Here is a 46960-nt window from a genome sequence, read left to right as displayed (position 1 = left end):
TCGTTGTGGTCGTCGTCGTTGTGGTCGTCGTCGTTGTCGTCGTCGTTGTGGTCGTCGGGATTGGGCTGTTCTGCACGATCGTGATGTCGTTGAACGCGTAGAACGGATAATTCCCGTCCGCGCCCTGCACCACGTATGCCGTATTACCGATGACCGCGCCCGAGGTGCGGTAGACGGGACGGAACATGTTGCCGAAATCAGACCAGCCGCCGCCCGCGGCCGCGTTCCGGAAATAGGAATTCGCTGCGAGCGATCCGCCCGAATCAACGCCGGCCGCGAGGATGAAACGTTCCCCCCCGCCGCCGGACCCCATGCAAGCCGCGCCCCAACGAGCCGCGGGCAGGCTCGTTGCGTCGACGGACCAGGTGTTTGTCCCCGGGTTGTAGATGTATCCCGTCGAAAGGGCGCTGGCGCCGTCAAAGCCGCCTACGACGTAGATCTGGCTATTGTACGGAAACGCACAATGAAACCCGCGCGCACCCGGCATGTTCGCGCGCGCCAGCCACGTGTTGCCGATGGGGTCGTAACGCAATAACTGGTTTGACGGCACGAATCCGCTCGAAAGGTCGCCGCCCCCGACCATGTAGATGTAGCCGTCGAGCGCAACGAGCTGCGGCGCCCACGTCTTTCCGCCCGGCACCGACGCCCGCGTGTCCCAGGTATTTGTCGCGATGTTGTATCGATAAAAGGTGTTCGCGCTCGGCGCCATGGCGCCGTCGATACCGCCCGCACTGACGAAAACTTCGTTGCCCGCGATGGCGGCGCGAACGGTGTACGTCAGGAAGTCCGGCGCCAGCGACTCAAGATTCCATGCGCCGGCATTAAACCGCTCGACGACGCCGCCCGATACGCCGAAATAGTAATAGACCAGAAAGTCGAAGCCTTCAATATTGTATAGCGACACGCCGTTGGAAACCGTGGCGTTGTCCATGTAATAATAATTCGTGGGGATGCCATTGGTCCACGGACCGTCGATCGCGCTCGTGACCGGAATGTCGAAATCGTCGCCCTTGTCGTATTCGTCAAACCAGTCGACGACCGTGCCCGTCGTCGATCGAATCGCCGCCTGCGCGTGACCGGCAAACAGCAGGACGAGCGCGAGCATCATCGCAACGGAGACGGACCTTAGTGCCGCGTGGCGGCTCCCGGATCCGGCCGGCGACGCACCACGATGGCGCGCGGGTCGGTCGTTCGAATGATGGCGCATCGATTCCCCCCCGGGCGATGCTCAATTCCACGAATTTCCGTCGTATATTTTTCTGACGCGTTGAAACGAGGGGTGAAAATAGCGGCAAACACAAGAAATTGCAAATGGAAAATTATCAAGTAAGAGAAATCACGGCCCGCATGATGCGAAGCCGGGGGGAGGAGCGCGAAAATCGGCCTGGAATCGGCCGCCGAGGGACATTTAGCCGAGCGCGACAATGACCTGGGAGCGGGACGCCTCCTCGCCGACGAGATCGAGGATTTCGGGAATCTGCTTGACGCGGATACCGAGCGCCTTCACCGCGGCCAGATGCTTTTGTTCTTCGCCAAGCGCGGCTTCCACGGTGTGGGCCGGCCAATGAAGATTGCAAACGTAATCCGCCAGTTGCACGACGTACGACAATCGCCGTGCGGATTCCGGCGCCTGATCGGGCGTGTGGTGATTTTCGATCGCGATCGCCACGAATTCCGGCAATTGCCACATGCGGGCGACGAACCCGCCGAGGGTTGCGTGCGTAACGCCGAGCATCTCCTCCTCAACGGCGTGGAGCGTATACCCGGACTGAGCGTGTTGCTTCAGCACGTCGCGCAACTTCTGGGGAAAATAGAGAGACAGGACAAGCAAGCCCATATCGTGCAAAAGACCGCACGCGTATTCGCCGTCCGGCTCCGGCGCCGGCGGTGTGTGCTCCCCGGAATTGACGGCAAACCCGTGAACGACGCGCGAAGCCACGGCCACCGAAATGCTGTGGCGCCAGAAATTCGGAAGATCCAGAACCGAACTTTTTTGCTGGAACTGACTGAAAACGGAGAGCGTCATGACGAGGTTACGGACTTCGCGAAACCCCAACCGCGCCACCGCAAACGGCACCGACGTAATTTCCGAGCGGTTACCCCGTGCATAAAAAGCCGAGTTCACGAGCCGCAGGAGTTTGGCGGAAACGGCCGGGTCGTCCTGTAGAATGCATGCGACGTCGGCGGTCGAGGTATGCGGGCTGGCGACCGCCTCATTGAGCCGGGTCACCACGCGCGGCAACGTGGGAAAATCGCGAACCTTGTCAAGATGTCGAAGAATCTCGTTATCCGTTTGCGTCACTTTTTTTATCCTTGGGCGAACGAGATATCGCCGACCGCAATCGTGGCCGGAGCCGCGATCTTTCGCAAGCGACCCAGCAGCGCCGGCGGGCGGCCGCCATGATCCGTGACGGAGCGCCCCCGATATGTGACGCAATTCTGGAAAGAAATCAACTTGATTCGAGCTTGATCCTCAACATCTCCTTTAGGTATGATAACGGCGCGATCAATCGGTAAACCCGCGCGATCGAACGACCGAAACGACAATAATATGAACGGATTGGCAACCCGACGCCGGTTTTCGCTCACCGCCGCCGTTTGCGCCGCGCTCGTCGCATCCGCTTGCGCGCCACGGCCGGCCGTCGAGCCCGAAGGCGTAATCCGTCCCACCCGGCCGACCGGATCGATTCGCCGGCCCAACGGCGGCCACCTGGTGGACGGCGCCCTTTTCGTGCCGTTTCCCGGCGTGCGCGTCGCGAACCCCGACCGCGTCTTCGGGACGGACGAAACGGTCGCGCTGCTCACCCGCGCCATCGTCGAAACGCAGGCGAACTCGCCGGGAGCGCCCGATCTTCTGATGGGCGATATCTCGATCGACGGCGGCGGGCCGCTTTCGCCGCACCGCAGCCATCAGTCGGGCCGCGACGTCGATATCGCCCTCTACAAATTGAACGGAAAGTTTGAATCGTCGTTCAAAACAGCGACGCCCGAAACCCTGGATGTCGCAACGACGTGGCTATTCATCGAGACGCTGCTTTTGACCGACCGCGTTCAGTACATTTTTTTGGACAGCACGCTGGCCGACGCCTTGCGCCGGCACGTCGGTCTCGCGTTTTCCGGCGAGCGGCTGAGCACGTGGTTTCAATTTCCGCGCAAGCGCGGCACGCGCGCGGGCGTCATCCGTCACGCGTCCGGCCACCGCGATCACATGCACATCCGCTTCCACTGCCCGCCGGCGGACTACTGGTGCGTTGACTGATCCGCGCCGTCAGGGATGGCGCACCAGCGTGATTGAAAACCCCTGATACTTTTTCTTGAGCGCCGAATCGAGCGCCCAGACGCTGATCGGAATCGACGCGATCAAACCGATCGCGATGCCGACCTTTCGCGCGACCTCAAATTGCGTCACGGTGCCGATCAGCACGCCGCCGAAAAACGACAGAATGGCTCCGGCGACGGCGCTGGCGAGGGCCGCCCTCCACAAGAAAGACCACCACACCGACAGGGTTTGCCGCAGGTTCATTTCGGCCATTGCTGACCTCCGATATGTTATATCCATTACATAGTACGCGCGGGAATCAACGGGCGTCAACATGATTTTCGGTCCGAAACGGTTGTTACGCGGGCGATTTTTCCCAAAGGACGAAACACTCGCGGTTTCCCTTGGGTCCTTCGACGGGGCTGTCGAACGCGCCCCGATCCGAGAGGCGCAGGTTTTCGCGCGCGAACCGTCGCACCGATTCGATGGCGTCCACGCGCACGGCCTCGTCGCGCACGACGCCGCCGGAGCCGACGCGCCCCCGGCCCGCCTCGAACTGCGGTTTGACGAGCGCGAGGATCCGCCCGTCCTCCTTTACGCAAGCGGCGACGGCGGGCAGCACCAGGCGCAGGGAAATGAAGCTGACGTCGATAACCGCGAGATCGACCGTCTCACCGATCGCCTCCGGGGTGATCGTCCGGGCATTGGTGCGCTCGAGCAGACGCACGCGCGGATCGCTTCGCAACGACCAGGCGACTTGCCCATAACCCACGTCCACGCCGATCGCACGAGCGGCGCCGCGGGCAAGCAGGCAATCGGTGAAGCCGCCGGTGGAGATGCCCACGTCCAGGATCACCAGGCCGTTTGCGTTAATGCCGAAATGATCGAGGGCCGGTTCAAGCTTCAGGCCGCCGCGCGAAACGTAGGGATTGGCGTCGCCGCGAATTTCGATCGCCGCGTCCGGCGAAACCTCGCGCCCGGCCTTGTCCGCGCGCTCGCCGCCGACGAACACGATGCCGGCGAGGATCATCGCCTGGGCTCGCTCGCGCGTGGGGGCGAACCCGCGCTCGACGAGGGCGCGATCAAGGCGGAATTTTTTGGGGTTGCTATCGCGTGCGTGCGTCGGCAATTCCGCGTCAGCGCAGAAGTTCGCGGACGGCTTTTTCGATGCCCGCCTCGTCGATACCGTATTTGGTCCACAGTTCTTGCTGCGTTCCGTGCTCGACGAATTCGTCCGGCAGGCCGACCATGCGCACGCGAACGCCGGTCGCATCGTCTTCGGCGAGCAGTTCGAGCACCGCGCTTCCGAATCCGCCGCGGCGCGCACCGTCTTCCACCGTGACGACGCGGCGGGTCTTTTTCGCCCACGGCAGGATGAGGCCGGCGTCGAGCGGCTTGGCGAAGCGCGCGTTGATGACCGCGACGCTCTTGCCTTCCTTCGCGAGCGCCTCGGCGACGGTTAACGCGGGGTAGACGCGGTTGCCGTACGCGACGATGACAAGGTCATCGCCCTCGCGAAGCAGCTCGCCCTTTCCGAACGGCAGCAGGTTGAATCCCGCGCCGACGGCCGCGCCCGGGCCGTTGCCGCGCGGGTAACGTAGCGCAACGGGCATGCGGTATTCGACCGCGGAATACACCATGTCGCGCAACTCGGCCTCGTCCTTGGGGGCCATGAGGGCGATGCGCGGCAGGCCGCGCAGGTAGGCGATGTCGAAAGCGCCGTGGTGCGAGGGGCCGTCCGCGCCCGCGAGGCCGCCGCGATCGAGCGCGAAGACGACCGGCAGATTTTGCAAAAGCACGTCGTGCACGACCTGATCGAACCCGCGTTGCAGGAAGGTCGAATAGATCGCGGCGATCGGCTTGAAGCCCATCTTGGCCAGGCCCGCGGAGAAGGTGACGGCGTGCTGCTCCGCGATGCCGACGTCGTAGCAGCGGTCGGGGAAGGTCTTCATCAATTTGATGAGCCCCGTGCCGGATAGCATCGCGGCGCTGATGCCGACGACGGACGTGTCCTTTCGCGCCATGTCCACGACCGCGTCCGCGAAGACATCCGTGTAGGTCGGCGCGGCGGTCTTTTTCGACGGCGCGCTGACGATGCCCACCGCGGGATCGAACTTCGAGATGCCGTGGTACTTCAGCGGATCGGCCTCCGCGGGCGCGTAGCCTTTGCCCTTCACCGTGAGCGCGTGGACGAGCACCGGGCCGGCCGTGTTCTTCACCGCGCGCAGGGTGTCCACGAGCGTGTGGATGTCGTGGCCGTCGATGGGGCCGACGTACGTGAACCCCAGCGCCTCGAACAGCGAGCCGGGCGAGACGAGGCCGACGGTGTGTTCCTCGAGCTTCTTGGCGACGCCGATGGCGTTTTCGCCCATCGGGCCCATCGCCTCGAGAAACGCGCGGATACCGTTTTTGATCGACTGGGCGGTCTTACCGATGCGCCGGCGCGACAGGAACGAGGAAAGCGCTCCGACGTTCGGATCGATGCTCATGTCGTTGTCGTTCAGAACGACAATCGGCGCGCGGTTGCTGTGCCCCGCGTGGTTCATCGCCTCGAACGCCATGCCCGCGGTCAGCGAGCCGTCGCCGATGACGGCGACGACCTTGCGGTCCTCGCCGGCGAGCCAGCACGCCTCGCACACACCCATCGCGCTTGAGATGCTCGTTCCGGCGTGACCGATCATGAACATGTCGTGCTCGGACTCGTCGTAGTGCGGAAAGCCGGAAAGCCCGCCGAACTGGCGGATGGAGTGCAGGCGGTCGCGCCGGCCGCAGAGGATCTTGTGGGGATACGCCTGGTGGCCGACGTCCCAGATCAGCTTGTCGTACGGCGTGTTGAAGACGTAGTGCAGCGCCACGGTCAGCTCGACGGAGCCGAGATTGCTCGAAAAATGCCCGCCGGTCCGGCTGACCACGTTGATGAGGTATTCGCGGACCTCACGGCAGACCTGTTCGAGCGCGTCTTCGGGCAGAGCGCGCAGGTCGGCCGGGTCCTGGATGCGCGGGAGGATCGGGACCTCCGCGTCCCTCGTGCGGACCTTGGTCAGCGTCGCTTCAAGTGTCGTCATCGTCGGTTTCATGTCCCTCATGCAAATCGGCATCGTCAAGGCCGGGATCGAACGGCTCGATCGCCACCGTTCCATCCGGCTGACGCAAAAGGATTTCGATCTTCTTTTCCGCGCCGGAAAGGCTCTCGGACAGGGCGCGCGAGAGCTTCACACCCTCCTCGAAGGCGGCGAGCGCCTCCTCGAGCCCCACGTCGTCGCCCTCCAGGCGTTCAACGATCTTTTCGAGCCGCTCCATGCGCGCGGAAAAGGTCTCGCCGTCACGCGCGGCCGTCGTGTCGCAGCCGCCGGCTTCCGATTTCCTGGCGTTTCGTTTCACGTTCCCCGCCGCCGCTTCCGTCCCCAAAACCGGGGCGGAACAGTCAAGCGCGCATTATCCCGGTTCGTCGCGCGAGAATCAACCGAAAGCGGTCTTACGCAGCGCGTCGCCTGGGAGCGCGGGCGTCCCGCCTGCTTCGGAACAACCTCACGCGGTGCCGCGGGATGGCGGAGTCACGGCGATGTCAGGGCCGCAAGCGAAGCAAAGCGGAGCGCGCGGTTGCGTTCGCGAATCGCATGGCTCGCGCGAAGGCGCGGACGCGCGGAGGCGCGGACGCTGCGACGAACGGAGCCGCGCGCGTCAGCAAGCGGCCTTCCTGATCGCGTTACGAGATGGCGTCACGAGTGACGATACGTCCCCTCTAGCGATACACCAATTCCGCATTCCCTCGGAACACGGGAATCGACGCGCGCAGTCCTAATTTTCGGTGCGCGGCTTCGCGCCCTGCTTGCCGCCGCCTAATCGCTGTTACTCGACAATGACTCTCGAGCGATCCAAGCACACCACGCCACAACGCGTAACTTATTTCCTTCGCTAATTGCCACCATTATTTGTTGGTCCAATTCTTCCTCATCGTCGCGATTGTTACGATATTCTTCTTCTAGATTTCGTGCTTGCTCCGTCAATCGGCGCCGTTCTTCAATAGAAGTAGAGCTTTTCGCAAGCCCTTGCATTTTTTTCTTTTCCTTCAACACTTCTTCGCCATCAAGAATTATTTTTCTAATTCTATCCAATTGCTATTTTATCTCTTTTTGCCTCTCGCGGGGAAAATGATCGTCGCCTGGAATAACTACGTCGACGCCAACTATGAATCCAAGGCTCAACAAGTCCGCAATTTGGCTAATTCCAAGCCAATCGCCCTCGTACGATTTAGCACTGAGCACAGGCATCGCTATGTATTCGTTCCTTATTTCTTGGACACAAACGATGCCACCATATGGCAGTCCCTTGTTACGCAAAACATTTCCGTCAATGACGAATCGCTTACCGTTTATATCCTCGGGAAAACCATCTCCGGGTCGGCGCGGTTTATGCAAAATCGTTTGTAGCGCAAAGAGATAACGAAATTCATTATGCCAGGACATTGGTACGCGCCTGCTTTTCGCTCGAACTCTCCAAGACCTGCGATAGAACTCCAATGCGCGACAAAGATAATGGCACACGACTTTCGATTCAGAATGACTTCGCATTTGTCACCTCGTTTGTTGTGGGCAATTTTTTCTGCACGACAGCTTTACCTGCGCTTTCTCCGAGCGACCTATTGAGTTTCCTTTTCAAAACGTAAAAATCAGTGCATTACGCGTTCTGATTAGTTTTCCTCGCCGGATAACTAATGCTCCGTATTTGCTGCGTATTCGTCGCGCCTGTCGTCGCTCTTGGGGCAAGACCGCCTATCGCCGCCTACCCAGGAACCCGCATTTTTTTTCAATATACGACATCGCTTTTTTACGACATTTTCCATTTCCTTCCTTATCCGCCTGCTCTTCCAGCTGCAAGACCAAGGAAAAATACTGTCACTCCAAGCAAGAACCCCGCCACTGTAACAAGGGCCTCCATGATTTCCGGCAGAAAGAACAAAAACACTCCAGTTCCGATAATTACCCAAAAGCCGTAGACCATACTGCCGACGAATCTCTCGAGCGCGCCTCCAAATTGACGTGGCATTGCTGTCTCCTTTCTTATAATTCGCGTGCTACTAGTTCATTCCCGATTTCAACGCAATTATGCCGCTATTTACTGCCGTGACTATTGTTGTGGTTTATTTACAGCGGCCCTTGTTTCGCCGCTAAGAATTGCGCTAACTCTTTCAATAAGAATTGCGATAAGATCGGTGCCTTTCAGTCCTTGGCGGGCCGGTCGGTTGGCGGCTTTTTCTGAAGAGAGGCTCGTGATTGGTACGGATGCGCTCATGGCCACAATGTTTAACACGGCTGTGCCGCCAAAGCAATAGAAAAATGCGGCGGGTGAGTCTTTCCGTGGTTCCAAATCGCGGCGCGATGTGTATGCGACGGCGCGTTGAGTGGACGGCGGCTCTCCCTAACACCGGCTGCTCGTGGCTTCGAACCGGGCGACCGCTTGCTGACGCGCGCGGCTCTGACGTCGCGGAATCGCAATCGAAGCGGGCGGGCCGCCCGCGGTCCCGGGGTGCCGGCGCTCGCGGCGCCGACATCACAACCCGCGCATTTCGCTTCGCTTCATTTGCGGCTCGGACATCGCCGTCGGGCGCGCGCGCCTTGACCCGTGCGTGCGCTCCGCCTAAATTTGCGGCTCGATTTTTCCGTTGCTTTTGCAGCGCGTACAAACGCCAACGCACGCATCCGGCGTGCTCGCGGATTTCGCGAGGTACGTCCGGGTTCGCTCCGATCCGGGGGAATGACCAATGACGACCGACAATCCCTATTTCGTCGACGAGAGCCGGCCGTGGTTCGCCGAGGGCGCCGGTTGGCCGGCGGAGGTGCCGAAAAACGCCACGTTCGTGCACAAGCCGCTCGGGCAGGTACTGCGAGACACGACCCGGGAACACCCCGAGCAGGACGCCGTCTGGTTCCAGGGCGTGCGCATGAAGTATCGCGAACTCGACGAGATGTCGGACCGCGTCGCGACGGGCCTTGCGAACCTGGGCTTCAAAAAGGGCGACGTCATCGCGCTGCTTCTGCCCAACTCGTTCCAGTACGTCGTCTGCTACTACGCGTGCATGCGCCTTGGCGTCATCGTCTCGGGCTGCAATCCCACGTACAAGCCCGGCGAGGTGCTGCACCAGCTCAACACCATCGGCGCCAAGGGCATGGTGGTGCTCGATATCCTCTACGATCCGATCGTCGCGCCGATCCGCGAGAAGTCGCCGGTGAAGATCTACGTCAAGACGAACATCACCGACATGATGAAGCTCTCGCCGATCAAGAAAACGCTCGGCGGGCTGCTCGGCAAGATCCCCAAGGCCGACGTGCCGAACGCCAAGGACTTCACGCAGCTCATGAAATCGCCCGCGTCACCGCCGAAGGTGGACATCGATCCGGACGACGTGGCGACCTACATCATGACCGGCGGCACGACCGGCGTGCCCAAGGCCGCGATGCTCTCGCACTTCAACATCGTGGCGAACTCCGATCAGGCCGCGCTTTGGCTTTTCAAGATGCGCGCGGGCGCGGCGATCCTCGGCATTTTGCCCCTGTTCCACAGCTTCGCGCACACGTGCGTCATGAACATGTGCGTCCGGCTCGGGATGATGCAGATCCTGTTCCCCAAGCCGCCGGACATGGACGACCTGTGCAAGACGATCGTCGAGGTTGGCCCGCCCAAAGGGACGATGTTCCCGGGCGCGGAGATCCTCTTCAAGAAGGTCGCGGAGTTTGACGGCATCGGCAACTACGACCTCAAGGGCAAGCTCTCGCTTTGCGTTTCCGGCGCGGGCCCGCTGCACCGCCCGGTTCAGGAGGCGTTCGAGGCCAAGACCGGCGCGAAGCTCGCCGAGGGATACGGCCTGACCGAGACGAGCCCGATCGTCTCCGCGCACGCGTTCTGGGGCGAGTCGATGATCGGCACGATCGGCATGCCGGTGCCGGGCACGGACTGGCGCATTGTCGACGCGGGCGATCCGAAGATCACGATTGAGCCGGGCACAATGGAGCAGGATGCGAACGGCGAGCAGAAGCCGAAGTCCGGCGAGATCATCGTCGCCGGACCGCAGGTGATGCTCGGGTACCTCAACCGCAAGGAAGACACGGACGACACGATCGTCGAGATGGACGGCAAGCGGTGGCTTCTCACCGGCGACATCGGATTCATGGATGAGAAGGGCCGCATCACGATCAACGACCGCAAGAAGATGCTGATCAAGAACAAGGGCTGGTCGGTCTTCCCGTCCGAGGTCGAGACGCTGCTCCTGGGGCACGAGGCGGTAACCGACGTCGCGGTCTCCGGCCTGCCGGACGACGAGAACCCGCCGGAGTGCATCAAGGCCTGGGTCGTCGTCGCGCCGGACAAAAAGGGCAAAGTGAGCGAGAACGACATCCTGAAATGGGCCAAGGAAAACATCACGTTCTACAAGGTGCCCAAGCACGTCGAGATCATCGACGAGGTGCCCAAAAACGCCATCGGCAAGGTCATGCGCCGCGAGCTTCAGGAGGCCGATCCCATCTACAAGGCGTGGAAGGAAAAGCAGGGGCAGAAAAAGAGCGCGTAGCGCCGGGAGAAAACGATCGCGTAACGAGAGGGCCGCGTTTTGCGCGGCCTTTTTCCCATCGACATGAAACAAAAACGAATTCGCATCGTTCGGCATGGCAAGCGCCGCATGCGCCATCGGAGAATCGACGAATCCGACGTCGTCGACGCGGTCAAAAATCCGGACTCGATCGAGGTTCAGGGCGGGCGTCGCATCGCGGTGAAACAGGCCGGCGCGCACGACCTTCGAGTCGTGTATATTGAGGAAGGCGCCGAGATCGTCGTTTTGACGGCGTTGCGGAAACGGAGGCGGCGATGAAAATCGAATACGACCGCGAAGCGGACGCGCTTTATATCGCGCTGACGGATGCCAAGGTCGCGCGGACGGAAGAAGCCGAGATCGGCGTCAATATGGACTACGATCGGAAGGGCCGCCTGATCGGCATCGAGGTCCTCGGCGTGAGCGAAAAATATTCCGCGACCGACTTGAACTCGATCACCGCCACCGATCTTGTCGGCGCGAAAGTCGCCGCGTCGTGATGCGCGCGACGCCGATCCCCCGATAAACGATTCTTATCCCCGCTGGGCGCGCAGCAGGCGGATCATCGCCCATGCGGCGGCGATCGGCGCGAGCGTGCCGAGATAAATCGGCGTCTTGCGCCAGGACGGGAACGCGCGGCCGAACAGCTCCGCGACGCCATCGCGCGAGATGAGCGAGAAGTGGTCGAGGTGTTCGCGCACGTTGAAGTCGTGACCGAAATATTCGGCCAGGTGCACGAAGCAAAACCAGAATCCGACCGCGACGAGAAGCGCGACGGGCAGGTGCGCCAGCGCGCGCATCCCCACGTCGGAAACGCGCGCGTTGACGCTGTCGAGCCACGCGCCAAACGGTAGAAAAAGGATCGGCAGCGTCAGCATGAGATAGCGCGGATCGCCGGAGCTGCCGCCGTCGAACTCGTGGAACTTCGCGAACAGCGACGACCAGGCGAAAATCGCCACAAACTGCATCGCCGCCGCCGCGGGACGCTCGCGCGCGTAGAAGTACGCGCCGAGGAACGCGAAGATCAGAATGGGATGAAGCCAGAACAGGCCGATGGGATACGGATCCGGCAGGCCGAACAAAAGACGATTCATGCCGACATGCCAGGGCGTGTCGAACATCATCCCCGGCTCGTGGAAGAACGCGAAGCGCTCCGGATTGTGCCAGCGGCCGAACGTGCGCCACGGCGCGCCGAAGCAGACCGTGTGATAGATCGCGACCGGCACGAGCGCGAGCGCCGCGAAACCGATGTTCGTCGCCAGCCCGCGCCACTCGGCCGCGTCACGCGACACGCGATATCTCGATACCAATCCGGCGCCCACGCCGTCCGTGCGCACGATCGGTAGCGTGCGTCCGTTCGGCAACATCATGTTCGCCAGCGGGAGCAGAACCCAGAACATGCCGGCGGGAAACGCGATGCAGGCGATGTAGGCGAGGCTCGCGAAAAACGCGCGCTCGCGCGCCGTGGACTTCGTGAAGTCGAGGCCGTCGCCGAGAAGCGACCAGAGCGCAAGAAAAAACAGCGCCTCGAACGCGTGGTTGTACAGGTGCGCGGAAAATTTCCAGTGCATCGACGCAAGCGCGAAAACAAGCGCAACAATCCACGCGACGGCGGGCGTGCGTCCTTGCCGCAAAAGCAGGCGCAGCAGAAGGATCACGACAAGCGCGCCCGCCCACGAAACGAACACCGTGGCGAAATGTTTTCCCGTGTGGTCGGGCAACCAGCCGCCGAATTTCGCGACGAGGACGGCGACCGCGTGGAACGGCACGAGAAGGAACGCCACGCCCGGCGCCCGGTCGGAATAGTAGTGCCCGTCCTTGATTGCGAAATCGACGCCGCCGGTGAAATCGACGAACCACGTATCGATCTTGAACGTGCCTTCCTCCACGATCGCCCGCGCGAGCGCGTAGTGGGCGCCTTCGTTGGACGCGGCGATGGGAAAGGCGGAGGCGTAGTAGATCGTCGTCAGGACGACAAAAAGCGTCAGGACCGATCGGCGGGAGAAACCGGGTTCGAAGAAAAACGGCGGCGTCACGCGCGCGCTTCGTCCGCCTCGAACAGGGCAAGCTGGCGCGTGGCGACCTCCTGCTCCGGCTGGTCGGGATAGCGGCCGTCGAAGCAGGCGTAACAATAGGTATCCGGCGCCGCCGGCAGGCACTGCTGCATGCCCTCGATCGAGAGATAACCAAGCGAGTCCGCGCCAAGAAACGCGGCGATCTCGTCTGTCGTCATCTTCGTCGCGACAAGCTCCTCGCGCGTCGGCGTGTCGATGCCGAAGTAGCACGGCCACGCGATCGGCGGCGAGCTGATGCGCACGTGGATCTCGGCGGCGCCCGCCTCGCGGATCATCGACACGATCTTGCGCATCGTCGTGCCGCGCACGATGGAATCGTCCACCAAAATGACGCGCTTGCCCTCGATCACCGCCGGATTCGGCGACAGTTTCAGCCGCACGCCGAAATGGCGGATGTTCTGCTCCGGTTCGATGAACGTGCGCCCAAGGTAGTGGCTGCGCACGAGGCCAAGCTGAAACGGCACACCGCTCGCCTCCGCATAGCCGAGCGCGGCGGCCATGCCCGAATCCGGCACCGGCGTGACCAGATCCGCGTCCGCCGGGTGCTCCTCGGCAAGCTTGCGGCCGAGCGCGAGGCGCACCGGATACACCGGCTCGCCGAAAATCTTGGAGTCCGGCCGAGCGAAGTAGATGAACTCGAACACGCACGACGCGCGGCGCTTTTCCGCGAACGGGAAATACGAGGTCATGCCGTGCTCGCCGATGACGAGCACCTCGCCCGGCTCCACCTCGCGCTCGTATTCGCCCTCGAGAAGCGCAAGCGCGCAGGACTCGCTGGCGACCACGGTCGCGCCGTCCTTCTTGCCGAGCATCAAGGGCCGCCAGCCGCGTGGGTCGCGCGCGGCGATGAGCAGGTTCTCGGTCAGGAACACCATGCTGTACGCCCCGACGACCTGATCCAGCGCGGCGATGATGCGCTGCACCGGATCGCCGTGTCCGCGCGCGATGAGGTGCGTCACCACCTCCGTGTCCGTCGTGGACTGGAAGATGATGCCCTCGGACTCCAGGCGGTTGCGCAAGCCCTGCGCGTTCACCAGGTTGCCGTTGTGCGCGATGGCGATCGGCCCCCGCGCGTATTCCACCGCGAAGGGCTGCGCGTTCTTGATGTGCGACGAGCCGGTCGTCGAGTAGCGCACGTGGCCGATGGCGGCGTGGCCGACGAGGCGCGACAGGTTTTCCTCGTTGAACACGTGGCCGACAAGACCCATGTCGCGGTGCACGTAGCTGCGCTCGCCGTCGTGGCTGACGATACCGGCGGACTCCTGCCCGCGATGCTGCAACGCCTGCAGGGCGAGATAGGCGAAGTTCGCCGCCTCGTCGTTGCCGAAGATGCCGACGACGCCGCACTCGTCCTTGAAGTGCTCGTCGTGCGGATCAGCCATCCTGTTTTTCGAATACCCGTTCAAAAATTTTCTCCACGTGACGCACCTGAATGGCCGGATCGAGCGCGGCGCGGATCGCCGCCTCGTCGATGCGGCCGGTGATGTCCTTGTCGGAAAGCAGCTCGGTCAGGAAATCCGCGCCCGTCTCCCAGACCTTCATGGCGTTCCGCTGCACCATGCGGTAGGCGTCCTCGCGGCGCACGCCCTGCTTCACGAGATGAAGCAGAATCGTCTGCGAGGCGTACAGCCCGCCCGTCCGCTCCATATTCTCGCGCATTTTGTCCGGATACACGACCAGTCCGCCGACGATCTCGTTTGCGCGGTGGAGCATGAAATCCAGCGTGATCGTCGCATCCGGGCCGATCACGCGCTCCACGGACGAATGGCTGATGTCCCGTTCGTGCCAAAGCGCCTGATTTTCGAAGGCCGCGATCGCATTCGAACGCACCAGCCGCGCAAGACCGCTTACGTTTTCAGAGAGGACCGGATTGCGTTTGTGGGGCATGGCCGAGCTGCCCTTCTGCCCCGCGTGGAATTTTTCCTCGGCCTCATACACTTCGGTGCGCTGCAAATGACGCACTTCCACCGCGATCTTTTCGAGCGTGCCGGCGACTACGGCGCACTGCGCGAAAAACTCCGCGTGCCGGTCGCGTTGCACGATCTGGCTCGACGCGGGCGCGAACGCGAGGCCGAGCGATTGGCACGCCGCTTCCTCGATCGACGGCGGCAGGTGCGCAAAGGTGCCGACCGCACCGGAGATCTTGCCGACGGCAACGCGAGAGCGCGCGGCGACAAGGCGTTCGCGGTTGCGCCGCATCTCGTCGTACCAGATCGCGAGCTTGTGGCCGAAGGTGATGGGTTCCGCGTGGATGCCGTGCGAGCGGCCCATCTGCAACGTGTCCTTGAACTCGTACGCACGCGTCTTGAGCGTTGCCATGAACTTGTCGATGCCGGCGACGAGCAGATCGCAAGCCTGGGCAAGCTGCATCGCGAACGCGGTGTCGAGCACGTCGGAGCTTGTCATGCCCCAGTGCAGCCAGCGCGCGTCCTCGCCGACGGACTCCGCGACGTTCGTCAGAAACGCGATTACGTCGTGGCGCGTTTCCTTTTCGATCTCGAGCACGCGCGCGGGATCGAAACTCGCCTTTTTCTTGATCGTCTCCACCGCCTCGCGCGGCACGAGGCCCTCGGCCGCCATCGCCTCCGCAGCGGCGATCTCCACGGCAAGCCACGCGGCAAAGCGGTTTTCGTCGGACCAGATTCGCGCCATCTCCGGGCGCGTGTAACGCGGGATCATGCGGGCGCCCCTGGCCGGGCGCGAGCGGCGAACAACCGCATCAGAACAACGACCCGGTGGCGGCGAGCGCCGGCACGGCATGCGTGGGAGCGGGCGCGGGCTCGGCGAAAACGGCCTCGCCGATCTCGTGCTGCGCGGCGACGAGCAGGCGGCAGTCGGGAAGAATCTCGTCGAGCACGTGGCGCATGCCGGACGCGGCGATTTTTGGCGTGTTGTTCGTTTCGGAAAGATGACCGAGCACGACGGTGTGCAAGCCGGGATGCGCCACGTCGCGCACCAGCTCCTGCGCCTCCTCGTTGGAGAGGTGTCCGAATTTTCCCCGCACGCGGCGCTTCACGTCACGCGGGTACGGGCCGTCCTCCAGCATTTGGACATCGTGGTTCGACTCGACGACGAGCACGTTCGCCTCACGGATGCGCTCGCGCACCAGGCGCGTCACGATGCCGAGATCCGTGCAAAGCGCGATGCGCCGCCCGGCGTAATCAAACGTGAACATCACCGGATCGATCGCGTCGTGGCTGACCGAAAACGGCCGGATCGAAATGCCGCCGATCGTGAAAGCTTCCGAGGCGGAGATCGGCGTGATCGCCACGCCCGGCTCGTCGCAAAGACGCGGCCCGCGTCGGTAGGGCGACGTGGCGGCTTCCTCGATCGCCCACGTGCGGTAACGAAATCGCCGGGACAGCACCGGAATGCCGCAGATGTGGTCGTGATGCTCGTGCGTGAGAAGGACGCCGTCGATGGATTCCGGCGCGATGCCGGCCGTCGCGAGGCGCAGCGTGATCTGCCTGGCGGACAGGCCCGCATCGACGAGAAGGCGCGTGGAATCCGCCGTGATGACGTAAGCGTTTCCGCCGCTTCCGCTGGCGAGGCTCTGAATGGAAAAGGTCGCCACCAGTTGGCTCTTCCCGGCACGCAAGGGGTGGGGTCAAAGGACGCGATAGGTATACCCGATATGGGGCGGCCGGGGCAACGATGCGGCCGAATTGGGAATGCGGAATTTGGAATGCGGAATGAATCGCAATTCGGCGGTACACGGAGAACACCGAGGAGACACGGAGAACACGGGGGTCCTATTCTTGTTCGATTCTCGGTGCCCTCCGTGGCTTCCCTGTGCGCTCTGTGTACCGCCGGATCACGCCTCCGCTCGGCAGCGCTCCCTGATCGCCTCGATCATCTCGCGCGCGAGGAACGGCACGGCCGCCCACAGGCAGACTTCGCCGATGATGACGAGCGTCATCGCCAGGCGTTGCCGGAAACCAAGCGGCAGGTCCCAGGGCATGTCCATGAACGGAATGACGAGCACGCCCGGAAACCACGTGACGACGTGGATCGCCAAAAGCGTCCAGCCGACGCGCGCGCTTGCGGTGTGCTTGCGTTTGATGAGGCGCGGCATAGGCTCGCTAAAAATCGGGAAGCAGGCCGGCGTCCATGCCGTCCATCATGTCCATGATGTCCATTTTGTCCATCGGCCATCGCACATGAGAGGCTGCTGGCGAACCTTCCGCGAGCATCCGGCCAATCCGCTGATCGAGCCTTTGCGCCGAAGCTGGCTCATCGCCGATCCGTCCGCGATCGCGCCGGACCAAAGCCCCCGACGGCGCGTGGCATGGCGATGTCAGGGCCGCAAACGAAGCCGGCCCGCGCCGAGCGGGTCGGCGAAGTGCGCGGTCGAACCCGCCCCGATATAAACCGCAATTCCCCGGGACCGCGGGCGGCCCGCCTGCTTATGCTGCGATTCACCGCCTCGTCTTCCCGCCGCACCAGCAAATACCACGCGCGTGTCTTCCCGCGCCGGCCCCTCCCCGGGACCGCAGGTGTCCTCACCTGCTTATGCTGCGATTCCCCGTCTCGTCTCCCCGCCTGGGAACGCTGAACGACGGTTCGGCATTTGAAAGCGCGCACCGTGGCACGGCGGTACGAACCGCTCGCTGCCGCTCGCGGCACTGACATCGCAACACACGAAACACGTTGCACCGGCGCGTACGCGACCGCGCACTCCGCTGCGCTGCGTTTGCGGCCCTGACATCGCAGGTGACCCGCCTGCTTTTACCGCAATTCCCCGGGACCGCGGGCGGCCCGCCTGCTTATGCTGCGATTCACCGCCTCGTCTTCCCGCCGCACCAGCAAATACCACGCGAGTGTCTTCCCGCGCCGGCCCCTCCCCGGGACCGCAGGTGTCCTCACCTGCTTATGCTGCGATTCCCCGTCTCGTCTCCCCGCCTGGGAACGCTGAACGCTCGCGGCACCGACATCGCAGCATCGACATCGCGGCACACCGAACACCTCAGCCTTCTATAGATGAATCGGCAAGAACACGTACCGCGCGACGAAAATCCCGGCCAGTCCCCACACCAGCGGATGCACGTCCTTTCGTTTCCCGGCCGCGAGTTTGACGAGCGCGTAGGAGACGAACCCCGCCGCGAAGCCGTGGCTGATCGAAAACGTCAGCGGCATGACGAGGATGGTCAGGAACACGGGCAGCGATTCCGTGAGGTCGTCCCAATCCACACTACGCAAGCCGCGCATCATCAGAAACCCGACGAGGATGAGCGCCGGCGCGGTGACGGGGCGCAGAAAGACGTTCGGGTCCGCGGGCGAGGGCACCGACGCGCCGAACATGGCGACGATCGGTGAAAAGAAGATCGCAACCAGAAACAGCGCGGCGGTCACCACGTTCGCAAGGCCGGTGCGGCCGCCGGCGGACACGCCCGCCGCGGATTCGACGTAGCTTGTCACCGTGCTCGTGCCCAGCACCGCGCCGCCCATCGTCGCGATCGCGTCGGAGGCGAGCGCGCGCGAAGCGCGCGGCAGCTCGCCCTTGCGCAGCATGCCGCCCTGGTGCGTCACGCCGACGAGCGTGCCGATGGTGTCGAACATGTCGACGAAAAGCAGCATCAGGATCGGCGCGACAAACGGCCACGAGAGCGCGTCGACGATGCGCAGCTCGCCGAACGTCGACAGCGTCGGCGGCGCGGACACGACGCCGCCGGAAAAACTGACGATGCCAAGCGGAATGCCGCCAAGCCCCGTCGCCACAAGGCCGATGAGAATCGCGCCGCGCACGCCGCGCGCCAGCAGCGCCGCGGTGAGCGCGACTCCGAAGATCGCCAGCAGCGTCGGCGCGGAAAGAACGTCGCCAAGCTGCACGAACGTCACCGGATGCGCGACGATGACGCCCGCCTCCATGAGCCCGATGACCGCGATGAAAAATCCGATGCCCGCGGCGATGGCGATCTTGAGCGAACCGGGCACGGCGTTCACCACCATCTTGCGGATGCGAAGCGTCGTGAGAATCGTGAAGATCACGCCGGATATAAACACCATGCCAAGCGCGATCTGCCACGGCTCCACGCCCTCGGCGACCTTGTGCTCGGCTTGCAGGCGCGCGACGGCGTTGCAGATCTCGTAGCTGAAAAACGCGTTCAGCCCCATGCCGGGCGCCAGCGCGATGGGGTAGCGCGCGACGACGCCCATGACGATCGTGCCGAACGCGGCCGCCAGGCACGTGGCGACCATGACCGCGCCGAAGTCCATGCGCGCGCCGTTCGCGCTGGCGAGGATCGCGGGGTTCACGACGATGATGTAGGCCATCGTCATGAACGTCGTCACGCCGGCGAGAACCTCCGTGCGAACGGTCGTGCTGTTCGCGGAAAGGCGGAAGGCGCGTTCGAGAAAGTCGGTCATGTGACGCTCACCGCCCGTCTCCGTGCCCGTGCCCGTGCCGGTGCCCGGAAACGCATAGTCTGAAAGTCTGGAAGTCCGGAAGCCTGGAAGGTCATCGCAAGACCGGGCTCCCTAGGGTTGTGGTCCATATCGTCGTGCGTTAGGAGGCGCGTGCGGCTCCCCAACTTCCAAACTCCCCAACTCAAAACTTCAACCAATTCAAAATTTCAACTCCGTTGCAAAAAACAGATACCTGTCCGGCTCGGACTCCTTCGAATCGCCGGACGAGTCCACGTATCGCGCCGCGGTTCCTTCCTGTCGGCCGCCGATCGCAAGGCGCACGAACTTGATTGGTTGCGCGTATACGGCGGCGACGATCATGTCGCGCTCGTCGTTGTACCCCTGCCCGGTGTCCTTATCGTTTTCGATGTCCGGATCGAGGTAGTCGTATCGCCCCACGAGGCCGAATCCGCCGGGGAAGAAGATGTCGGCAAACGCCATCGCGGCGTGCGTCGTGATGTCGCGCCCCGCGTCGAAACGCACCCGCCGGCGCACGCCCTCGACGCCAAGGCCGAAGCCGTAGCCGCTCGCGTGTTTGTAGCGATAACCGACCAGAAGCTGGCGGAAGCTGTCCTGAACCTCGGGCGCGTCGGGCTGCACCGTGTCCTCGCGCAGCGTGCCCATGATCTCGAATCCCTCGAACGCGCGAATCGGCGCGAGCGGCGCGATCCACGCCATCGCCTCGATCGCCTTGCCCGCGTTCTGCTCCGCGGCGAGCTTGCCCTCCCCATTCAGCGCCGCGACGCGCCATGCGCCGAAGCCGCCGGGGATTTCGCTCGCGATCGCGGCGCCCAGGTCGCCGTAGCCGCTGCGGATGAGGCGGTTACGGAAGACGAGGTTCTCCTCGATGTAGCGGTGCTTCCAGTGACGGAAGATCGACGCCACGTACGCGCCGCGGATCATGCCGAAATCGAAATTGAACCAGCGGAACGGCCGGTACGAAAAATACGCGTACGTCAGGTACGCCTCGTACGCGCCCGTCCGTTCGGACGACAGATCGGTCACGACCTGTTGCTCCGATTCGTCCTCGGGCGTGTCGGGATCGTCCGCTTCGCCGCTTGGCACCGTGCCCGTTTCGGCGGAAATCTCGTCCGCGCGCTTGACCGCGAGCACCACGCGCGCAAACCACGTCTGCGTGAGATTCGCGTCGAGCCCGAACCACACGCGGTTCAGGTCGAAGCGGTTCTCGTCGATCTGCTCGAATCGCGGATCGTCGCCGGGATAATTCGAGACGTTGTACTCGTAGAACGCGAGCACCTCCGCCCACGGGCGGATTTCGGGGTCGCCGTATTCGGCGCGCGCGGCGGTCGCGGACAACAACAAACCGACGCACGCCAGAAACGCCGCGCGGGCGAACGGAGCACGTCGGTTCGTAGGAGTGCGGTTATCGCGCGGCATACGTCCCGCTCCGATGAGGAAGAAACGACCCGGAAAGCCCTCCCGTCTTAGGTCAAATCGCGGCGGCGGGCAACAACGGGCAGCGCCGAAGCTCACGGCGGCGCGGGGCATTCCGCGAGCGGTCGATTTTTCTCTTTACGGAACGGGCGATTTTGCCCGAAAATGCGTTTCTGTTTTTTTCATGTTTTTTCGCGCCGCCTCGGGGGGCGCGCAGGAGGAGATTTTATGGCGGCCGGCAAATTGGCCCGCGTGGGCGCAGGCGTCTTCATCGTCGCGGTCATCCTCGTCGTGGCCGCGGTGGGCATGTTCATGACGCGCTTCCCGGATGTCGACGCGCCTCCCGCGTGGAACGTCGAGCCGAGCGCGGAGTTGATCGCGCGCGGACAATATCTCGCGAATCACGTCATGGTCTGCCTGGATTGCCACGGCGAGCGCGAGTGGAACTACTTTTCCGGCCCGATGAAACCGGGCACCGCCGGGCGCGGCGGCGAGGTCTTCAATCACGACATGGGCATCCCCGGCGAGATCTATTCGAAGAACATCACGCCCGCCGGCATCGGCGACTGGTCCGACGGCGAGATCGCGCGTGCCGTCACGTCCGGCGTATCGAAGGACGGCACGTCGCTGTTTCCCATCATGCCCTGGCCGTATTACGCACAGGCATCCGAGGACGACATCCGCGCGGTGATCGCGTACATCCGCACGCTCTCGCCGAAGGAATACACCGCGCCGCCGCGCGAGCTCGATTTTCCGCTGAACATCATCGTCCGCACGATGCCAAAGCCGATGAACCTGCGGCCCGAAACGCCCAAACCGGGCGACGCGGATTACGGCAAGTACACCGTGACGATCGCGGGGTGCGTCGAATGCCATACGCAGGTGAACGACAAGGGGCAGATCCTCGCGGGCCGCGAGTTCGCGGGCGGGCGCGAGTTCAAGGGCTCGGGGCTGGACGTGCGTTCGGCGAACATCTCCCCGGACGAGGAGACGGGCATCGGCGGCTGGACGAAGGAGGACTTCGTGCTGCGTTTCAAGGGATTCGACAGCCCCGAGGCCGCCAAGCTCCCGCCGGATGCGATGGGCTACCAGACCGTCATGCCCTGGCTGATGTACGCGGGCATGACCGAGGATGACCTCGGCGCGATCTACGACTATCTGCGTACCGTTCCCGCGATCAAGAACAGCGTGCAGATCGGCCGACCGCGCACCACGCCGCCGTCGGCGCTCCCGAAGGCGCCGGAACCCGCTGCCGAGGCGCCGGCCCAAGGAGCCGATGCGCCCGCCGGAGATACCGAGGCGCCGCCCGAAGCCGAGGCGGCGCCCAAATAAGATCCTACGGCGCAACGAAAGGCAGGTCGCGCTTGCCTCGGCGCAGCACGCCCGCCGGGCGCGTTTCCTCGGCGTGGCGGCGCGCCCACGCGTTTTGTGGGGAGCGGCGCAGGGCTTCGCGATATTCCGCGTATGCCTCGTCGAGGCGATCCGCCTTTTGCGCCGCGCGGCCGCGCTTGTAGGAAAGGCGCGAGAGATCGCGCGCGACGCCGATGACAACCGCATCGCGGTGATTCACACGCCGGGCGAGCACGACGAGATCGGCCGCCCGCGTCTCGTCGCCGGCGTCGCGATACGCGCGCGCGGCCTTCGCGACGCCGTCGACAAACACCTTTTTCGCCTCGGCAACCCGCCCTCTTTCCGCGCGACGCAGCCGGTACGTGTCTAGCAGACGCAGCGTCTCGCGCGCGACGAACGGATCGCGGCGCGTTTGTTCGGCAATGCTCGCGATGTGCTCGGCGATGGCGGTTGCGGTTTCGTCTTTCGATACGGCGAACGAGGCGCCGGGAACGTCGGAAATTGAAGATTGACGATTGAAGATTGAAGATTGATCGGGATCGGCGTTGTTTGAGTCGAAATTCGGTTGTGTCGTGGTCGGCACGCCGTTCCAATCAGGCTCGGGGGCGATGATGCGGCGGTGTTCGGGCCGCTTGAGCGGCGGCTTGCCGGCCTCATCTTCGTCGAGCACGCGCACGGCAAGCGACCACACGCCCTCGGGCACGCTTTTCGGCACGCGCATCTTGACCAGATCGACGACCTTCTCGCCGGGATGCCACTCGCTTGTCAGATACCAATCCTGCGCCAGGTGGCGCTTTTGGCTCGCGCGCGTTGCGCCCTCGGGATCGACGAGCGCGTATTCGACCGCGATATCGCCGGCGGGCTTTTGCATCGCCTGCCACACGATGCGAAAACGCACAGTGTCGCGCGCGCGCACCGGGTTCGGATATGCCGACGCGTTGACGATCGCCACGCCGCCGCCCACGGGCAGCGGGTCGAACGTCGCCTCGTCCGGCGGCGCGAGAACAAGCGCCTTGCGCACGAAGTTGCCGTTCGGCCGCTCCCACCCGAGGCGCCGATCTTGCGGAAGCAGGATCCAGTCCTTGAGCAGACGCGGGTGCGTCGTGATGTGGCTGCCCCGGCCAAAACCCTCGCGCGCGTGCAGGAAATCCGGGCGCGTCTCCGTAAAGACGTAATCGTCGACGAACGTCTCGTCCCACTGGTTGATGCCGAACGGCACGTCGCAGAGCTTGCCCACGTCGTAGATCACCATCCCGCTTGCCGCGCCGATACCGCCCATGTCCACGTCGAGGATCGAGCCGGGCACAAGGTCGATCGCGTCGGCCATCTCGCGAAAATACGCGCCGCGCGTCTGGAGCTTGTACGTGTTGACGATCGGTTTTTGCAGGAACTTGTTCAGGTGTTTTCTCGTCGCCGGAAACTGCGGAAAAAGAACGACGCCGAAAACGCCGAGCGTGACGGCGAAGGCGGCGATGAGGCGGCGCCATCGCCGCGACGGGGGTTCGTCATCGAGCGGCGGTCCCACGCGGTTCGCAAGTGACCCGAGGCGCGCCGCGCCGATGGCGGCAAGCGGCACGAGAAGGAAGGTGACGGTCGAACAGAAGCGCCACTCTTCCATCCAGTCGCCGCGCGCGTACACCGGAAAAAAGCATGCGAACAAAAGCGCGCCGAACGCGAACAGCGCCCCGCGTCCGAATCGGCGGCAGACCGGCGCGATCGCCGCGAGCGCGAACACCATCGCGTAGCCGTAGGCGTCGATGTAGTCGAGCAGGTAGTTCCAGCCGTGCGTCTTGAGGTTTGTCAGATCGTCGAGGTTCGCGTCGCTGGTCTTGCCGTAGAACGTGTTCGGCAGCGGCCACGCGAAATACGCATAGCGGATCGCCTGATACACGACGTACGGCGCGAGAAACGAAAGCGCGAACACGATATGCCGGCGTTCGATTTTTCGGCGCGGCACGATTTCCGTGGCGATGACGAAAAGCCCCGCTAGGCCGCCGTACGCGACGCCCTCCGGCCGCGTGATCGCGGCGAGAAAAAACAGGACGCCGGAGAACGGCCGCGCATCGGGATTGGCCCGTTCGCGCGCGAATAACGCGACGGCGCCGACGAGCGTCGCGGCGAACAGGCCGTTCTCGAGGCCCGCGATCGACCAGATGACAACCGTGCCCGCGCCGGCGATGAAAGGCGGAATGGCGAGCCCCGCGAAACGCAGCCGCCCGCCCACCGTCCAGAAGAACAGCATGCCCGCGAAGAACATTGCGACGCCCGACGACGCAAGGCCAAGCGGCCGGGGCACGTCGAACGGGTCCACGCCCATCTTCGCGAAGACCGCGATCGCGAAGGTCCATAACGGGTTGGAGTAGCCCTCAACGCGCTCGCCGTCCGGGTAATACACCGCGCCCTCGCCGGAGGCGATGTATTTGGCGAACACGACGCTGATGCCCGCGTCCTCGACGAGGTAGCGGTCCTTGCCCGACGCAAGCGACTCCGTGCGCGCGTGGATCCACGACACGCAAAACGCGCACATCACGGCAAGCGCGGCGGCGTACGCGAGCGTCGCGCGTCTTTCGTCGGTTGCCTCAGAGGATGCGCTCATTCAACAGGAGCGACTTGCGATGACATTCCACATTCCCAATTCCCAATTCCCAATTACTCTTTTGCCATCGTCGGATCGCCGCCCTCTTCGCGCGCGAGAAGCCACAGAAAATCGGAGAGGCGGTTGAACCACACGAGCACGTGGCGGTTTTCGAGCAAACCGTCGCGCACAAGGCGCGTGATCTTGCGTTCGCAGCGCCGCGCGACCGTGCGCGCGTGATCCAGATGCGCGGAGCAAAGCGTGCCGCCCGTGACGACAAAGCCCTTGGGCATCTCGATGCGTTCCTCGAGCGCGTCGCGGCGAGCGTCCATCTCGGCAACGAACGCCTCGTCCACGCGCACGGGCAGTTTGTCGAGCTTTTTGGCCGTCGTCGCGATCTCGGAGCTGATCGGGAACATCGAGCGCTGAAGCCACAGCAATGTCTCGCGCGTCGAGTCCATACGCGCATGCAGGCGCGCGATGCCAAGGACGCTTTCGAGCTCGTCCACGTCGCCGTAGGTGTCCGGGCGCGGATCGTCCTTCGGGACGCGCTCGCCCGAATACAGGCTCGTCAGGCCCTCGTCGCCGCGTTTGGTGGTGATGGAAAATTTGGCCATGGGTAAAACCTTTCAATCGAAAATCCGCGCTCGTTGCGTGCGCGATCGAAGCCCGGATGACACGGACGTCATGGACATCATGGACTTGATGGACTGGATGGACATGGACAGGCCGCACGGTGAATCCTGAACCCCGTTCTCATTTCGTGTAATCGATTTCGATCCGAAGATCCTCGCCCGGTCCCGCGGACAGTGGCGCGAACGTCAACCGCGTGCGACCGTCGCCGGTATCGGATGCCGGCGAAGCCGGCACGCCATTGACGCGAACGGCGCCGACCGTGCCTTCCACCGACACCACCGCGTCGACGCCAAGCGGCGCACTCGTGTTGCTCACCGCGACGGTTCGCGTGGCGCCGTCGTCGTCCACTTCGAGGTCGAACGAAATATCGCCGGCGCGTGCATCCTCGATGCCGACCTGCGTGATGCCATCCGGCAGATGCGGCGCGATCGCGATGCGTCCCTCGGGCGCGTTCAGCGTGAGTCCCAACAGATATTGCAGAATCGCCGCCGCGTCGATGCCGCCTTCCCACGCGCGGTAACGCGCGGTGAGATCGACGAGAAGTCCGAAAGGCTCCTGAAGATACGTCAGGCGCGAGAAGTCGTCGACGATCATCGCCTCGCTGACGTTGCCCGCATCGTTGAAGAAATCGTCGTACGTCAGAAACATGGCTTCGGCGCGCGGATCGTCGATGCGCGCAAGCGCGGAAAGAACGTAACCGTACGTCATGCCCGTGACGAGCCCGTCGTTGATGCCGAGCGCGCCAAGAAGCGGCTTGTAGTAGCTCGCGAGCGGCGAATGGAAAAAGCCGTCTTTCTCCGCGAGGGCGTCGATGGTGTTGCGCAGATTTTCCGCGACGCGATCGGGATCGACCTTCGATTCGTAACCCATCCATAGCGGGATTGTATTCACATCCTCGTACGGCATGTCGTTGGGCAGAAGCGTCGTCTTGTCGACGAGCGTCGCGTAGTACCCCTTGCCGGCAAGCCAATATGTGTTTTCGAGGCAGCCGCGCACGGCGTCCGCGTATCCGCGATATTCGTCGGCGTCCGCGGTGTAACCGAGTTCGTCGGCGATGTCCGCGAGAAATTCCGCCGCGATGACGTAGAGGAACGACGAGTTCGCCGAGTAATACGTGTCGCCGAACTCATCGAACAGCCACTGCCCGAACGCGACCGCCATCAATAGGCGAAACGTCTCGTCGCCGGAGAAGTCGATGTAGCAGCCCTCGTGCAGCGTCTGCACGAGAATCGCGCGCCGCAGCAGGCCGTAGCGCTCCTCGAGCCGGTCGAGGTCACCCGTGGCGCGGTAATATTCCCGATAGCGCAGCACGATGTAGCTTGGCTGCTCGCCCGCGTTGCGCCCGGTGCCCGGCGGCAACGCGTCCCAGTCAGGCTCCGAGGGAAGCGAAGGCAATTCGATGTCGAGCGCGTACGAGTTGCCGATATCGCCGCGCTGCAAAATGGCGAGCCACTCATAATCGAGCATGCGGCCAAACGCCTCGAACTGCCCCACGAGCGGATAAAGGACGCTCGTGCCCATCATGTCGCGCGTCCACGTGCGGCTGTATTCCCCCATCGCGCCGACGCCGCCGGTAAACGAGGTCTGCACGCGGTTGACGACCATCTGCTCCTCGATGATGTCCGAAAGGCGCGGGTCGCTCGTGGAGACGCGCGCGCCGCCCGCGAAAAATCCTTTCCACGAATCGAGGGTGGCGGTCAGCAGGACATCCGCGTCCGCTTCGTCCACCGCGTTGAACACCGCGTGCGGATCGCCGCCCTTCGCGTAAGCGACCGCGAACGCCGCGACGGCTTCTTCCCCCGGCGCGAGCGGCGGGACGATCCAGTCGACGTTTCCGCCCTGCGCCGGCGCGTCGATCCAACCGGCAACCATCTGCCGGCCGTCCGCGCCGATGGTCTCGTTGAGCCGGCCGTAGATATTTTGGGCGAGGGGCGCACTTGCCGCGATCGACAGATCGTCGATGACCGTGTCCGACCGGTTCCAGACGACGAACACGCGCACGATCGCGTCGGCGAGCGCCGTGCCGTCGATCCCGTCGCCTTCCGGCGCGAAATCAATCGCCCAGAGATCGAATTGCAGGCCCGCGAGCTTCATGACGACAACGCCCGTGCCGCGCGGACGGCGGGCGTCCTGCGTCTGAAATCCTATGGGCGATTCGCCGCGCGACGCCTGGAAGCGAAGGTCCGAGAAGAAACGCTCGTACTTCTCGTAGTTTGGGCCGATGTGATTCCGGATCTCGAGAAACTGGTCGCTCGACGCGACCAGCGCGAACGCGCGCCCGTTGCCAAGCCCGCGCGGCGCGATTTGGCCGAGCCGTTTGGGATTTGCCGCGTCGTAACGCCCGACCCACGAGGAAAAGTCGGTCAAGCGTGGGCGCTCCCGCAAAAACGGCGGCAACGGCTCGGCGTCGTCATCCGCCGCATCGTCGTCGAAGTCGTCATCAAGGGTGTCGTCGTCCGACGCGGTATCATCATCGTCCGCGTCGTTGTCATCCGCGTCGTCGTCAATGGCCGTGTCGTCGTCGCCGCCGGTCACGGAATCGTCATCGTCGTCGCCGCAGGTGCATCCGGCCGCGAAAACGAGCGAAACGAGCGTAAGGAATCCCACCGCGACACCGGCGGCACGCATGGCCGTTGCCTGTATTTGCCGCCCCGGATTGTGATAAAGTTCGTCCGTCATGGCGCGCATATTACGGCGACTTCGCCCCGCGCGTCTCCCCCTGTCGGACATTGGCTCCGCATGATGCGCGATGCCGCGCGGCGGCCGGATTTTGGCCGGTCGCGGCCGCGCTCGCGGTGGGCCGGGGGGAACTATTGACGGAACGCCGGTGTCCGGGCCAACTGAACCGCCCCGCGTTTTCAGGCGCGGCGCACGCGGCATCGCCGCGTCGAGAAAAAGGAAAAAGAAAAGACATGATTGGCACACATTCGGCCACGTTTGGCTGTTTGCGCCTTGTCGGAGCGATGGCCGTGGCGATCGCCCTGTTTTTTGCCGGCGCGGCGCACCCGGCGCACGCCGAGGACAAGGACGCCGTCGTCTCCGCGATGCGCGCCGAACTCGAACGCGCCCGCACGCTTCGCACCGAAAACTACGAATCGCCGTATTTCGTCGCCTACCACATGCAAAGCTCGCGCATGAAATCGCTGTCCGCGCGGTTTGGCGCGATTTTCAACGATTACGAGAGAAGCAACCGCAATCTCTACGTCGAGCTGCGCGTCGGCGACTACGAGATGGACTCTTCCGGCAAAGGCGGTTTTCGCTGGAGCTTCGACCCGGACATGGATTTCCAGGAGGTCTATCGCCGGTACGACGGGCCGATCGAAGACGACGCGGACGCGATCCGCGCGCAGTTCTGGCTCGCCACGGACCAGGCTTACAAAAACGCGCTGTCGAACTTCATGTCCAAAAAGGGCAAGTCGATCTATGCCGCGCCGCCGAACGAAGAGGAAAGCTACGACGACTTCTCCCGCGAGGAGCCGCGCGTCCATCGCGGCAAGGACCTCTCGCTCGCGTTCGACAAGGAGCGCTGGGCGACCTTCCTGAAGAAGCTCTCCGACGAATTGACGAGCGAGCCGGGACTCGTGGAGCACGAAATCCGCGTCACCGCCGAAATCGAAACGCGCTACTTCGTGAACACCGAGGGCGCGGTGATCGTCGACGACGACGCACTTTTGACCTTCTACGCCTGGGCGCGCGCCTATGCGCCGGACGGCATGGAATTGACGCACAACGTCGTGCGCTACGCGGGCTCCGACGAGATGGCGCATCCGTTCGACGATCTGCGCCGCGCGACGCGCCTGATGGTGGACGAGCTTCTCGCGCTGCGCGAGGCGCCGATCATCGATCCCTACACCGGCCCGGCGATCCTGGACGCGCAGACGACGGGCGTCTTCTTCCACGAGGCGATCGGTCACCGGCTCGAGGGCGAACGCATGCGCGACACGCAGGAAGGCCAGACCTTCAAGGGCAAGGTCGAGGATCCCATCCTGCCGCCGTACATTTCGATCTACGACGATCCGACACTGGAGTCCGCGTTCGGTGAGGAATTGAACGGCCACTACGCGTTCGACAGCGAAGGCGTTCCGGCCGAGCGCGTCACGCTCGTGAAGGACGGCGTGCTGCAAAACTTCCTGATGTCGCGCGCGCCGATCCCGGGGTTTGTGAAATCCAACGGGCACGGCCGCTCGAACGGGCATTTCGACCCGATGGGACGCATGGCGGTGACCATCGTCGAAAGCGCGCGCACGATGCCCTTCGACAAGTTGAAAAAGGAGCTGATCGCGGAAGTGAAGCGGCAGCGGAAACCGTACGGACTCATTCTCAAACGATCGCAAGGGGGAGAGACGAGCACCTCGCGCGTCAACTTCCAGGCGTTCGCCAACAAGCCGACGCTGATCTACAAGGTCGATCCGGCGACCGGCAAGGAAACGCTCGTTCGCGGCGCGGAGCTTGTCGGCACGCCGCTCGTGTCGATCAGCAAGATCATCGCGACCGGCGAAGAGCCGGGCGTGTTCAACGGGTTCTGCGGCGCCGAGTCCGGCATGGTGCCGGTATCGGCGATCGCGCCGCCGGCGCTCGTCTCGGAGATCGAGTTGCAGCGCACGGGCCAGCAGTTGAAACGCCCGCCGATCCTTCCGCCGCCGTTCGCCACCACGGCGCCCGCCGTAACGACGCCATCCGGCGAGGAAGCCGCGCCCGCGCCCACGCCCGCCGGCGACACCGCGCCGCCCGTGGCCGGGTAGCGATTCGTTCATGACGGGCGACGGGGCGAGCGATAAGGAGAGGCGCGGCGCGCTCGCCCTGTCGTATCTCGCCTTTCGCGAAAAAAACGGCATCGGCCCGGCAACCGTCGCGCGCCTGATCCGCGAATTCGGCGGCACCGCCGCCGTGCTCGAACGCCCGGCGTCCGATCTGCGCGAAGCGGGGATCGCCGAGGACGCGGCGAAGGCCGTCGCGGGCTTTCAGGCGTGGGACGAGGTCGACAAGGCCGAAAACGCCCTGCGTCTTTGCGGAGCGCGCGTCGTCGTTATTGGTGATGACGAATATCCCGTTCCGCTTGCGGCCATCGATCCGCCGCCGCCCATCCTTTATATACAAGGAAGCTGGACGGCGGCGGACGCCCTTTCGGTGTCGGTTGTCGGATCGCGCAAGCCGACCGAATACGGCACGCGGATCGGGCGCGTCCTTTCGCGGCAGATCGCGGAATGTGGCGTCACGATCGTCTCGGGCCTTGCGTACGGCATCGATGCCGCCGCGCACGCGGGGGCGCTCGAGGCCGCGGGCGGGCGAACGATCGCGGTGTTGGGATCGGGCATCGACAGGCCGTATCCGGCGGAAAACGCTTCGCTTTCGCGAAAGATCGCGTCGCAAGGCGCGGTGATTTCGGAGTTTTTTCCCGGCACGGCGCCCGTGCCGGCAAACTTCCCGATCCGCAACCGCATCATCGCCGGCCTTTCGATGGGGGTGCTTGTCGTGGAGGCGGGTGACAAGAGCGGAACGATGATTACGGTTCGATACGGCGCCGAACAGGGCAAGCCGATCTTCGGGGTGCCCGGGCCGATCGACGCGCCGATGTCGGCGGGGCCGCATCGGCTGATCCGCGACGGCGCGACGCCGGTATTCGAGGCGCTCGACGTGGTCGGCGCGATCGTGCCGGAATTCGCGCGCCGCGAGTCGCTCGCGCTGCCGTCGCCGCCGTCACCCGGCGAGGTCATCCGTCGCCTTGGCTTGACAGGTGACGCCGCGCTTGTGGTAGAAGCCCTAACCCGTGAGCCGCGCCATGTGGACGAAATCGCGGCCGCGACGGGCCTTGCCGCCGCCGCACTATCGGCGCTTTTGCTCGACCTGGAGATCCGCGGCGCCGCCGCCGCGCATCCCGGAAAACGTTATACGCTGAATCCGGAGTCCCGATGAGCCGCACGCTTTTGATCGTCGAATCGCCCGCCAAGGCCCGCACCCTGGACAAATACCTGGGCAAGGACTTCACCGTGAAGGCGAGCGTCGGCCACATCCGCGACCTGCCGGTCAAGGAACTCGGCGTCGAGCCGGAAAACGAATTCGCGGTCAAATACGTCACGATCAAGGGCAAGGAAAAGGTCATCAAGGAGCTCCGCTCCGCGGCGAAAAACGCGGACACCATCCTGCTCGGACCCGACCCGGACCGCGAGGGCGAGGCCATCGCCTGGCATCTGGCCGAGGCGCTCGGCATCAAGGACAAGCCCGTCCGCCGCGTTATGTTCAACGAGATCACGCGCCGTGCCGTGCAGGAGGCCGTGGCGCACCCGCTCGACCTCGACGAAAACAAGTTCCAGAGCCAGCAGACCCGCCGCATCCTCGACCGCCTGGTGGGATACAAACTTTCGCCGTTCCTGTGGCGCAAGGTGAAACCGGGCCTTTCGGCCGGGCGCGTGCAGTCGGTGGCCGTGCGCATCGTGATGGAGCGCGAGGAGGAGATCCGCGCGTTCACCCCGCGCGAATATTGGGTCATCACCGCGGACCTTGCTGCCGACGTGCCGCCGCCATTCACCGCGCGGCTGGCCAAAGTCAACGGCCAAAAGCCCGATGTCGGCAACGCCGACGCCGCGGCCAAGGTGAAGGCCGCGCTCCTTGGCGGCAAGATCGTCGTCGCGTCCATCGACAGCAAGGAAGTGTCGCGCAAGGCCGCGCCGCCGTTCATCACAAGCACGATGCAGCAGGCGGCGAGCGGACAGCTTCGCATGTCGCCGCGCCAGACGATGGCCATCGCGCAGCAGCTTTACGAGGGCGTGTCCGTCGGCGGCGACGGGCCGGAGGGCCTCATCACCTACATGCGTACGGACTCCGTGCGCATCGCGCCGGAGGCGCAGCAAGCGGCGGCGGAATACATCCGCGCGACGTGGGGCGCCGCGTATCTGCCCGATAAACCGAATTTCTACAAAAGCGCCAAGCGCGCCCAGGAGGCGCACGAGGCGATCCGCCCGACGCGATTTGACCTGCCGCCCAAAGCCGTCGAGGGCAAGCTTTCGCCCGAGCAGATGAAGCTCTACCGCCTGGTTTGGAACCGCTTTTTCGCCTCGCAGATGGCGCCCGCGCGCTTCGCGCAAAAGACCATCGAGGCCGCGTGCGGCGGGGAATACACGCTGGCCGCGACGAGCACCGAGGAGGTCTTTGCCGGGCATCTCGCCGCGACGCGCGAGGGCGTTTACGAATACGATCGCCGCGACAGCGCGGGCGACGCGTCCGACACCCCCGGCCGCCGCGCGACCGACCACGCGACGGCCGTCGAGCTGCCGAAGGTCAAGCCGGGCGACGCGCTGACCTGCAAGGACGTGAAGACCGAGCAGAAGTTCACGCAGCCGCCTTCGCGCTACTCCGAGGCCGCGCTCATCCGCGCGCTCGAGGAGCAGGGCATCGGCCGGCCGTCCACGTACGCGACAATCATGGGCACGATCGTGGAGAAGGGCTACGCCGAAAAGATGCAGGGCCTGCTTCGTCCGACCCCTTTGGGCGAGGTGGTGACGCAGCTTCTCATCGATGCGTTCCCCTCCATCATGGAAGTGGGTTTCACCGCGAACATGGAAGAGCAGCTCGACGAGATCGAAGACGGATCGCGCAAACCGAACGCCATGCTGACGGCGTTTTACGGCCCGTTCGAAAACCTTCTGACCAGTGCGAACGAACATCTGAAGGATTTCAAGCTCAAGGGCCAGCTCACGGACATCAAGTGCGAAAAGTGCGGCAGCCCGATGGGAATCAAGTTCGGCAAGAGCGGTGCGTTCCTCGCATGTTCCAAATACCCGGATTGCCAGAACGCCAAGAACTTCATCCGCGACGAGAACGGCGAGATCGTCATCGTCAAGGACGAGACGACGGACGTCACGTGCGACAAATGCGGCAAGCCCATGGTGCGTCGCCAGGGACGTTTCGGCCCGTATCTCGCGTGCACGGGATACCCCGACTGCAAGAACACGGTGTCGCTCAAGGAGAAAAAGCCGGACCCGTTGTACGAGGTCAAAAAGGGCGCCGAGCCGCCCTGCCCCACGTGCGAAAAGCCGATGAAGCTGCGCGTCTCGAAATACGGCTCGCACTTCTGGAGTTGCTCGACCTATCCCAAGTGCCGCGGCACCGCGCCGTTCGATACGGGCTTTGCCTGCCCGATCGACGGCTGCGAAGGCACGCTCATCGAGCGCCTGCCGCGCCGCGGCGGCCCGAACAAGAAACCGTTCTGGGCGTGCGGCAAGTGCGAACTGCTGCTCAACGAGCGCCCGCTTCCGATCCCCTGCCCGATGTGCAAATCGCCCTGGACGCAGGAGACGACGCCTCCCGCGCCCGGCAAGGGCCCCGAAGAGATGAAGTGCCCGAAGTGCGAGGCGATCTTCGATTCGCCCGCGATGCCCAAGGAAGGCGCGGCGAATAAGCCGGATACGGCTCGCGCGGCGAGCGAAGCGGGAAGCTAGCGGACAGCGACGAACAGAGCCGCGCGCGCCCGGCACGCCGAAGCCTTGGCGAAGGCGGGTCAGCAAGCGGCCTCCCCGTCCGACCCTTGAGACGGCCTCGCGGAAGAACCACCAACGCAAATCGGAAGCGCGCCTTCGGCGCGCGCGTTTATAAGCAGGTGAGGACACCTGCGGTCCCGGGGTGACGCCGTCGCGGCAATACACGCCGGTGATCTTTGACAGCGCACCGGGAAGACGCGATTGTTTCAAAGCGGGCGGGCCGCCCGCGGTCGCGGGAACGACATGAGCGATTTCGACATCACCATCATCGGCGCGGGAATGGCTGGCAGCGAGGCCGCGCAGGCGTGCGCGCGAGCGGGGATTCGCGTGCGTCTTGTGGAGCGCAAACCCGCCGCGTTTTCGCCCGCCCATAATTTGCCCGGCCCGGCGGAGATGGTGTGCTCCAACTCGTTCGGATCGCTCGATCCGCACACGGGGTCGGGGCTGCTCAAGCGCGAGATGGACCTTCTCGGCTCCATCCTGCTCGACGCGGGGCGCGACGCGGCCGTGCCGGCCGGCGGATCGCTGGCCGTCGATCGCGCCGCGCTGTCCGACCACGTTCGCGCGCGGCTTGCCGATTTTGGCGTGTCGATTGAAACCGGCGAGCCGGATCGCCTGCCCGATTCCCCCGCCATCGTCGCGACCGGCCCCCTGACCGCGGACGATCTCGCGGCGGACCTGGCACGCGTCACGGGAAGCGAGCACCTGTTTTTCTTCGATGCGACAAGCCCCATCGTCGCGGGCGAGTCGATCGACCGATCCGTCGTGTACGCCGCCTCACGCTGGGACAAGGGCGAGCCGGATTTCCTGAACTGCCCCATGACCGAAGAGCAGTACGCCGCGTTTCTCGCCGCGCTGCGCGAGGCCGAGAAGGTCACGCCGCGCGAGTTTGAGGGCGCGCGCCTGTTCGAGGCCTGCCAGCCAATCGAAGACCTGGCCGCGCGCGGCGACAAGACGCTCGCATTCGGGCCGATGCGCCCGGTCGGCCTCGTCGATCCGCGCACCGGCCGGCGGCCGCACGCGGTCGTGCAACTCCGGCGCGAGGACGCGGACGGCGAGAGCTGGAGCATCGTCGGCTTCCAGACGCGCATGAAACACGGCGACCAGAAGCGCGTGCTGCGGATGATCCCCGGCCTCGCGAACGCCCAGTTTCATCGCCTTGGCGTCATCCACCGCAACACCTACGTCGACGGACCGCGCGTGCTCGATGAAACGCTGCGCCTTCGCGCGCGGCCGTTGGTGCGTCTGGCGGGCCAGATAACGGGCGTCGAGGGCTATCTGGAAAGCGGCGCGTGCGGTCTTCTCGCCGGGCTTTTCGCGGCGGCCCAGCTTCGCGGCGTCACGATTCCCGCGCCCGGCCCGGCGACGATGCTTGGTGCGCTGCTGCGTCATGTCACCGCGTCCGATGCGCGGCCGTTCATGCCGATGAACGCGAATTTCGGCCTATTGCCCGCGATCGAAGGCCGCGCCAAAAAGGCCGACCGCAAGGCGAAAAAGTCCGAACGCGCGTTGTCGGAGGGCACCGCGTGGGCGGCGACGGTGCGCGAGCGGTTGTTTGGCGAGGCCGAGCTATCAGCGAGCAAAGCACACCTTTGACCTCGTACCTCGGGCAAAAGTGTGGCACCCGCGATTCGTCGCGGGCGTCCGCCACCTTGGCTTGGCTGCAAAGGAATTCGCCATTCGTCACTCGAAACCCGACATTCGTTCGTTGACACTCCCCATACCGGGCCTTACCTTTTGCGTGCTTTGTCCACACCCGCCCCAACGCACCCCCTCATCGGAAAGTTCCTTGAAGAGCTTCGGCTCGAAAAGGACGCGCCCGTGACGACACTCGACGCGTATCGCTGCGATCTGACGCAGTTTGCCGAGTTCGTTTCGGCCGAAGGGCTCATCAAGGGCGATCCGCCGAACCTCGCGCGCGCAGGAAAGCTCGGCGTGCGCGCGTTTATCGCCAGCCGTGCGGGCAAGGACGCGCCGTCGAGCGTGCGCCGCAAACTTTCGGCGATCCGCCGTTTTTACAACTATTTACGCAAGCGCGGCCTCGCGGACGAAAACCCCGCGCGGCTGGTGCGCGGCCCGAAAAAGGAAAAACGCCTGCCCGAGTATCTGACCGCGGATGAAACCGCCGCCCTGCTCGATCGCGCACCGGACGATCGCCACCGCCTGCGCAACCTGGCGCTGCTCGAACTGCTCTATAGCTCCGGCGCGCGCATCTCCGAGGCGACGGGCGCCGATGTCGCGGATGCGGACCTTCAGACGGGTGTGCTTCGCGTGATGGGCAAGCGGCGAAAACCGCGACTGGTGATGATCGGCAGACCCGCCGCGCAGGCGATTTCCGCATACATCGCGGCGACCGTGGACGAGCGCCGCAAGGAATACGGCGACGCGGGCGGCGGCCCGCTGTTTTTGTCGGCGCGCGGCACGCGCCTGTCGCGGCAGTCAGCGTACAACGCGGCGCGCAAATACGGTCTGGCGACCGTGCCCGGGCGAAACGTGACTCCGCATAAGCTGCGTCACAGTTTTGCGACGCACCTGCTGGAAGGCGGCGCAAATCTGCGCGAGATTCAGGAGATGCTCGGGCATGCGTCGCTGTCCACGACGCAGGTTTACACGCACCTGTCGCCGGAGCACCTGCGTGAGGAATACGAGCGCGCGCACCCGCGTGCGCGCCGCCGTGAGGATCGACAACGATGAAAACAACGCACGACAACCATCCGCACGCGACGACCATCGTCGCCGTCCGAAAAAACGGCCGCGTCGCCATCGCGGGCGATGGGCAGGTGACGCTGGGCGAGCAGGTGATCAAACACGGCGCGAAAAAGATCCGCCGCCTGCACGACGACAAGGTGCTCGTCGGCTTCGCGGGCGCGGTGGCGGACGCATTCAACCTGTACGAGAAGCTCGAGGCCAAGCTCGAGCAGTATCAGGGCAATCTCATGCGCGCGGCCGTGGAACTGGCGAAGGACTGGCGGCGTGACAAGTTCCTGCGTCAGTTGAATGCGCTTTTGATCGCGGCGGACGCCGAATCGACGTTCGTCATCTCCGGCGGGGGCGAGGTGATCCAGCCGGACGACGGCGTGGCGGCGATCGGTTCGGGCGGCGCCTACGCGCTCGCCGCCGCGCGCGCGCTCGTGAAGCACACGGACATGAGCGCCAGAGACGTGGCGACCGAGGCGATGCACATCGCCGCGGATATCTGCATTTACACGAATGCGCAAATCGTCGTGGACGAAATCGGCTGACGAATCCGGGGGGAGCGATTCATGGCATCGGAGAATAACGGCGAAAACGCCGAAACGATCGAGGGCTACGACGACGACTTCGAGGCGCAACTCACGCCGCGCCAGATCGTCACCGAGCTTGACGAATACATCATCGGCCAGGACAAGGCCAAGCGCGCGGTGGCGATTGCGCTCCGCAACCGCTGGCGCCGCCAGCAGGTGCCCGAGGAATTGCGCGAGGAGATCGCGCCGAAGAACATCATCATGATCGGGCCGACCGGCGTGGGCAAAACGGAGATCGCGCGGCGGCTCGCGCGGCTGGCGAACGCGCCGTTCCTGAAGATCGAGGCCAGCAAGTTCACGGAGGTCGGCTACGTCGGGCGCGACGTGGAATCGATGATCCGCGATCTCACCGAACTTGCCGTGAACATGGTGAAGGCCGAGGAGATGGACCTTGTGGCCGACAAGGCCGCGGACATCGCGGAAGACCGCGTGCTCGACATCCTGCTTCCCCCTCCGCCGAAAACGCCCAAGCCCGCGGATCCGCGCGAGCCCGGCGGCGAGGAAGGCGAAACGGCCGAGCCGGATGCTCCCGAGACGCCGGCGGAGACGCCCGCGGGCTCGACGGCCGCGCCGCCGGAACTCGAGGAGTATCAAAAGCAGCTCGAAAGCTACAAGCGCACGCGCGAAAAGATGCGCCAGTGGTTGCGCGACGGGAAGTTCGACGAAACGGAGATCGAGATCCGCGTTCCGGACCGCTCGGGCTCGCCGATGGTCGAGGTTTTCGCCGGCGGCATGGAGGACATGGAAATCAACCTCAAGGACCTTTTCGGCAACATGTTTCCGAAAAAGACCAAGAAGAAAAAGGTCCTGGTGCCCGAGGCCCTGGACATCATCGAGTCGGAAGAGGCCGCCAAGCTCATCGACATGGATCAGGTCATCAACGGCGCGCTCGCGCGCGTCGAGGACGCGGGCATCGTCTTCCTGGATGAAATCGACAAGATCGGCGCGGTCGAAAAGGGCCACGGGCCGGACGTGTCGCGCGAGGGCGTGCAGCGCGACCTGCTGCCGATCATCGAGGGCAGCACCGTCTCCACGAAGTACGGCATGATCCGCACCGATCACATCCTGTTCATCGCCGCGGGCGCGTTCAACGTCAGCAAGCCGTCCGACCTCATCCCCGAATTGCAGGGGCGTTTTCCGATCCGCGTGGAGTTGCAAAGCCTGACGCAGACGGATTTCGTCCGTATCCTGACCGAGCCGAAAAATGCGCTCATCAAGCAGTACGTCGCGCTCCTGGCCACCGAGGGCGTCACGCTCGATTTTCAGCCGGAGTCGATCGAGGAGCTGGCGCGCATCGCCACCGACGTCAACACGCGCACGGAAAACATCGGCGCGCGCCGCCTGCACACCATCCTCGAGCGCCTGCTCGACGAGGTGTCGTTCGACGCGCCGGACCTCACCAAGAAAGACGTGCGCATCGACCGCGAATACGTCCGCGCGCGCCTGACCGATATCGCCAAGGACGAGGATTTGTCTCGCTACATCCTCTGACATTGTCGAGTGCGGAGTGTCGAGTGTCGAATGTCACGCAGGGGCGCGCGTGATGCATTCGTCACTCGTCACTCGTCACTAGAAAAACCATCTCGCGCCGAGCACCGCCATCAGCATGAAGTCCGTCTCGGGGTAAACCCACATGCCCGGCGAGATGTCGGCGAACAGTTCGATCGGCACCTTCTGGAACATGAAGCTGACGCCGCCGGTGAAGCGAACGCCGAGCCCGAGGTCGTCGGCGTCGTCGTCATCGTCCCAGTCGTCGTCATCGCCGCGGCGGCGCGGATGATCGTCATCGTCGTCGTCCCACGGCGGATCGTCCTCGTCTTCGTCGGCATCCACGCCGATCACGCCGCCACCGCCAAGATAAAAGCGGATGTCCACGACGTCCGATGCGGGCGCCATGTCCGAAAAGTGATAAAGATAATCGCCGGTAAACAAAAATAATCCGTCCAGAAAATCAAACGCGAGGTCCGCGTCGATCGCACTCGAGTCGTCGAGCATCGCCTTGAACGTCAGGCCGGTCGGCACGCCCAGTACGATACCGATGCCGAAATCCTGAGCGCCGGCGGCGGCCGGAATCATGAGCGCCGCTGCCAGGACGATCGCCGCCCCGCCCCATCGAACCGTGCCGCGTCGTAATGCGCGTTTCATACAAATACCTCCGTGAAACGGTTTCCTCTTGTGCCCCTTGTCGGCAATACGGGATACTTCCCTGCCAACATGCCGTCTCCATCGACATCGACCGATTCCCCGACTCCGGGCGCCATTGTCAACGCCTTGCCTTTCGCCGCGTACGTCCTGACCGACGCCGGGAAGGTCGCGGCATGGAATATCGAAATGACACGGCTCACCGGCATCCCGGAAAGCCGTGTCCTGGGCACGAGCGATCATGGTCACCTTGTTCCGTACGCGTCGGTAGCCTCGATCACGTTTGCGGACCTCGTGCGTATGGGCGATCACGACGCCGTCGACAGGCTGCCGTTTCGTGTTGTCAGTCACAATGGACGCCTGTCCGCGGAGGTTCCCGTTCCGCGCGACGGCCGCGGCGAACGTGTCCTTTTCGTACGGGCCCGCGCGCTCTATGACGGAAACGGCCGCCGGACCGGCATCCTGGAACTGATCGAGGAGCGCACCGACGAGCGCGCCGCGGAATCCGAGCGCGACGCGCGCTTCGATCAGCAACGCGCCGTGGCGGATCTCGGGCGCCTCGCGCTCGCCGGGACGTCCGTGGAGCGAATGTTCGAAGCGGCCCTCACGAGCGTTTGCGAGCGCCTCGGCGCCGACGTGGCGGGCGTGCTCGAACTGATGCCCGACGGGCGTTCCATGCGGCTTGTGGCGTCGCATGGCTTCGGCGAGCAGGCGCTGCCCGCCGAAGGCGGCTTGCATTCGATCGACGCCGAACTCCCGTCGCTCGCGGCCTACGCGATGGCGCGCTCGGAGCCGGTCATCATCGAAAACCTCGTGTCGGACGAACGCTTCCGCGCCTCCGGGCTCCTTCTTGCCAGCGGCGCGAAAAGCGGCATCGCGACGGCCATCCCGGGGCGAATGCAGCCGTTCGGGACTCTTGGCGCTTACGCGAAGAAGCGGCGCCTGTACAAGGATACCGACGCGTCTTTTCTCCGCTCAGTGGCGAACATCCTCGCGACAGCCATGGAACGCAAACTCGGCGAGGCGGCGCTCGCGCACAGCGAGGAGCGATACCGCGCGTTGGCCGAGGCCAGCCCCATGGGCATCTGGCACGTCGATCCGGAGGGATTCACCATCTACGTCAACCCCGCGATGCGGGGAATGCTCGAGATCGAGCACGACGCGGAACTGTCCGGGCAAACGATCTTCGATTTCGCGGAGTCCGACGGGAATGACAACGCGCCGCTCGCGCCGGGTGTCGCGGGCGCGGCAACGACGACGGCGGAGATGCGGCTGCACGGCCGGCGCGGCGCCGTGCGCGACGTTCTTGTCGTCGCCACGCCGCTTGGCGCCGGGGACGGCCAGGCGCACAGCCGTATCATGACGGTTCTTGACGTCACCGCCACGCGCCTTGCCACCGAGGCTCTTCAGCAAAGCGAGGAGCGTTATCGCTCCCTGTTCGAGCAGGCGGCGGAATGCATTCTCCTCGTCGACGCCAAGGGGCGTATCGCCGAGGCGAACCATCACGCGTGCGAGCTGCTCGGATATTCGCGCGGCGAATTCCGGCGAATGCACGTCTCCGACCTGATTGAGGCGGGCGAAGCGCCCGAACTGAAAGATCGCATCGACGAGCTTTTGGCCGGCCACTCGATCGCCGGCGAGTTGCGTGTCTGGAAGCACAGCGGCGAACCGGTGCTGATGGAAGGCAGTGCGCGCGCCCTGGCCAGCGGCGAGTTTCAGATCATCGGCCGCGACGTCACCGCCAAAAAGCGCGCGGAAGAGGAGTTGATCCGCACGCAGAAGCTCGAATCCCTCGGCCAGCTCGCCGGCGGCATCGCGCACGACTTCAACAATCTGCTGACCGGCGTGCTCGGCAATGTGTCGCTGGCCCGCGCACTCGCGCCGCGCGGCGAGAAGGTCGCCGAGCGCCTCATCGAGGCGGAAAAGGCCGCCATGCGCGCGCAGGACCTGACGCACCAGCTCCTCACCTTCGCCAAGGGCGGCGCGCCGATCAAGCGCGCCACGCGCATCGAGGCCGTACTACGCGAGACGATCGACTTCGCGCTGTCCGGATCGGCGATCGGGTGCGTTTACGAGATCAAGGAAGACCTGAAATCGGTCGTCATCGACGCCGGGCAAATCGGCCAGGTGCTGCACAACATCGCCCTGAACGCCGTGCAGGCGATGGACGCGGGCGGCATGCTGCGCGTGCACGCGGCGAACCTTCCGCCGGCCAAGGCGATGTTTCCGCTGCGCGACGCCCCGTACGTGAAGATCTCCATCAAGGACGAAGGCCCGGGCATTCCCGACGAGGTGCTGCCGCGCATCTTCGATCCGTATTTCTCCACGAAAACGCACGGCACCGGCCTTGGGCTTTCGATCTGTTATTCGATCATCACGCGGCACGGCGGATACATCAGCGTCGATTCCGAACGGGACGTCGGCACCACGTTTCACATCTATCTTCTCGCGGGCGAGGAAGGCATGCCCGAGGATGAGCCGCTGCCGCCGCATACGGCCGCGCCCGGCGAGGGACGCATCCTGCTGATGGACGACGAACGCCTCGTGGCCGACATCGGCCGCGCGCTTCTCGCGCACGCGGGATACAAGGTGAACATCGCCCGCGAAGGCGGCGAGATGCTGAAGATGTATCGCGACGCGACCGGCGCGGGCGTGCCGTACGACGTCGTCATCGTCGACCTGACGATCGCCGGCGGAATGGGCGGCGTCGAGGCGATCGAAAAGCTGCGCGCGTTTCACCCGCAGGCCCGGGCGATCGTGTCGTCGGGTTATTCGACCGACCCCGTACTCGCCAACTACCGCGATTACGGATTCGATGACATCGTGCGCAAGCCGTTCCGCCTGGAGGACATCGTCGCGGCCGTGACGCGCGTCATGTCGCGCCAGACACGCGGCGCCCCGACGGAAACGACCTAACGAACCGCGACCGTCAGGGAGCGGGTCTCGAGGGAACGAACCGCGACCGTCAGGGAGCGGGTCTCAAGGGAACGAACCGCGACCGTCAGGAAGCGGGACTCGAGGGAACGAACCGCGACCGTCAGGGAGCGGGACTCATCGCAAAAGGACAGGCACACCATGGCCAAATCGCGACGCATCAAAGCACTCACCTTCGACGATCTGATCGGCATCGACCGCATCGGCGCACCGGCGATCTCGCCGGACGGGCGGCACGTAGCCTACACCGTGACGACGCTCGACGCGAAAACCAACAAATCGAAATCGAAGATCCACCTGCTCGATGTGAAGTCGCGCCGCTCGCGCCTTCTGACGCCCGGCCCCGGTTCGCACAGCGCGCCGGCGTGGTCGCCCGACGGCACGAAGCTCGCCTTTGCCTCCGACCGCGACGATACCGGATGCCAGCTCTGGGTTTTGCCGACCAAAGGCGGAGAGGCGCGCCGCGTCACGAGCGGGTACGGCGGCGTCTCGACACCCGTTTGGTTTCCCGACAACCGCCGCGTCGCGTTTGTGCGTTCCGCGATCGTGTCGCCCGATTACGATCCGAAAAAAGACAAGAAACGCGAGGAAAACAAATCGCCCGCGAGCGCGAAGGTTTTCGGCCTTCCGAACGAAAAGTCGAGCGCGCGCATCTATGACGGCCTGCTGTTTCGCCACTGGGATCACTTCAGCGAACGCACCCGGCAACACGTGTTCGTCGTGGACACGCGCACCGAAAAGTCGCACGACCTGTTCGACGGCGAGGATATCGACGCGCCGCCCACGGCTGTTTGCACCGACCGCGATTTCGATATTTCGCCCGACGGCAAGACGCTCGCGTTTTCGATGAATCCGGATCGCGTCGTCGCGCGGACGACGAACAACTCGATCTTTCTGCTGCCGCTCGAAAACGGCAAACGCAAAGGCGACATGACTTGCGTCTCCGTGTCCGCCGCCGCGGACGTTCATCCGCGCTTCGCCCGCGACGGCCGGCTCTACTACATGGGCATGGAGGTGCCGGGCTACGAAGCCGACCGCGCGCGCATCCGCGTGTACGATCCCAGGACCGGGCAGACGCAAACGCTCGCCGAAAAGTTCGACCGCGCCCCGTGCGCGTTCCTCGTGACGTACGACGAGGACGGCGAGGAGTCGATCGTCTTTCTCGCGTGCGACCGCGGCTACATGACGATCTACCGCATGGATCCGGCGACCGAGACGATCACGCAACTCACGCTCGACACCTACAACACCTTCGTGCGCGCGTTTCCGAACACGGACATGCTTTTCGCCGCGCGCGAAACCTCGACGAGCCCCGCGGATTTTTACGCGATCGGCCCGGGCGCGGGGATCAAGCCGTTTTTGAAATCCGCGCCGGCCCCGGAAAATCTTCCGCGCGACGCGGGCGCGTCGGCGGTGCGCCTCACGCGGTATGCCGATGCGGTGAAAAACGTGGAGATGAACGATGCCGAGCCGTTCTGGTACGCGGGCGCGGGCGGCACGCCGGTGCACGGTTTCCTCATCCGCCCGCCGCGCTTCTCGGCGCGCAGGAAATATCCGTTGATCCTCCTCATCCACGGCGGGCCGCAGAGCGCGTTCTGCGACAACTGGCACTATCGCTGGAACGCGCAGATGTTCGCGTCAACCGGCGCGGTGGTCGCGTTCGTCAATCCGCGCGGCTCGACGGGTTACGGGCAGAAGTTCACCGACCAGATCTCCGGCGACTGGGGCGGGCGCTGCTACGACGACATCATGAAGGGCGTCGATCACATCCTTGCGACGTACGATTTCATCGACAAGAAACGCCTCGGCGCCGCGGGCGCGAGTTTTGGCGGATACATGGTGAACTGGATCCTCGGCCACTCGGACCGCTTCCAGGCGCTGGTATCGCACGACGGCGTTTTCTTCGCCGAGACGATGGCGTACACGACCGACGAACTGTGGTTCGACGAACACGAGCACGGCGGCCTGCCGCACGAAAAGCGCGCCGCGTTCGTGAAGAACTCGCCGCACATGCACGTCGCGAACTTCAAGACGCCGACGCTCGTCATTCACGGCGAGAAGGACTACCGCTGTCCGACCTCCGAGGGCTTTGGCCTGTTCACCGCGCTGCAAACGATGGACGTGCCAAGCCGCCTGCTGTATTTCCCCGACGAGGGCCACTGGGTGATGCAGCCCGCGAACGCGCAGGTGTGGTATGCCGAGGTGCTCGGCTGGCTGAAACGGTGGCTCGCGCTGAAGGACTGACCGCCTTCGACGGTACACAGAGGGCACGGAGAAGACACGGAGGCCACGGAGGAATCCCTTGTTCCTTCGCATCTCCGCGTTCTCCGCCCCTCCGCGTGAACAAAATCCTTCGCGCCGGAGTTTACCCTGAGCGAAGGCGAAGGGCGGTGAAAAATTCCGAAATCGACAATCGCCGAAAGCTATGCGAAATTCCGCGCGCGTCGGGGCGTGGCGCAGTCTGGTAGCGCATCGGCTTTGGGAGCCGAGGGTCGCTGGTTCGAATCCAGTCGCCCCGATTTCGCCATACGGCGCCCGTGAACCCGCCCGCTTGCAACCCCGCCTCAGGAATGTTTCTCCGTTCGGTGCGCCGTCGGGCGGAGGTTCAAAAAAACCATCGCTCCCGCGGGCGAGGTCGATCCGTAATAAGTCTCCAGATCGGGCTCCACGAGTCCGAGCGAACCTCGCACGCCGATCCCCGGATCGAAAGACTCGAACGGTCCGAAACGGAACACGTATCCCAAGGAAATCTGGCCCGTGGAAAATCGCGTCTCCGACAGCCGCTCGGCCAACACGAGATCGTGTCCCGTCTTCTGGACGTACTCCGCGCGGCCGAACATCTCGTGACGACCGCCCGCGCTCCAGGTGGCCTCCAACAAGAACGACGGCGTCGCCGTGCCTTCGCTCGATGCGTTTTCGCCGAAGACGAACGTCGCCGCGAAATTTCCTTCGCGGCCGATACGGTAGTTGGCGGCAGCCGAGGCGGTCACGCGGTGGACGGCGATATCCGGTTCGAGCGCCTCCGGGCTGTCGAGATAGCCGTAGGACGACTGAAGGCTCCAGGATTCGCCGGGGTTCCACGTCACCCGGCCGGCGTACGAGTCCGGCGTGCGCCCATCGATGCCCCACCGATCCTCGTCGGGCTCTCGCCCGTTGAACCACGACGCGTCGAACTTCACCGCCCGCGTGAAGAGCGCGAGCGTCGCGACTCCGTAGGCGATGTGCGTCGAGTCCTGCCAATGGTGACCTATCGGCGCGAGCGGATCGGCCATCGCGGAGACCCGATGAGGAAATGCGGTGGGGCCGAGCGCCGGTTCGCCCGCGGGCGCGACGTACGTTTCGAAAGCGAGATCCGCGGTCAACGGTACGGTCCAATCCACCGCCAATTCCATGAACAGGTCGTGGGGATGCTGGCGATCGTGCAGCGGCTCGCCCTCGTTTGTCTCGCCCGACTGCAAGATCAACGGGTACCCTTCCGGGCCGACGGTCACGGGCTCCGCGCTCAGCATCGTGCGAAACATGATTTCGCCGGGGCCGAGCGGGCGCCACGCCATTCCCATCGCGGAGTTCGTGCTGATGAGTTTTTCGTCGCCGCGCCGGCCGCCGAAGCGGTCGTAGCCCGCGAAGATGTTCGCGTGGAGCATGAATCCCCAGTCTCCGGCGCCCGTCATGAGCGCGTACATCGGCGAGGAATCGGGCAGCCACGATGTGCCCGATCCCATGCGCGCGCGCGAAATTCCGAGCGGGCCGGTCATCCGGTCGCCGTGCTCCGCGTGGCCCGGCGGATGCGCCCCGTGCGCGTCCGGCGAATCAGATTCCGGTTCCGATTCATGCGGATGCCCGTCGATGACGTCGGCCAGGCGTTGGGCGACTTGCGCTTGCGCACCGATTGCGAGAGCGAGATTCAGAAGAAGCGCCGCGCCGGCGGCGACAAGACGTTTTGGCATCGTATCCGGCCTCCCGGTTGTGGCGATACCGGAATTACGCCGGTGCTTTCGGGCTTGCAAAAGCGCGGGAACCGGCGCCGCTCGCCCAGGAAGGCAGCACGCCATGACGATGTCGGAGGGGTCAAGCGCGAACTGTCTGAAAACCCGACGGGATCACGATTCGGGCCGACCGTCGCGCCGGAATCTGTTACGAGCGCAACTCCTCGTTGAACCGGTGCTCGTACTTGGCGACGATGGGGTTCATCTCCTTGAGGATCGGGCCGATGCCGAGGATCTGCACGTTCAGAAGGCGCATCATGTCGCGGTCGCGGCGGTAGCGGTCGCCGATCTCCTCGCATAGGCGCGCGCACGCGGCGGCGGCATCGAAGCCGTCGAGGATCGAGCCCGGCAGCGCGAGCGCGAAGTCGTGGATCTCGAGTTTGAACATGGCGTCGGCCAGGCGGCGGCAGACATCGGTGAAGGTGCGGTCGTCGAAGCGGTCCGACGTGCCAAGGCCGAGCGCCAGCACCATGCGCACCTTCATGCGGTGGTTCATGGGAAACAGGATCGCCTCGCCCAGGTGCCCGTCGATGCGCCGCGCGATGATATAGCCGGAAAGCAGCCCGCACAGACGCCAGTCGGCCATGCCGGTGTGGCCTTTCAGGGGGCGCTCGTCCTCGAAAAACGAGACGACGAGGGCGTCGGTTTCGATCTGCGTGACGTCGCTTGCGACGGCACGGATCTTCATGGCGCCTCGTCCCCCGCCGCGCCTTGCGCCGGACGGCGGCGGATGGTCGTGCGCGAAATTCCCGCGCGTTCGCGCCGGCGGCGCGTGTCGTCCTCGGACTCCAGATACGGAGAGGCAAGCGCCGCGCTCGCGCGGGCCGCGCTCTCGTTCGCGGCCGCGCGCACCGGCGGCGGAT

General features: G+C 64.4%; 36 protein-coding genes and 1 tRNA gene. 15 read left to right on the top strand and 22 right to left on the bottom strand.

What is annotated here, in order from left to right; all coding sequences use genetic code 11:
• The 3 genes from K8I61_18530 to K8I61_18520 form a co-directional block, all read right to left on the bottom strand.
• On the bottom strand, positions 1–1105 hold a 1105-nt coding region (locus K8I61_18530), incomplete at its 3' end, for a hypothetical protein (GenBank protein MBZ0274041.1).
• 303 nt (positions 1106–1408) lie between these two features.
• Entirely contained in the window at positions 1409–2302 is an 894-nt protein-coding gene (locus tag K8I61_18525) for an HDOD domain-containing protein (protein ID MBZ0274040.1), read from the bottom strand.
• 5 nt (positions 2303–2307) lie between these two features.
• Complete coding sequence (locus K8I61_18520; protein ID MBZ0274039.1) at positions 2308–2700, bottom strand: hypothetical protein; 393 nt, start codon at positions 2698–2700, stop codon at positions 2308–2310.
• 13 nt (positions 2701–2713) lie between these two features.
• On the opposite strand from K8I61_18520, the gene K8I61_18515 reads away from it, so the two are divergent.
• Positions 2714–3259, top strand: a complete 546-nt coding sequence (locus K8I61_18515; GenBank protein ID MBZ0274038.1) for a penicillin-insensitive murein endopeptidase — start codon at positions 2714–2716, stop codon at positions 3257–3259.
• 9 nt (positions 3260–3268) lie between these two features.
• Here K8I61_18515 and K8I61_18510 read toward each other — a convergent pair whose 3' ends face one another.
• The 6 genes from K8I61_18510 to K8I61_18485 form a co-directional block, all read right to left on the bottom strand.
• Entirely contained in the window at positions 3269–3532 is a 264-nt protein-coding gene (locus K8I61_18510; GenBank protein MBZ0274037.1) for a hypothetical protein, read from the bottom strand.
• Between the two features lie 85 nt (positions 3533–3617).
• On the bottom strand, positions 3618–4388 hold the full coding sequence (locus K8I61_18505; protein MBZ0274036.1) for a TlyA family RNA methyltransferase: 771 nt from the start codon (positions 4386–4388) through the stop codon (positions 3618–3620).
• 7 nt (positions 4389–4395) lie between these two features.
• Positions 4396–6324, bottom strand: a complete 1929-nt coding sequence (gene dxs, locus K8I61_18500; protein MBZ0274035.1) for a 1-deoxy-D-xylulose-5-phosphate synthase — start codon at positions 6322–6324, stop codon at positions 4396–4398.
• Complete coding sequence (xseB, locus tag K8I61_18495; GenBank protein MBZ0274034.1) at positions 6311–6559, bottom strand: exodeoxyribonuclease VII small subunit; 249 nt, start codon at positions 6557–6559, stop codon at positions 6311–6313. Before xseB ends, dxs begins: the two co-directional genes overlap by 14 nt.
• A 539-nt stretch (positions 6560–7098) precedes the next feature.
• Complete coding sequence (locus K8I61_18490; GenBank protein ID MBZ0274033.1) at positions 7099–7374, bottom strand: hypothetical protein; 276 nt, start codon at positions 7372–7374, stop codon at positions 7099–7101.
• Between the two features lie 3 nt (positions 7375–7377).
• On the bottom strand, positions 7378–7725 hold the full coding sequence (locus K8I61_18485; GenBank protein ID MBZ0274032.1) for a hypothetical protein: 348 nt from the start codon (positions 7723–7725) through the stop codon (positions 7378–7380).
• A gap of 1295 nt (positions 7726–9020) precedes the next feature.
• Here K8I61_18485 and K8I61_18480 point away from each other — a divergent pair.
• From K8I61_18480 to K8I61_18470, 3 genes are all read left to right on the top strand, one after another.
• The gene (locus K8I61_18480) at positions 9021–10823 is read left to right on the top strand and encodes an AMP-binding protein (GenBank protein MBZ0274031.1); all 1803 of its coding nucleotides are present in this window, start codon (positions 9021–9023) and stop codon (positions 10821–10823) included.
• A gap of 108 nt (positions 10824–10931) precedes the next feature.
• Complete coding sequence (locus tag K8I61_18475) at positions 10932–11120, top strand: DUF4258 domain-containing protein (GenBank protein ID MBZ0274030.1); 189 nt, start codon at positions 10932–10934, stop codon at positions 11118–11120.
• The gene (locus K8I61_18470) at positions 11117–11341 is read left to right on the top strand and encodes a DUF2283 domain-containing protein (GenBank protein MBZ0274029.1); all 225 of its coding nucleotides are present in this window, start codon (positions 11117–11119) and stop codon (positions 11339–11341) included. The genes K8I61_18475 and K8I61_18470 overlap by 4 nt, the downstream gene beginning before the upstream one ends.
• 33 nt (positions 11342–11374) lie before the next feature.
• Here K8I61_18470 and K8I61_18465 read toward each other — a convergent pair whose 3' ends face one another.
• The 7 genes from K8I61_18465 to K8I61_18435 all read right to left on the bottom strand — a co-directional run bounded on the left by K8I61_18465 (position 11375) and on the right by K8I61_18435 (position 20719).
• Entirely contained in the window at positions 11375–12877 is a 1503-nt protein-coding gene (locus K8I61_18465; GenBank protein ID MBZ0274028.1) for a hypothetical protein, read from the bottom strand.
• Positions 12874–14298 (bottom strand): amidophosphoribosyltransferase, encoded by a 1425-nt coding sequence (gene purF / locus K8I61_18460; GenBank protein MBZ0274027.1) that lies wholly within the window; start codon positions 14296–14298, stop codon positions 12874–12876. The genes K8I61_18465 and purF overlap by 4 nt, the downstream gene beginning before the upstream one ends.
• Positions 14291–15595 (bottom strand): adenylosuccinate lyase, encoded by a 1305-nt coding sequence (purB, locus tag K8I61_18455; protein MBZ0274026.1) that lies wholly within the window; start codon positions 15593–15595, stop codon positions 14291–14293. Before purB ends, purF begins: the two co-directional genes overlap by 8 nt.
• A gap of 40 nt (positions 15596–15635) precedes the next feature.
• Positions 15636–16490, bottom strand: a complete 855-nt coding sequence (locus tag K8I61_18450; protein MBZ0274025.1) for an MBL fold metallo-hydrolase — start codon at positions 16488–16490, stop codon at positions 15636–15638.
• A 240-nt stretch (positions 16491–16730) separates the two neighbouring features.
• Entirely contained in the window at positions 16731–16991 is a 261-nt protein-coding gene (locus tag K8I61_18445) for a hypothetical protein (GenBank protein ID MBZ0274024.1), read from the bottom strand.
• Between the two features lie 899 nt (positions 16992–17890).
• Positions 17891–19282, bottom strand: coding sequence for an NCS2 family permease (locus K8I61_18440; protein MBZ0274023.1), 1392 nt, complete (start codon positions 19280–19282; stop codon positions 17891–17893).
• Positions 19283–19480: 198 nt separating this feature from the next.
• Positions 19481–20719, bottom strand: a complete 1239-nt coding sequence (locus tag K8I61_18435; GenBank protein ID MBZ0274022.1) for a hypothetical protein — start codon at positions 20717–20719, stop codon at positions 19481–19483.
• Between the two features lie 225 nt (positions 20720–20944).
• Here K8I61_18435 and K8I61_18430 point away from each other — a divergent pair, with 225 nt between their 5' ends.
• Entirely contained in the window at positions 20945–22048 is a 1104-nt protein-coding gene (locus K8I61_18430; GenBank protein ID MBZ0274021.1) for a cytochrome C, read from the top strand.
• Between the two features lie 4 nt (positions 22049–22052).
• On the opposite strand, the gene K8I61_18425 is transcribed toward K8I61_18430, so the two are convergent.
• The 3 genes from K8I61_18425 to K8I61_18415 all read right to left on the bottom strand — a co-directional run bounded on the left by K8I61_18425 (position 22053) and on the right by K8I61_18415 (position 27905).
• Positions 22053–24662 (bottom strand): hypothetical protein, encoded by a 2610-nt coding sequence (locus K8I61_18425; GenBank protein ID MBZ0274020.1) that lies wholly within the window; start codon positions 24660–24662, stop codon positions 22053–22055.
• Between the two features lie 53 nt (positions 24663–24715).
• On the bottom strand, positions 24716–25258 hold the full coding sequence (locus K8I61_18420; GenBank protein ID MBZ0274019.1) for a cob(I)yrinic acid a,c-diamide adenosyltransferase: 543 nt from the start codon (positions 25256–25258) through the stop codon (positions 24716–24718).
• A 139-nt stretch (positions 25259–25397) separates the two neighbouring features.
• Entirely contained in the window at positions 25398–27905 is a 2508-nt protein-coding gene (locus tag K8I61_18415; protein MBZ0274018.1) for a hypothetical protein, read from the bottom strand.
• 284 nt (positions 27906–28189) lie between these two features.
• Between K8I61_18415 and K8I61_18410 the strand changes: the two genes are divergently transcribed.
• From K8I61_18410 to hslU, 7 genes are all read left to right on the top strand, one after another.
• Entirely contained in the window at positions 28190–30019 is a 1830-nt protein-coding gene (locus K8I61_18410) for a TldD/PmbA family protein (GenBank protein ID MBZ0274017.1), read from the top strand.
• Between the two features lie 10 nt (positions 30020–30029).
• Positions 30030–31190 (top strand): DNA-processing protein DprA, encoded by a 1161-nt coding sequence (gene dprA, locus K8I61_18405; protein ID MBZ0274016.1) that lies wholly within the window; start codon positions 30030–30032, stop codon positions 31188–31190.
• The gene (gene topA, locus K8I61_18400; GenBank protein ID MBZ0274015.1) at positions 31187–33712 is read left to right on the top strand and encodes a type I DNA topoisomerase; all 2526 of its coding nucleotides are present in this window, start codon (positions 31187–31189) and stop codon (positions 33710–33712) included. Before dprA ends, topA begins: the two co-directional genes overlap by 4 nt.
• A gap of 282 nt (positions 33713–33994) precedes the next feature.
• Positions 33995–35347, top strand: a complete 1353-nt coding sequence (trmFO, locus tag K8I61_18395; protein ID MBZ0274014.1) for a methylenetetrahydrofolate--tRNA-(uracil(54)-C(5))-methyltransferase (FADH(2)-oxidizing) TrmFO — start codon at positions 33995–33997, stop codon at positions 35345–35347.
• Positions 35348–35497: 150 nt separating this feature from the next.
• On the top strand, positions 35498–36445 hold the full coding sequence (locus tag K8I61_18390) for a tyrosine recombinase (GenBank protein MBZ0274013.1): 948 nt from the start codon (positions 35498–35500) through the stop codon (positions 36443–36445).
• A complete protein-coding gene (hslV, locus tag K8I61_18385) occupies positions 36442–36993 on the top strand; it encodes an ATP-dependent protease subunit HslV (protein MBZ0274012.1) in 552 nt (183 codons plus the stop codon). The genes K8I61_18390 and hslV overlap by 4 nt, the downstream gene beginning before the upstream one ends.
• Before the next feature lie 21 nt (positions 36994–37014).
• Positions 37015–38526: an ATP-dependent protease ATPase subunit HslU gene (hslU, locus tag K8I61_18380; GenBank protein MBZ0274011.1), complete on the top strand. Its 1512-nt coding sequence runs from the start codon at positions 37015–37017 to the stop codon at positions 38524–38526.
• A 78-nt stretch (positions 38527–38604) separates the two neighbouring features.
• Here hslU and K8I61_18375 read toward each other — a convergent pair whose 3' ends face one another.
• On the bottom strand, positions 38605–39180 hold the full coding sequence (locus tag K8I61_18375) for a hypothetical protein (protein MBZ0274010.1): 576 nt from the start codon (positions 39178–39180) through the stop codon (positions 38605–38607).
• A 12-nt stretch (positions 39181–39192) separates the two neighbouring features.
• Here K8I61_18375 and K8I61_18370 point away from each other — a divergent pair, with 12 nt between their 5' ends.
• From K8I61_18370 to K8I61_18360, 3 genes are all read left to right on the top strand, one after another.
• A complete protein-coding gene (locus K8I61_18370) occupies positions 39193–42093 on the top strand; it encodes a PAS domain S-box protein (protein ID MBZ0274009.1) in 2901 nt (966 codons plus the stop codon).
• A gap of 159 nt (positions 42094–42252) precedes the next feature.
• Positions 42253–44355 carry a S9 family peptidase gene (locus K8I61_18365; protein ID MBZ0274008.1) on the top strand — a complete coding sequence of 701 codons (2103 nt, stop codon included), beginning with the start codon at positions 42253–42255 and terminating at the stop codon, positions 44353–44355.
• A gap of 201 nt (positions 44356–44556) precedes the next feature.
• A tRNA-Pro gene (locus tag K8I61_18360) sits at positions 44557–44630 on the top strand.
• 45 nt (positions 44631–44675) lie between these two features.
• On the opposite strand, the gene K8I61_18355 is transcribed toward K8I61_18360, so the two are convergent.
• Together K8I61_18355 and K8I61_18350 are read right to left on the bottom strand one after the other, a co-directional pair.
• Positions 44676–46058, bottom strand: a complete 1383-nt coding sequence (locus K8I61_18355) for a hypothetical protein (GenBank protein MBZ0274007.1) — start codon at positions 46056–46058, stop codon at positions 44676–44678.
• A gap of 187 nt (positions 46059–46245) precedes the next feature.
• Positions 46246–46785 carry a hypothetical protein gene (locus tag K8I61_18350; GenBank protein ID MBZ0274006.1) on the bottom strand — a complete coding sequence of 180 codons (540 nt, stop codon included), beginning with the start codon at positions 46783–46785 and terminating at the stop codon, positions 46246–46248.
• Between the last annotated feature and the right edge of the window lie 175 nt (positions 46786–46960).

The sequence above is a fragment of the bacterium genome (genome assembly GCA_019912885.1).
Lineage (GTDB): Bacteria > Lernaellota > Lernaellaia > JACKCT01 > JACKCT01 > JAIOHV01.
This window is presented reverse-complemented; position numbering and strand designations above follow the sequence as displayed.

Excerpts from the sequence above, each read along its gene's own strand:
- K8I61_18410 (MBZ0274017.1), top strand. The coding sequence starts at position 28,190 with ATGATTGGCACACATTCGGCCACGTTTGGCTGTTTGCGCCTTGTCGGA.
- K8I61_18430 (MBZ0274021.1), top strand. The coding sequence starts at position 20,945 with ATGGCGGCCGGCAAATTGGCCCGCGTGGGCGCAGGCGTCTTCATCGTC.
- K8I61_18510 (MBZ0274037.1), bottom strand. The coding sequence starts at position 3,532 with ATGGCCGAAATGAACCTGCGGCAAACCCTGTCGGTGTGGTGGTCTTTC.
- xseB (MBZ0274034.1), bottom strand. The coding sequence starts at position 6,559 with ATGGAGCGGCTCGAAAAGATCGTTGAACGCCTGGAGGGCGACGACGTG.
- K8I61_18435 (MBZ0274022.1), bottom strand. The coding sequence starts at position 20,719 with ATGCCGCGCGATAACCGCACTCCTACGAACCGACGTGCTCCGTTCGCC.
- hslV (MBZ0274012.1), top strand. The coding sequence starts at position 36,442 with ATGAAAACAACGCACGACAACCATCCGCACGCGACGACCATCGTCGCC.
- K8I61_18480 (MBZ0274031.1), top strand. The coding sequence starts at position 9,021 with ATGACGACCGACAATCCCTATTTCGTCGACGAGAGCCGGCCGTGGTTC.
- K8I61_18440 (MBZ0274023.1), bottom strand. The coding sequence starts at position 19,282 with ATGACCGACTTTCTCGAACGCGCCTTCCGCCTTTCCGCGAACAGCACG.
- K8I61_18415 (MBZ0274018.1), bottom strand. The coding sequence starts at position 27,905 with ATGCGTGCCGCCGGTGTCGCGGTGGGATTCCTTACGCTCGTTTCGCTC.
- K8I61_18355 (MBZ0274007.1), bottom strand. The coding sequence starts at position 46,058 with ATGCCAAAACGTCTTGTCGCCGCCGGCGCGGCGCTTCTTCTGAATCTC.
- dprA (MBZ0274016.1), top strand. The coding sequence starts at position 30,030 with ATGACGGGCGACGGGGCGAGCGATAAGGAGAGGCGCGGCGCGCTCGCC.
- K8I61_18425 (MBZ0274020.1), bottom strand. The coding sequence starts at position 24,662 with ATGAGCGCATCCTCTGAGGCAACCGACGAAAGACGCGCGACGCTCGCG.
- topA (MBZ0274015.1), top strand. The coding sequence starts at position 31,187 with ATGAGCCGCACGCTTTTGATCGTCGAATCGCCCGCCAAGGCCCGCACC.
- K8I61_18375 (MBZ0274010.1), bottom strand. The coding sequence starts at position 39,180 with ATGAAACGCGCATTACGACGCGGCACGGTTCGATGGGGCGGGGCGGCG.
- K8I61_18470 (MBZ0274029.1), top strand. The coding sequence starts at position 11,117 with ATGAAAATCGAATACGACCGCGAAGCGGACGCGCTTTATATCGCGCTG.
- purB (MBZ0274026.1), bottom strand. The coding sequence starts at position 15,595 with ATGATCCCGCGTTACACGCGCCCGGAGATGGCGCGAATCTGGTCCGAC.
- K8I61_18475 (MBZ0274030.1), top strand. The coding sequence starts at position 10,932 with ATGCGCCATCGGAGAATCGACGAATCCGACGTCGTCGACGCGGTCAAA.
- K8I61_18420 (MBZ0274019.1), bottom strand. The coding sequence starts at position 25,258 with ATGGCCAAATTTTCCATCACCACCAAACGCGGCGACGAGGGCCTGACG.
- K8I61_18365 (MBZ0274008.1), top strand. The coding sequence starts at position 42,253 with ATGGCCAAATCGCGACGCATCAAAGCACTCACCTTCGACGATCTGATC.
- dxs (MBZ0274035.1), bottom strand. The coding sequence starts at position 6,324 with ATGACGACACTTGAAGCGACGCTGACCAAGGTCCGCACGAGGGACGCG.
- K8I61_18445 (MBZ0274024.1), bottom strand. The coding sequence starts at position 16,991 with ATGCCGCGCCTCATCAAACGCAAGCACACCGCAAGCGCGCGCGTCGGC.
- K8I61_18350 (MBZ0274006.1), bottom strand. The coding sequence starts at position 46,785 with ATGAAGATCCGTGCCGTCGCAAGCGACGTCACGCAGATCGAAACCGAC.
- K8I61_18485 (MBZ0274032.1), bottom strand. The coding sequence starts at position 7,725 with ATGTCCTGGCATAATGAATTTCGTTATCTCTTTGCGCTACAAACGATT.
- purF (MBZ0274027.1), bottom strand. The coding sequence starts at position 14,298 with ATGGCTGATCCGCACGACGAGCACTTCAAGGACGAGTGCGGCGTCGTC.
- trmFO (MBZ0274014.1), top strand. The coding sequence starts at position 33,995 with ATGAGCGATTTCGACATCACCATCATCGGCGCGGGAATGGCTGGCAGC.
- hslU (MBZ0274011.1), top strand. The coding sequence starts at position 37,015 with ATGGCATCGGAGAATAACGGCGAAAACGCCGAAACGATCGAGGGCTAC.